The following is a 41087-nucleotide window of genomic DNA, read 5'->3' on the forward strand; positions in this document are numbered from 1 at the left end:
GCAGGTGTCATCGGCCGGGGCGGTGGGGCGGGGAAGGAAGTGAATACAGCTACCCTTGATCGGTGACACTTCGCTTGTACGACACCGCGACAGCAGCAGTGAGGGATTTCGAGCCGGTTCATCCGGGCAAGGTCGGGATCTACCACTGTGGGCTGACGGTGCAGGGTGCCCCGCACGTCGGGCACATCTACAAGGAGGTCGTGTTCGACGTCCTGCGGCGCTGGCTCGAGCGCTCCGGGTACGAGGTCACCGTGATCGCGAACGTGACCGACATCGAGGACAAGATCCTGGCCAAGTCGGCCGAGCGCGGCGTCCCGTGGTGGGCGCACGCGTACGAGTTCGAGCGCGAGCTGCACTGGGCGTACGACGTGCTCGGCTGCCGCCCGCCGACGTACGAGCCGCGGGCCACCGGCCACATCCCCGAGATGCTCGAGATCGTCGACCGGCTGATCGAGCGCGGGCACGCCTACATCGCCCCGGACGGGTCCGGCGACGTCTACTTCGACGTCAAGTCCTGGCCGTCGTACGGCGAGCTGTCGAACCAGAAGATCGAGGACATGGAGGCCGCCGAGGACGCGGACCCCCGGGGCAAGCGGGACCCGCGGGACTTCGCGCTCTGGAAGGGCCACACCGAGGGCACTCCGCGGACGGCCTCGTGGCCGACGCCGTGGGGCCGCGGCCGCCCGGGCTGGCACCTGGAGTGCTCGGCGATGGCCGGCAAGTACCTCGGCGACGAGTTCGACATCCACGGCGGCGGTCTCGACCTGCGGTTCCCGCACCACGAGAACGAGTTGGCCCAGTCGACCGCGATCGGGCAGAGGTTCGCCCGGTTCTGGATGCACAACGCGCTCGTCACCACGGCCGGCGAGAAGATGTCCAAGTCGATGGGAAACAGCGCGGTCGTGCGGAACGTGGTCGAGCGGGTCCGGCCGATCGAGCTGCGGTACTACCTGGTCCAGTCGCACTACCGGTCGGTGGTGGAGTTCTCGTTCGGCGCGCTGGACGAGGCCGCGACCAGTTTCCAGCGGGTCGAGGGGTTCATCACCCGGGCCACCGAGGTGACCGGTGGGGTCGAGCCCGCCGGCGAACTGCCCGCCGACTTCGTTGCGGCGATGGACGACGACCTCGGCACGCCGGGGGCGATCGCCGTCCTGCACAACACCGTGCGGGACGGGAACAAGCTGGTCGCGGACGGGGATTCCCCCGCCCTGCGGGAGAGTCTGGCCGCGGTTCGCGGGATGCTCGGTGTCCTCGGGCTGGACCCGCTGGCCGAGCCGTGGGTCTCCCGGACCGGTGCCACCGAAGAGCTCGGTGAGGTGGTGGACGGGCTGGTCAAGGCGCTGTTGGAGCAGCGGCAGGCCGCCCGTGAGCGCAAGGACTACGCCGCCTCGGACGAGATCCGCGACCGGCTGAAGGCGCTCGGCGTCGTCGTCGAGGACACCCCGCAGGGGCCTCGGTGGTCGCTCGCGTCGACGAACAACAACGAAGGAAGCTGACGTGCCAGGCAGTAGCCAGCGCAAGGGAGCCATCCGGAAGAAGCCGCGGGGCAACCCGACGGCCGGATCCGGCGGCCGGGTCCGCCGCGGCCTGGAGGGCAAGGGCCCGACGCCGAAGGCGGTCGACCGGGTCAAGCACCCGGCGCACAAGCGGGCCAAGGCGAAGGAGCGCGCCAAGGAGCGCGAGCGCACCCGCCGACCGGCCCGGAAGGACGGCGACTCCACGGTCGAGTGGGTGTACGGGCGCAACCCGGTGGTCGAGGCGTTGCGCGCCGGGGTCCCGGTCGCCGCGCTACACGTTGCCGAAGGCACCGAACGGGACGCCCGGCTGCGGGAGGCGATGCTGATCGCGGTCGAGCACGGGATCTCGATCCTGGAGGTGCCGCGGACCGAGCTGGACCGGGTCACCGCCGGCGGCGCCCACCAGGGCGTCGCGGTGCAGATCCCGCCGTACGAGTACGCCCACCCGGACGACCTGCTCGACCGGGCGCACGACCTGCACGAGGTGCCGCTCGTGGTCGCCCTCGACGGCGTCACCGACCCGCGGAACCTGGGCGCCATCACCCGGTCCGCGGCGGCGTTCGGCGCGCACGGCGTCCTCGTGCCGGAGCGTCGTACGGCGTCCATGTCGGCGTCGGCCTGGAAGACGTCGGCCGGTGCGGCGGCCCGGATCCCGGTCGCCCGGGCGACCAACCTGAACCGGGCGCTCAAGTCGTACAAGGACGCCGGGTTGCTGGTCGTCGGCCTGGACATGGGCGGCGAGGTCGAGCTTCCCGAGCTGGCGGTGGCCACCGAGCCGCTGGTCCTCGTCGTCGGCTCCGAGGGCAAGGGCCTGACGCGCCTGGTCCGGGAGAACTGCGACGTCATCGTCTCCATCCCGATGACGAGCGCCACCGAGTCCCTCAACGCCGGCATCGCCACCGGCGTGGCCCTCTACGAGATCTCCCGCCGGCGGGGGTTGATGTAACTACATGTTGTAGGTACATTTGCTGTATGGAGACCATCGGGTTGCGCGAGCTGAACCAGAATCCGTCGAAGGCGGTGGCGAGGGTCCGCGCCGGCGAGACGATCGTAGTGACGGACCGGGGGCGGCCTGTCCTTCGGCTGGTGCCTGAGGACGAACGGCCTGGGACGCTCCGGCACATGGTCGACTTGGGTGAAGTCACCCTCCCGGCCGAACTCGGCATGCCCGACCTGGTGCTGGACCTCGCGCCAGGCGTGGACAGCCTGTCGGAGTTGCTCATCGAGGATCGGGACAAGGAGCGGCGCAGGTGATCTACCTGGATGCCTGTGCGTTGTTGAAGTTCATCAAGCCGGAGGCGGAGTCGGCGGCTTTGCGCAGCTGGCGCGAGACGTTGCCGGCAGATACCGAGTTGGTGACGAGCGACCTGGCGCGGCTCGAGATTACTCGGACGTTGTTGCGAGCCGGGGTTGACCATCAGCGCGTGCCCTACTTCACCGGCCAGGCGGTTCGTGGCATCTACCTCGTCGATCTGTCGACGACGGTGTTCGCGCGGGCGATGGCCTACCGAACGAACAGGTTGGGATCGCTGGATGCGATCCACTTGGCGAGTGCCGAGCCGTTCAGGGCCGACCTGACCGAGTTCGTGACCTACGACAAAGAGCTGACCAGTGCTGCTGAGGAGTTGGGGTTCCCAGTTCTCGCCCCGGCATGAGCGAGACGCGAGCCGGGAGGTCCCGGCCCGCGTCCAGTGCTGATCAATCTGCCGTCCTCCGTCAGTAGACGTTGACGCCGTAGCGGGAGAGGACCTCGGTGACGGGCTGGAAGTAGGTCGTGCCACCGGTGGAGCAGTTGCCGGAACCGCCGGAGGTCAGGCCCAGGGCGACGGAGCCGGAGAAGAGCGCACCGCCGGAGTCACCACCTTCGGCGCAGACGTTGGTGCGGATCAGGCCCCTGACGGTGCCCTCGGCGTAGTTCACCGTGGCGTTCAGACCGGTGACCCGGCCGCTGTGCAGGCCGGTGGTGCTGCCACTGCGCTGGACCGACTGGTTCAGGCTCGCGTTCCCCGCGGACGTGATGTCCCGGGTCGAGCCGTTGTAGAGGTTCACCACTCCGGGGCGGTTGGTGTACGACGTGCTGTACCGGACGATCCCGTAGTCGTTGCCCGGGAAGCTGCTGCCGTAGCGGCTGCCGAGCAGGGTCGTCTTGCTGGAGTTGGCGTACCAGGTGGACGCGATGTTGGTGCAGTGACCGGCAGTCAAGAAGTAGTACGTGCTGCCGCTGCGGACGTTGAAACCGAGCGAGCAGCGGTACTGCCCGCCGTAGATGGCGTCACCGCCGCGGATGTACTTCGACAGCCTGCCAGGCATTTTCTCCAGCGTGATCCGGTCGCCGAACTGCTTCGTGACGCCGGTGAGCGCCGTCAGCTTCCCACCGGTGACCGTGTCGTCGTACGAGACGATGATTCGGCCGTCCGGGGTGGTGTGCCAGGCGGTGCCCGGGATGGATGCGTCCTTGGACAAGGTCGCGGTGATGGCAGTGGCGGACAGTGTCGACGGGTCGACCGGGGCCGCCGAGGCCTGCGTGGAGAGCAGGCCTGCGGCGGTCAGTCCGGCTGCTGCCAGGATCGCTGCGGTACGGCGAATGGGCGGAAATTTCACGGTTTCAGCCTCCTCACGATGAGGACGCGCTCGGGGCGGGTGCGTCCTTGACTTAAACCGTCGGCATTAGTACCCCACTTTGTCCCTGAGTATTCGGCTGAGTTCGCAGAGTGAGGGTAATCCTGCGCTCAGTACACCGTCACGCCGTACGCCCGAAGGGCCTCGACCACCGGCTGGAAGTAGGTGACACCGCCGGAGTCGCAGTCACCGGAGCCGCCCGAGGTCAGGCCGAAGGCCCACTGCCGGTAGAACAGCGGACCGCCGGAGTCACCAGGCTCGGCGCAGACGCTGGTGCGGATCAGGCCGGCTACCCGGCCGTCGCCGTAGTTCACCGTGGCGTTCAGTCCGGTCACCCGGCCGCTGTGCAGGCCGCTGGTGATGCCGGCGCGGTACACGTAGTGCCCGATTCCCGGGTTCATCGCCGTGGTGATGTCCTGCGAGCGGCCGTTGTACAGGTACACGCTGCCGCCCGGGGGCTTGATGTTGGTCGGGTAGATGAGCAGGGCGTAGTCGTTCCACGGATAGCTGGCGTGGTGCATCTTGCCGAGGTAGCGGCTGTGGTCGTCGTCCTGGTACCAGGACGTGGCCTCCTTGCCGCAGTGCCCGGCGGTCAGCAGGTAGTACTTGCCCCTCCGCTGGACGTTGAAGCCGACCGAGCACTTGATGTCGCCGCCCCACATGCCGGTGCCGCCGCTGACGTACTTGGTCAGCTTGCCGGGCAGCTTCTCGAGAACGACGTTCTCGCCGAGTCTGCGGGTGACGCTGGTGAGCGCGGTCAGCTTCCCCCCGGTGACGGTGGAGTCGTAGGACACCACCACCTTGCCGTCCGGCCGCGTCATCCACGCGGTCCCGGGGGTGGTGACCTCCTCCTCGAGGGCGGACGTGATCGCCGCGGCGGAGAGCCGGGGTGGGTCGACCGGGTCGGCCTTGGCCGGCAGGGCTGCCAGCGACAGAGCGGTGACGACGACGGCGGCGGCCGTACGTCGGAGAGTGGAAGATCGCATGGTGTAAGCCTTCCGTGACGAGCCGAGGGCGGACGGGCCGTGGCAGCTTCAGGACATCAAGCGCTTGGACGGGGAGTCAGACACACCCTAGGCGTCCGTAGGTCAACGTCCGGTCGAGCGTCTGGCGGCCGCCGTGGAGCTCGGCGTGGTCGACCTCCACCGCCCAGTCCTCACCGGACAGCGTCACGGTCATCGCACCGTTGCCGAACCACGGTCCGTGCGCGATCCGCCAGTCCGCCGCGACGTCCCGGACGCCGGCGGCCCGGGCGAGCTTGTGCAGCACTGTCGTCATCCACCGCTTGTCGAGCAGGTGGTTCGCCCACTGGATGTGCCGGGGAACGGGGTTCCGGAACGGCGACATGGTCAGCTGCCGGATCGCCGTCCCGGGATGGTCGACGGCGAGCAGCCGGGCCTCGGCCAGGTAGCTGCAGTGCACGTCGCCGGACAGCATCAGGATCGACGCCGGCGGGTCCTCGGCGCCGACCACCGCGGCGAGCAGGTCGGTGACGTCGTCGAACGACCTCCGGAACGACGCCCAGTGCTCGAGGTCCATGCCCTGCCGGATCCGCTCGCCGATCCGTGCCCCGCGCGCTCCCCAGGCACCGGACGAGATCGCCTCGTCCCAGCCCTCGAGGTGGTGCAGCCCGGGCGCGAGCAGGAACGGCAGTGTCGACGCGAGCAGCAGGTGGTGGATCGGCCGGGACGCCTGGACGATGTGGTGCCGGACCCACTCCCACTCGTGCGCGTCCACCATCGCCCGATCGCCGGGATCGAGGTGCCGCGAGCAGCGCGAGTCGATCGCGACCAGCCGGACCCCGCGGGAGGCGTCGCCGAAGTCGCGGTAGAAGCTCCACCGGGTGGACGCCGTGTCCTCGTCCGCGGTCCACGCGAAGCTGTCGAGGTACGCCGTCCGCTCGTCGTCCTCCTCGATCGACTGCATCGCCCGGTACGTCGGGTCCTGGTCGAGTTGTTCGGGCGACAGGTTGCCGAGGTGCTGGTAGACCCAGTACGACGCGTACGCGCCGACGACCCGGTCGTGCCACCACGGTTGCGAAATCACCCAGCGACGCCAGGTCAGCGAGGTGTTCCAGTCGTCGCGCAGGTCGTGGTCGTCGAGCAGCATGCACAGCGGCACGGTCGAGAACAGCCAGCGCACCGCCGGGTTCAGCCAGGCGTCGTCGTACAGCCAGGTGTACTCCTCGAAGTTGCCGATCTCGTCGGCCACCTCGGACCCCTGCCGGCCGCCGTGCGCCTCCCGGAGCTTCTCCAGGACGACGACCGACGGGTCGTCGGCGTACACCTGGTCACCGAGCAGCAGGATCGCGTCCGGCGACTCGTCGGTCCCGGCCGCCATCCGCTCGGCCAGCGCGACCAGGGCGTCCGGTCCGAACTCCTTGAACCCCTGCTCGTCGAGCGGCGCCGACCGCCGGCACGATCCGAAGGTCAGCCGGAAGGTCCCGTCCGCGCGTGGCGTCCGGATCACGCTCGGGCCGAACTCCGTGTCCGGCGGCGGCCAGTGCAGCTCGCCGTCCAGCCGGACCTCGTACGGCGTCGCGCTGTCCGGTGCCAGGCCCTCGACCAGGACGAGGGCGTAGTGGTGTCCGTGCACCGACCAGGTCCGGGCGCGGTGGCCGAGCACCTCGACCTCCGCGGGCGCGCTGGTCTCGACCCAGACGGTCGCCCGGGTGTCGTCGACGTACCGCAGCAGCGGCCCCAACCTGAGTTCCATCCGGAAAAGCTACTAGTTGAGGTCAAGACGACGGGAATGTCAGTCCAGCCGCAGCGAGTGGAGCACGAAGGAGGCGAGCTCGCGGTAGGCCTCGGCGTCGTTCAGGCCGGTGCGCCGGGCGATGTCGCCGCGCTGGATCGCCTGCATGGTGTGCGCGATCATCTCGGCCGCGAACGCGATGTCGACCTGCCGGAACGCCTTGTTGTTGATCCCGTCCTCGATCAGGGTGCGGACCCGGTCGGCGGCGATCCGGGTGTTCCGCTCGTAGACCGAGCGGGCCGGGCCGAACCGGGCGACGTCGTCCAGAAAGGTCCGGCTGGCCGGCCGGAGGGCGTCCGCGACCGCGTTCAGGTACGCCGCGATCCGCCGGTCGTGCCGGGTCTGCCGGGCGACCGCGGACTCGACCTGGGCGGTGGCATTCTTGAAGTAGTGCTTCACCACCTCGACGGCGAGCTGCTCCTTGCTCGGCGCGAGCGCGTACAGGGTCGTCTTGCTGCAGCGCAGCTCGGCAGCCAGGTCGTCCAAGGTGAACCGGCTGAACCCCTGGGTGAGAAACAGGGACAAGAGCCGGTCGAGCAGCTCGGACTGCCTGCGGGTTCGGCGCCCCGGAACGACTGTTGTCATATCGAGACAGCATAGAACGATACGGAACTATGGGCTTCAGTATCGTTGCGAGTATCATTTCGGGAGCCGTTGAGAGGGGTGCCTGATGGCTGTCGATCGTCTCCTGCCGACCGGGGAATCCACTGACCTGCTGGCTCTCGTGCGCGACCTGTGCACGCACGAGCTGGCGCCGTACGCCGCCAAGGCGGAGGAGAGCGAGACGTTCCCGCGGGACGCCTTCCGCACGCTCGGCAAGGCGGGCCTGCTCGGCCTGCCCTATCCGGAGGAGTACGGCGGCGCCGACCAGCCGTACGAGGTGTACCTGCAGATGCTGGAGGAGATCGCGGCCGCCTGGATGTCGGTCGGCGTCGGGGTGTCGGTGCACACCATGACCAGCTACGCGGTCGCCACCTTCGGCACGGAGGAGCAGCGCGCGCGGCTGCTGCCGGACATGGTCGGCGGCGACCTGCTCGGCGCCTACGCGCTCTCGGAGCCGCAGGCCGGTTCCGACATCAGCGCGATGACCGCGAAGGCCGTCCGGGACGGCGACGACTACGTCCTGACCGGGACCAAGGCGTGGATCAGCCACGGCTCGCACGCGGACTTCTACACGACCTTCGCGCGCACCTCCGCTGACCCGAAGCGCGGCATCTCCGCGTTCCACGTGCCCGCGTCGTCCGCGGGGCTCAGCTTCGGCGCGCCCGAGCGCAAGATGGGGCTGACCGGCTCGACCACCACGCTGGTCAACTACGACAACGTCCGGGTCCCGGCCGCGAACCTGATCGGTGCCGAGGGCCAGGGCATGCGGATCGCCCTGTCCGCGCTCGACTCCGGCCGGCTCGGGATCGCCGCGGCCGCGACCGGGCTGGCCCAGGCCGCCCTCGACGTGGCCGCGTCGTACGCGAAGGAGCGCAGGCAGTTCGGGCAGCCGATCGCGGACTTCCAGGGGCTGCAGTTCCTGCTCGCGGACATGGCCGCCGCGGTCGAGTCGGCCCGGTCGACGTACCTCCAGGCCGCCCGGCGGCGCGATCTCGGCCGGCCGTTCACCCAGCAGGCCGCGATCGCCAAGCTGGTCTGCACCGACGTCGCGATGAAGGTCACCACAGACGCCGTCCAGGTGCTCGGTGGGTACGGTTACACCCGCGAGTTCCCGGTCGAGCGGTACATGCGCGAGGCCAAGGTCACGCAGATCTTCGAGGGAACCAACCAGATCCAGCGGCTGGTCATCAGCCGTGACCTGCTGAGGAGTGCTTCATGAGGCCTGGCCCGTCCGACGTAGCCTTGGTCACCGGCGGCGGCTCCGGGCTCGGCGAGGCGACGGTACGGCGGTTGGCCGCGGACGGGCTGGGCGTCGTCGTCGTCGACCTGCCCTCCTCGGCCGGCAAGGCGGTCGCCGACGAGCTGGGTGACCGGGTCGTGTTCGCCCCGGCCGACGTCACCGACGAGACCGCGGTGACCGCCGCCCTGGACGCGGCCGCCGCGCTCGGCGAGCTCCGGGTCGTCGTCACCTGCGCGGGCATCGCGACCCCGGGCCGGGTCGTCGGCCGCAAGGGACCGTTGCCACTGGCAACTTTCAGGCAGGTGGTCGAGGTCAATCTGGTCGGCACCTTCAACGTGCTCCGGCTGGCCGCCGAGCGGATGATCGCGCAACCGGCCGGCGACGACGGCGACCGCGGCGTCGTGGTGATGACCGCGTCGATCGCGGCGTACGACGGCCAGGTAGGGCAGGCGGCGTACGCGGCCAGCAAGGGCGGCGTCGTCGGTCTGACCCTGACCGCGGCGCGCGACCTTGCGGACAAGGGAATCCGGGTCGTCACGATCGCCCCCGGCACGATGGAGACCCCGATGCTCGCGGGCCTCCCGGAGGAGACCCGCGCGGTCCTCGAGCAGCAGGTGCCGCACCCCTCCCGCCTCGGTCGCCCGGCGGAGTACGCCGCCCTGGTCGGTCACATCATCGACAACCAGCTGCTGAACGGCGAGGTCATCCGCCTCGACGGCGCCCTCCGGATGCCGCCGCGCTGAGCACTCACCACTCGGCGAACGAGCCGTCGGTGTGCCGGAAGACCGGTGAGCGCCAGCGGTGCGGGCCGGCCGCGGCGGCGCGGACGGCGTTCTCGTCGACGTCGATGCCGAGGCCGGGACCGGTGGGCCGCTCGATGTGACCGTCGACGAACGCGAACACCTGCGGGTCGACCAGGTAGTCGAGCAGTTGGCCGGCGCCGCCGTACCCGATGCCGAGGCTCTGCTCCTGGATCAGGAAGTTCGGGGTGGCGAAGTCGAGTTGCAGGCTCGCGGCCAGCGTGATCGGGCCCAGCGGGCAGTGCGGCGCGACGGCGACGTCGTACGCCTCGGCCATCGCCGCGATCCGGCGGACCTCGGAGATGCCGCCCGCGTGCGAGATGTCCGGCTGGGCGATCGCGATGCCGGTGGGCAGCACGTCGCGGAAGTCCCAGCGGGAGAACAGCCGCTCACCGGTCGCGATCGGGATGCCGGTCGACTCGACCACCCGGCGCAGGTCGCGGGAGAACTCCGGCAGCACCGGCTCCTCGACGAAGAACGGGAGCAGCGGTTCGAGCAGCGGCAGGAGTTGCCGGGTGGCCGCCGTACTGAGCCGGCCGTGGAAGTCGAGGGCGATGTCGACGCCGTCGCCGAGAGCGGACCGCAGTGCCGCCACCCGGGAGACCATCGCGCGGAGGTCGGCGGCGCCCGGGACGGGTGGCAGCGCCTCGGACACGTTCATCTTGATCGCGGTGAAGCCGTTGGCCACCTTGGCCTGGGCGTCGTCCACCAGGGCGGCGTTGTCGGCACCGTGCGCCCAGGTGTAGATCCGGGCCCGGTCGCGCACCGGCCCGCCGAGCAGCTCGTGCACGGGCACGTCGTGGTAGCGGCCCTTGATGTCCCACAGCGCCTGGTCGATCCCGGCCAGCGCGCTCGACAGCACCGGGCCGCCCCGGTAGAAGCCGCCCTTGGCCAGCGTCTGCCAGTGCTCCTCGATCCGGAGTGGATCGGTGCCGACGAGGTACTCCATCATCGCCGCGACCGCACCCTGCACCGCCTCGGCGCGGCCCTCGACGATCGGCTCACCCCAGCCGCTGACGCCCTCGTCGGTGTCGATACGCAGGAACTGCCAGCGCGGGGCCACCGAAAAGGTCTCGTACCCGACGATCTTCACGCCGTCGAGTATCTCAGCGCGGCGACGGCGTGAGCGGACCGGCGGGGCTACTCCGCCTCGGGGGCCGCCGGGGTGGGGAGCGCCAGCTTCTCGTCGGGCTTCGCGCGGAGGACGTCGTCGACGTAGGAGCGGGCGGCCTCCATGGTGTCGACCTCGTGGCCGGCCTGCTCGGACAGGAACCAGCGGTGCTCGAGCACCTCGTGGAAGACCTCGGCCGGCTCGAGCTTGCGCTTCAGGTCGCGGGGGACCGAGCGGACGACCGGCTCGAACACGTCGGTCAGCCACTGGTGGGCGACGATCTCCTCGTCCTCGTTCTGCTGGTCGGTGGAGGCGGCGAACGAGTCGAGGTCGTTCAGCAGGCGGCGGGCCTGGTTCTCCTCGACGTCCAGGCCGGTCAGCCGGAGCAGCCGGCGGGAGTGGTGGCCGGCGTCCACGACCTTCGGCTGGATCCGGACCTGGCTGCCGTCCCAGTCGGTGATGATGTCGATCTCGGCCACGTCGAAGCCGAGCTCGTTCAGCCTCCGGATCCGCGAGTCCAGCCGGTGCATCTCGTCGGTGGTGAACTCCTCCGGCGCGGTCAGCTCGGCCCACAGCGCCTCGTACCGGTCGTTGATCGACTGGACTGTCTCCTGCGGATCGATGTCCGGGTCGAGCAGGCCGCCCTCCTGCAGGTCGAGCAGCTCGCCGAACAGGTTGATCTCTGCGGTGTACAGGTCGTGCGCGCGTTGCCCGTCGGAGATGTCCTGGTGCAGCTCGCCGGTCTCGGCGTCCACCAGGTATGCCGCGAACGCGCCGGCGTCACGCCGGAACAGCGTGTTCGACAGCGAGCAGTCGCCCCAGAAGAAGCCGAGCAGGTGCAGCCGGACGATCAGGGCGACCAGCGCGTCGATCAGCCGGTTGACCGTGTCCGGGCGGAGCGTGCTGGAGAACAGCGCGCGGTAGGGCAGCGAGAACTGCAGGTGCCGGGTGATCAGGATCGAGTCGATCGGCTCGCCGTTGCGGTCGAGCCGGTCGGTGATCACGCCGACGGGTTCGACCGACGGGGACTCCAGGCGTTCCAGGTCGCGCAGCAGCCGGTACTCGTGCAGGGCGAGGTGCTCGAGCACCTCCTTGATCGCGTACACGCTGCCGTTGACCCGGACGAACCGGACCACGTGCCGGGAGATACCACGCGGCAGCGCGACCAGCTGGTCCTCGGGCCAGTCCTCCAGCGGGATGTCCCAGGGGAGCGACAGCAGGCCGGTGTCCGGGCGGGTGGCGACGAATCGGGGCACGGCCCCAGTCTGTCAGGAATCCTGAGACTTCAGCGACGGACGCAAGTCGTTGCAAGAACTTGCGTGATTTGGCGTAGAGTTTGCGTCATGACACGACGACTTGCAGAGGTGGCCAAGAAGGTCGGCGTCAGCGAAGCCACCGTGAGCCGGGTCCTGAACGGGAAGCCGGGCGTCTCCGAAGCGACCCGGGAGGCGGTGCTCACCGCGCTCGACGTCCTCGGGTACGAGCGTCCCACCCAACTGCGCGGGGATCGCGCGCGGCTGGTCGGGCTGGTCCTGCCGGAGTTGCAGAACCCGATCTTCCCCGCCTTCGCGGAGGTCGTCGGCGGTGCGCTCGCGCAGCAGGGTTTCACCTCCTTGCTCTGCACCCGGACGGTCGGCGGCGTGTCCGAGGCCGACTACGTCGACCTGCTCCTGCAGCAGCAGGTGTCCGGGGTGGTGTTCGCCGGCGGCTTCTACGCGCAGGCCGACGCACCGCACCAGCACTACGAACTGATCCAGGAGCGCAAGCTGCCGACCGTGCTGGTGAACGCGGCCGTCGACCACCTCGGCTTCCCGCAGGTGTCGTCGGACGACGTCGTCGCCGCGGAGATGGCGATCGGGCACCTGCGGGCGCTCGGTCACCGGCGGATCGGCATGGTCCTCGGCCCACGCGACCACATTCCATCGCGGCGCAAGCTGGACGCCTTCATCGCCTCCGACGAGGCGGACCTCGACCTGGTCGAGCACACCATGTTCTCGCTCGAAGGCGGGCACGCGGCCGCGACCCGGCTGGTCAACAAGGGCGTCACCGGCATCGTCTGCGCCAGCGACATCCTTGCCCTGGGCGCCATTCGCGCGGTCCGCCGGGCCGGCCTGAGCGTGCCCGGCGAGGTCTCGGTGATCGGGTACGACGACTCCGCGATGATGAACTGCACCGACCCGCCGCTGACCACCGTCCGGCAGCCGATCGACGCGATGGGCCGGGCCGCCGTCGACATGCTGGTCGCCCTGATCGAGCGCGCCGCCGTCCCGGCCGACGAGCTCCTCTTCGAGCCGGAGCTGGTGGTGCGGGCCTCCACCGCCCGAGCCCGCAGCTGACCCGACACCTCCGCAGCCGCTGACCGTCCCCGGTCGGCGGCTGCTGTCGTCTGCCCGGCGGCGTGACGCGTTCCCACTTGAAGTCACGTTTTTGCAATTTTTGATTTGAGTATTGCGCGACGGTGTCGAGTTGCCTACGGTGTCCGCAGGATCGACGGAGAGGGTGGGATCGATGAGGACAACGCGCCGTGGGCTCAGCCTGCTGCTGGCCGCGGGACTCGGGCTGGTGGCCGCGTCCTGTGGGTCGGACGACAAGCCGGACGCGCAAGGATCAGCGGGAGCGGACGGCCCGGTGACGATCACGGTCGGCTGCCAGCCGCCGAAGAGCAACCCGAAGGAACGGTCGGCCTGGGACGCGGATGTCGCCGAGTTCCAGAAGCTGCACCCGAACATCACCATCCAGAGCAAGGACGCGTTCCCCTGCATCAACCCGGACACGTTCCAGGCGAAGCTGGCCGGCGGCACGCAGGAGGACGTCTTCTACGTCTACTACACCGACGTGCAGAAGATCATCAAGGCCCGCCAGGCCGCCGACATCAGTGAGTACGTCGGCAGCGTGAAGGCGGCCGGCGACATCCGCGACGACGTGATGAGCGTGTTCAAGGACGGCGACACGACGTACGGCCTGCCGCGCAACAACTACAACATGGGCCTGGTCTACAACCGCACGCTGTTCACCCAGGCCGGGCTCGACCCGGACGCCCCGCCGAAGACCTGGTCCGAGGTGCGGGCGGCCGCCCAGAAGATCGCCGGCCTCGGCGCCGGGTACGTCGGCTTCGGCGAGTACTCGGCCGGCAACACCGGCGGCTGGCACTTCGCCGCCAGCCTGTACGCCCGCGGTGGCTCGATGGTCAGCGACGACGGCAGGACCGCGGCATTCAACAGCGCCGAGGGCAAGGCCGTGCTGGAGAACCTCAAGCAGATGCGCTGGGACGACAACTCGATGGGCAGCAAGCAGCTCCTGCAGTGGGAGGACCTGATGCGGATGATGGGTTCCGGCAGGCTCGGGATGATGATCGGCGCGCCGGACGTGGTGCAGTCGGTGAACAACGACTTCCAGGGCAAGTTCGAGGACTACGGCGTCGCCGCCGTACCGGAGTCCGAGGGCAAGGCGTCGCTGAGCGGTGGCGACGGCTACATGTTCAACCCGAAGGCGACGCCGGACAAGATCAGGGCCGGGCTGCTGTGGCTGGAGTTCCACGAGCTCACGCCGGGCAAGGGACAGTTCGACTACGCGCGCGCCAAGGAGCAGGGCCGCCCGGTCGGGCTGCCGATCCCGGACCTGTACGGCGACTCCGCGCCGGGCAAGGAGATCGTTGCCCTCCGCAAGCAGTACGCGACTGTCCCGGTCGACCACTTCGCGCCGTACGTCGCCGCGCAGTCGACCATCACCAACAAGCTCGAGCCGCCGAAGGCCCAGGAGCTGTACGCCGTCCTGGACGTGGCGATGTCCGCCGTCCTCACCCGCAAGGACGCCGACATCGACAAGCTCCTCAGCGACGCCGAGTCCAAGGCCAACAAGATCCTGGCCAAGAACACCTGATGACCGTCACCGAAGAGCGGGTTCGCCGTCCCCAGGCGCCGGGGGCGGCGGGCCCGCGGCCTGACGACGACCGCCGGGGCGCGCTCCGGCGGGCGGTGGGCCGGAACCTGACGGCGTACGGGTTCCTGTGCGGGGCGTTGATCTGCTTCGCGCTGTTCTCCTGGTATCCGATGGTGCGCGAGGTGTTCCTCAGCTTCCAGGAGAACAACTTCGTCGACCCGCCGCGGTGGGTGGGGTTCGACAACTTCCGCACGGTGATCGAGGACCCGGCGTTCCGCTCGGCGTGGGTCAACACGGCCGCGTTCAGCGGGCTGGCGCTCGTCATCGGGTACGCCGTCCCGTTCGTGCTGGCCGTCGTACTCAACGAGCTGCGGCACGCCAAGGCGTACCTGCGGTTCGTCGTCTACCTGCCGGTGATGCTCCCGCCCGCGGTCGCGGTCCTGCTGTTCAAGTGGTTCTACGATCCTGGCGCGGGCCTGTTCAACCAGGTCCTCGACGGGTTCGGCATCCCGCCGCTGAGCTGGCTGGACTCGACCAGTACGGCGCTGGTCAGCCTGGTGCTCGTGTCGACCTGGATGAACCTCGGCACCGGCACGCTGATCTACCTGGCCGCGCTGCAGAGCGTCCCGGGCGACCTGTACGAGTCGGCCGAGCTCGACGGAGCCGGCCTGTTCCGGCGGGTGTGGCACGTGACGATTCCGCAGACCAAGCTGATCCTGCTGGTGATGTTGCTGCTGCAGGTCGTCGCGACCATGCAGGTGTTCATCGAGCCGTACCTGCTCACCGGCGGCGGCCCGGAGAACGCGACCGTCACGGTCGCCTACCTGATGTACCAGTACGCCTTCAACTTCGGTGACTTCGGCGGCGGTGGCGCCCTCGGCCTGATGCTGATGGTCGTGCTGCTGGTGCTCTCCGCGATCTACCTGCGTGTCTCCCGAAAGGCCGAGCGATGAGGACCCTGGTCTCACCCCTGGCCCTGCGGACGCCGCACGGGCGGGTCGTCTACTGGGCGATTCTCACGGTCGTGGTCGTCGGGTTCACCGGCGCGTTCGTGTTCCCGCTGTACTGGATGGTGACCGGCGCGCTGAAGTCGCCGGACGAACTGGCACAGATCCCGCCGAGCTTCTTCCCGGACAGCTTCGACCTCGGCGTCTACGCCGACGCGTGGAACCAGTTGCAGCTCGGGACCTTCCTGAGGAACACGGTGCTGTACGCCGGCGGCGCGTGGCTGTTCACCCTCGCGGTCGACGTGACCGCGGCGTACGCGTTGTCGAAGCTGCGGCCGTTCTTCGGCAGGGTGATCCTCGGCGCGATGCTGGCGACGCTGATGATCCCGCCGATGGTGCTGCTGCTGCCGACGTACCTGACCGCCAAAGATCTGCCGATCCTGCATCTCGACCTGCTGAACACGCCGTGGGCGATCTGGTTGCCGGCGGCGGCGAACGGGTTCTTCGTGTTCCTGCTGAAGCGGTTCTTCGACTCGATCCCGCGGGAACTGCTGGAGGCCGCGGAGATCGACGGCGCGACGCCGCTGCGGATCCTGTGGTCGATCGTGCTGCCGGTGTCGCGGCCGATCCTCGGGGTGGTCTCGATCCTGTCGGTGGTGACGGTGTGGAAGGACTTCGTCTGGCCGCTGCTGGTGCTGCCGGAGACGGACAAGATGTCGATCAGCGTCGGCATCGCGTCGCTGTCCGCGCAGATGCCGCAGAACGTGCTGATCGCGTCCCTGGTGATCGCCAGCCTGCCGACCATCCTGGTGTTCTTCGTGTTCCAGCGCAGCATCATGGCGGGTCTCACCGCCGGAAGCCTCAAAGGATGAGCACAAGCAACCCGCCCCTCGCTCCGCTCGGGGCGGGGACGGAGCGGCGGCGGGTCGCACCGCCGGAAGCCTCGAAGGTGAAGGAGAGTCATGGCTGACGAGTGGTGGCGTGGGGCCGCGATCTACCAGGTGTACCTGCGGAGCTTCGCCGATGGCAACGGCGACGGGGTCGGTGATCTGGCCGGGCTCCGGCAGCGGCTGCCGTACCTGGCCGAGCTGGGCATCGACGCGATCTGGCTGAATCCGTGGTACCCGTCGCCGATGGCCGACGGTGGCTACGACGTGGCCGACTACCGCGCGATCGACCCGGCGTTCGGCACGCTCCAGGAGGCCGAGGCGTACATCGCGGAGGCGCACGCGCTGAACATCCGCACGATCATCGACATCGTCCCGAACCACGGCTCCGACCAGCAGGACTGGTTCGTCCAGGCGCTGGCCGCCGGCCCCGGCTCGCCCGAGCGCGAGCGGTTCATCTTCCGGCCCGGCACGGGCGACGGCCCGCCCAACGACTGGCAGTCCATCTTCAACGGCCCGGCGTGGACGCAGGCCGAGGACGGCGAGTGGTACCTGCACCTGTTCGCCCCCGAGCAGCCGGACTTCAACTGGCGCAATCCCGAGGTGGTCGAGGAGTTCCACGACATTCTCCGGTTCTGGCTGGACCGGGGCGTCGACGGCATCCGGATCGACAGCGCGGCCGTGCTGTTCAAGGATCTGGACAGCGTCGAGGAGTCGTACACCGACCACGACGAGGTGCACGAGGTGTACCGCGGCTGGCGGCGGATCACCGACGCGTACGACGGCCGGTTCCTGGTCGGCGAGATGTGGATGCCGGACCAGGAACGGTTCGCGCGGTACCTGCGGCCGGACGAGATGCAGACCGCGTTCAACTTCGACTTCCTGTCCCGGCCGTGGCAGGCGGACGAGCTGAAGGCGTCGATCGACCTCACCCTGACCACCCACGTCCCGATCGGGGCGCCGCCGACCTGGGTGCTGTCGAACCACGACGTCACTCGCCCGGTGACGAAGTACGGCCGGCCGGACACGTCGTTCTCGCACCAGGACCGCAAGCACGGGATGCCGACCGACCTCGTCCTCGGCGAGCGCCGGGCCCGGGCGGCCGCCCTGCTCGCGATGGCGCTGCCCGGCGGACTGTACGTCTACCAGGGCGAGGAACTCGGCCTGCCGGAGGTCGAGGACCTCCCGGACCAGCTGCTCCAGGACCCGATCTTCACACGCTCGAAAGGCACCGACCGCGGCCGAGACGGTTGCCGGGTGCCCCTTCCCTGGTCGGGCAAGGAGCCGCCGTTCGGGTTCGGCACCGGTACGCCGTGGCTCCCGCAGCCACCCGACTGGAAGAACCTCACGGTCGAGTCCCAGCACGACGACCAGAACTCGATGCTCACGCTGTACCGCAACGGCCTGCGGATCCGCCGCAGCCATCTCGGCGACGGCACCCTGCGCTGGCTCGAGACCCCACCCGGAGTCCTCGCCTTCTACCGGGAGAGCCTGAGCTGCGTCACCAACCTGACCCCGGACCCGATCGAGCTCCCGCCGTACGGCGAACTGCTGCTGGCCAGCAGCCCGTTGGACGACGGACTGCTGGCCGGTGACAGCACGGTCTGGATCAGGTGAGCGGCCGGAATCCGCGCAGGCGCAGGCTGTTGGAGACCACGAAGACCGAGCTGAAGGCCATCGCGGCGCCGGCCAGCATCGGGTTGAGCAGGCCGGCCGCGGCCAGCGGGATCGCCGCCACGTTGTAGGCGAAGGCCCAGAACAGGTTGCCCTTGATGGTGCGCAGCGTCCTGCGGGCGAGGCGGATGGCGTCCGCCGCCGCGCGCAGGTCGCCGCGGACCAGGGTCAGGTCGCTGGCCTCGATCGCCACGTCGGTCCCGGTGCCCATGCTCAGGCCGAGGTCGGCCTGGGCCAGGGCGGCCGCGTCGTTGACGCCGTCGCCGACCATCGCGACCACGCGGCCCTCACCTTGCAGCTGCTTCACCGCGTCGACCTTGCCGGCCGGCAGCACCTCGGCGATCACCTCGTCGATGCCGACCTCGGCGGCCACCTTCGCCGCCACCGCCTCGTTGTCGCCGGTCAGCAGCACCGGCCGCAGGCCGAGCGCCTTCAGCTGGCCGATCGCCTCCGCGGACGTCTCCTTCACGGTGTCCGCGACGACCAGCACCGCCCGCGCCTGACCGTCCCAGCCGACCGCGACCGCCGTACTGCCCTCGGCCTCGGCGTGGTCCTTCGCGTGCGCCAGCTCGTCCGGCAGGTACTGACTCCACTCCTCCAGCAGCCGGGTCCGGCCGACCAGTACGGCGTGACCGTCGACGATCCCCTGGACGCCGAGTCCCTCGACGTTGCCGAAGTCCTCGACCTCGGGCAACCGGCCGAGCTCGGCCTGAGCTCCCCGGGCGATGGCGGCGGCGATCGGGTGCTCGCTGGAGTGCTCCAGCGCTCCGGCCAGCCGTAGCACCTCGGCCCGGTCCTCCGACGGGGCGAGCAGGACGTCGACCAGCTCCATCCGGCCGGTGGTCACGGTGCCGGTCTTGTCCAGCACGACGGTGTCGATCCGCCGGGTGGACTCGAGGACCTCCGGGCCCTTGATCAGGATGCCCAGTTGCGCCCCGCGGCCGGTGCCGACCATCAGCGCGGTCGGCGTGGCCAGCCCGAGCGCACAGGGGCAGGCGATGATGAGGACGGCGACCGCCGCGGTGAAGGCGACCTCCACCGGCGAACCGTTGCCGAGCCAGAACCCGAGCGTCGCCAGCGCCAGCCCGATCACGACCGGCACGAAGATCCCGGACACCCTGTCGGCCAGCCGCTGGACCGCGGCCTTCCCGTTCTGCGCGTCCTCGACCAGCCGCGCCATCTGCGCCAGCTGGGTGTCCGACCCGACCCGGGTGGCCCGGACCACGAGCCGGCCGCCGGCGTTCACGGTCGCGCCGACGACCGCGTCACCCTCGCCGACCTCGACCGGCACGGACTCGCCGGTCAGCATCGACGCGTCGACCGCGCTGCTGCCGCTGACGATCACGCCGTCGGTGGCGACCTTCTCGCCCGGACGGACGACGAACTGGTCGCCGACGGCCAGCTGGTCGGCCGGGATCCGGACCTCGGCCCCGTCCCGCAGGACGGCGACGTCCTTCGCGCCGAGCTCGAGCAGCGCCCGGAGCGCGGCGCCGGACCGGCGCTTGGCGCGGGCCTCGAAGTACCGGCCGGCCAGGATGAAGGTGGTCACGCCGGCCGCGACCTCGAGGTAGATCTCCTCGGCGCCGCCGCCCCGGGACGGGATCAGCGTGAACGGCATCTTCATCCCGGGCTCGCCGGCACCGCCGACGAACAGCGCGTACAAGGACCACAGGAAGGCGCTGACCACACCGAGCGAGATCAACGTGTCCATCGTCGCGGCGCCGTGCCGCAGGTTCGTCCAGGCGGCCCTGTGGAACGGCCAGGCCGCCCACGTGACCACCGGGAAGGCCAGCGTCAGCGAGGCCCACTGCCAGAAGTCGAACTGCAGCGCGGGGATCATCCCGAGCGCGATCACCGGCACGGCCAGCGCGACGGCGGCGAACAACCGGTCCCGCAACGGCTTGAGCTCGTCCGCCTGCTCGGCCTCCGGCGAGTCGGCGGCCGGCGCCGGCAGGGCGGCGGTGTAGCCGGTCTTCTCGACGGTGGCGACCAGGTCGTCGGTGGTGACGCCGTCCGCGAACGTCACCTTCGCCTTCTCGGTGGCGTAGTTGACGGTCGCGGTGACACCGTCCATCCGGTTCAGCTTCTTCTCCACCCGGGCGGCGCACGAGGCGCACGTCATGCCACCGATGATGAGTTCGACGGACTGACCGGGTTCTGCGGTGGTCATTGCTGTGTGCCTCCTTCCTCAGTGGCCGTGCGGGGTCTCTTCGTGCCCGGGCGTGACCGGGGCCTGGGTCGCCGGGAGCTCCTTCGGCGGGACGATCGCGGTCTTCCCATCCGTGCCCACCGTGACGGTGAACTCCGCGGTGCGGACCGCACCCGCGTGCTGGAAGTCCAGGAACAGGCTGTACGTCCCGGCGGTCGGGAAGGTGGTGCCGAAAGTGATTCCCGGCCCGCCCTTCCTGCCCGGCTCCGCGTGCTCTGCGGGGTGGTTGTGCAGGTAGGCGAGGTCGCCGCTGCGCAGGGACACCAGGTGCCCGAAGGCGCCCAGGTACGGCTGCAGGTCGGTGACCGGCTTGCCGCCCCGGTTGACCGTGAAGGTCAGCTCGGACTCCTTGCCCGCGACCGGCGTGCCTGCGAGCGTCACGTCGTACCCGTCGAGGCTGTAGCTGCTCGCCGGCTCGCTCAGTGGGACCGGGATGTAGAGGCCGGACACGTTGACGTCGGTGCCCAGCGTCAGCGTCCGGTCGAGCCCGGCCGGCTGGAAGTCGGCGTACAGCCGCCAGGTGCCGCCGGCGGTGAACGTGAACGGAATGCTCCAGGTCCCGCTCGCGTCCCGGGTCGGGTGCACGTGGTGGAACCCGGACAGGTCACGCCGCACGACGATCAGGTGCAGGTCCTTCTCGTGCGTCTCGGTGTACTCCGTGACCGGCTTGCCGTCCGGTCCCTGGATGGTGAAGCGCAGCTCGGTCTTCGTTCCGGACCGGTAGAACGTCGTCGCGGGGGTCAGGGTGTACCCGGCTTCGGAGACCGCGAGCCCGGGCAGTTGCCCGCCGGACTCGCTGTGGCCCGACCCGTGCCCTGCTGACTGCTCCATACCGCCCATCTCCTCTTCGTGGACCGGGGCGGAGGTGGTGTCGGCCGCCGCGATCGGGTCGACCGCGGTGCCGATCGCGAACGCCGCCCCGAAGGCGAGCGCGAGCGCACCGGCGAACGCGCCGAGCCGGAGCGCGGCGGCCCGGCTCACGACGCCGCCAGTTCGTAGCCCGCCTCGTCGACGGCCTCGCGGACGGCGGCCTCGTCGAGAGCGGACTCACTCGTCACGTGCACCGCGGAGGTGCCACCCGCGACGAGGTCGATGCTGACCTGCTGGACACCGGTCAGCTTGCTGATCTCCTCGGTGACCGCGGCGGTGCAGTGGCCGCAGGTCATGCCGGTGACGGAGTAGGTCGTGGTGGGCATATCGGTGCTCCTCGAAAATTGTGTCGGGTAGTTCAGCTACGGACCAGGCGGGCGATCGCGTCGGAGGCTTCGCGGACCTTCTCCTCGGCCTCCGGACCGCCCTTCTGCGCGGCCTCGACCACGCAGTGGGCCAGGTGCTCGTCGAGCAGTTCCAGGGAGAACGACTGCAGGGCCTTCGTCGCCGCCGAGACCTGGGTGAGGATGTCGATGCAGTACTTGTCCTCCTCGACCATCCGCTGCAGGCCACGGACCTGGCCCTCGATCCGCCGCAGCCGCTTCAGGTGGCTGCTCTTCTCGGCGGTGTATCCGTGCACGTGCTCGGCGTCGGTGGTCATCTCAAGCTCCTTCAGCTCCTGCAGCTACCCCTCAGGGGTATGTCGACAGGGATGAACTTACCCCCTTGGGGTATCGAACGCAAGTCCTGACGCGATACCGGGATGGGGTATCTTCGGAGCGCCCGGGCAACAAACCTGCCAAGCTGTGCGTCTACTGGCTCGACAAGGGGGTCACATGCCGGAGCTGGCCATCTGTACGCGCGGCCTGCGCAAGACGTACCGCACCCGCCGGGGCCGCCGGATCGTGGCCGTCCAGGGACTCGACCTGGACGTGCCGGTCGGTGGCGTGCACGGGTTCCTCGGGCCGAACGGGTCCGGGAAGACCACCTCGATCCGGATGCTGCTCGGGCTGGTCCGGGCGGACGCCGGCTCGATGACGGTGTTCGGCCGGCCGGTGCCGGTCAGATTGCCGGAGGTGGTCGGCCGGATCGGTGCGATCGTCGAGTCACCGAAGTTCTTCCCGGCGTTCAGCGGCCGGAAGAACCTCGAACTGCTCGCCGAAGCCATCGGTGCGCCCCGGAGCCGGGTCGGCGAGGTGCTCGAGCAGACCTCGCTCGGCGACCGCGGCCGGGACCGGTTCAGGACGTACTCGCTCGGCATGAAGCAGCGGCTGGCGATCGCCGCGACCCTGCTGAAGGAACCCGACCTGCTGATCTTCGACGAGCCCACCAACGGGCTCGACCCGGCCGGTATCCGGGAGATCCGGGAGACCATGCGCGGCCTCGGCGACCAGGGCCGGACCGTCCTGGTCAGCAGCCACATCCTGGCCGAGGTCGAGCAGGTCGCCGACACCGTCTCGATCATCGGCCACGGCCGGCTGCTGGCCTCCGGATCGGTGGCCGAGGTGATCGGCGGCGGTACGGCCGCCACCGTCAAGGTTGCCGTCGACAACCATGAGGCGGCGGCCCGGATCCTGACCGCGGCGGGGATGACGGTGCGGCCGGACGGCAGGTACCTCCTCGTCGACGGCGCCGAGCACCCGGCCGACGTGACCCGCCGACTGGCCCACCAGGAGCTCTACGTGTCCGAGCTGATCCCGGTCCGCGCCGGCCTCGAGTCGGTGTTCCTCGAGTTGACCGCCGAAGAGGGGTTGTGATGCTGCGTCTCACCGGAGTCGAGCTCCGCCGGCTGGCCGCCCGCCGCCTGACCGTGGTCGGCGTCCTCGGCGTCCTGGTGATCACCGCGTTGCTGCTGGTGGTCGTCTGGAACGACGCCCGGCCGTTGTCCGCCGAGGAGCAGCGGTCGGCGCAGCTGCAGTACGAGGCCGCGCACGCGTACTGGGTCGAGAACGGTGAGGAGGATCGCCGCCGGTGCGAGGCGGACTGGGACAAGCAGCCCGATCCGAAGCCGGCGAAGGAGGAGCTCTGCAACTTCCGGGAGCCGACCGTCGACGACTTCGGCAAGCCGCGGGTGGTGTTCGCCGAGACGACCCCGGACCGGCTGCTCGGAGCGTCGTACCTGTTGGTGTTCGCGGCCTTCCTGATCGGTGCGAGCTTCGTCGGGGCGGAGTTCAGTACCGGTGCCATCGGCAACTGGCTGACCTTCGAACCGCGGCGGTTGCGGGTCTACGGCAGCAAGTTGCTGGCCGCCGCGCTCGGGTTCGTCCCGGTGGCGGGCGTCGTCCTCTCGATCCTCCTTCTCGGCACGTACCTGATCATCGGCCGGCTCGGCGACACGTCGGGGACGACGGCGGAGGTCTGGGGTGACCTCACCGCGATCGGAGGCCGTGCCGTCCTGCTGGTCGCGATCGGCGCCGCGCTCGGCGGCGTGGTCGGCCTGCTGCTGCGGCACACCGCGGCCGCGATCGGGGTCGCGATGGGGTATCTGGTCCTGATCGAGGGAGTCTTCGCCGGGTTCCTGAACAGTGCCCAGCCGTGGCTGGTGAAGCTGAACTTCGACGCCTTCGTCCGGCACGACACGACGTACTACGTCAACGAGTGCGGGGGTGGTGACGGTGGCAACTACGTCTGCAACAGCATCGAGAAGACGCTCTCGTTCGAGCACGGCGCCTGGTACCTCGGCATCGTCGCGGTCGTCCTGGTCCTGCTCGGTGGAGCCGTCTTCCACCGCCGGGACGTCAACTCCTAGTGGGGCGGGGCCGGTCGCGCGACGCGGCTCCGGCGGAGCCGGCCGAAGAGCACGAGGCCGAGGGTGATCGCGGCGGCGACCGCGGCCAGCGCAAGGCCGCGGCGCAGGCCGGGCGGGCTGTAGGTGCAGTCGAGCCGCTCGGCGCCGTTCGGGAGCTGGACGGCGATCAGACCACCGTAGTCCCGGGGCGTCCGGGCTTCCCCGCCGTCGACCGCGCACTGCCATCCGGGCAACCTCGGCGCCGCGACCACGGCGTACCCCCTGCTCCCCGGACGCAGCGTCGCACTGATGGAGTGGCCGCCGACCTCCACGTCCGTCGCCCCGCCCGCCTGCAACTGCCGCACCGCCTGTGCGAGCTTCTGCTCGTCGAGACAGCCGAGCGCGCCGGTGGGGGTGATCCGTACGGGGCTGTCGGCGAACCTGATCTCGGCCGACACCACACCGGACGCCGGGACGGTGCCGAGGCGGACCATCGCGCTGTTCGTGGTGATGGCCGGCCGGCGGGTCGCGGTCAGTCCTTGCCACTCGGTACCGCCGGTCAGCTGGGCCTCACCGGAGACCCGCGGCTGATGCAGGTACACCGTCGTACCCGGGGTGCAGTGCCCGACCACCTTCACGTCCCCGCCGGTGGTCGACTTGCTGCCGCGGTACTCCGGGATCTCGTACACCTGGGTGCCGAGAAGCCGCTCCTGCGCGACGAACGCGTTCGAGGCGTCCGTCTGACCGAGTCGCCGGCGGAGGGTCACCAGCGGTGGCACCGAGGTCCGGGTGATCTCCTCGACGTTCCCGGGCCGCACGTGCAGGCGGGCGCCGATCGAGAAGATCGCGTCGATCACCGGGTGCTCGAGGTCTTCGGACGCCCGGCCGTAGCCGGTCCAGCCGAAGCCGAGCTCGGTCAGCGTCTTGTTGAGGGTCGACGGCAGCAGGCTGCTGTACAGCCCGGCACCCTGGCCACCGAGCAGGATCGAGTCGTTCGGTGTCACCCATGTACCTGGATCGGCCCGGTACTTCGGCCAGTCGCCGGCACCCGCGATCGCGTCGGACTGGTCGGTCCGGTGCTGGTCCCACGGCTGGACCACCGCGCTGAGGACCTTCGACCGCTGCTCGTCCGTCACCACCGCGGTCCAGGTGGTCTCGACGGCCACGACGGCCATCACCGCGGCGAAGGCGACCGCGACCGGCCACTTGCTCCGGCCGAGTGCGGCCGAGCGCCGGACCGCCCAAATGGTGCCGGACGCAACGAACGTGACCACGCCGGAGACGATCAGGACGGTCGTCGCGTGATCGGTCAGCAGCGGACTGCCAGCGGACAGTACGGCGATGACCGCGAGCAGGCCCACTCCACCCAGCGCGGCCAGCGGACCGGGCAGCCGGGGCGCGACCGCGAGCCACGCCGTCACGACGATCACGCCGCACAGGACGAACGCCTCACGGTACTGACTGCCGTTCGGGGTGTCGAAGCCGTGCCACATCTCCTGCGTCGGCGTCCACCGGAACGACAACGCGAGCGCGACCACGGTGACGATCCAGACCGCCTTGGTACGGACCGCGACGTACCGGTGGAACGGCAGGGTCAGGGCGAGCAGCAGCGCGGCCGTGCCGACGTACAGGCTCGCGGTCCGGCCGACGCCCTCGGACAGCGGGAGCAACCGGGACAGGAACACGTCCACCGGCGACGGGCTGAAGATGCCGGACGGCGACGGGGTCGCGATGTCGTTGGCGGCGAAGACCGGGAGCAGGATCGGTGCCGCCAGCCCCAGCCCGAGCACGAACGCGAGGCCGAACCGCAGCACACCCCACAGCCGCGAGGTCCAGGCCAGGTCGCTGGTCAGCACGCGCGCGATCAGGTAGAGCCCGGCCGCGATGGTTGCCATGTACGCCGTATAGAAGTTGGAGACCCAGAACACGCCGACCACGAGCACGCTGAGCAGCCGGTTGGTCCGGCACAGTGACCACTCGGCCACCAGGAAGAACATCGGCAGCGCGATCAGGCCGTCCAGCCACATCGGCACGTACGCGGCGTCGTCGATCGCCCAGCCGCAGACGCCGTACGACGCCCCGAGAATCGCCGCAACCCAACGGGGTCCTGGTGACATCTTCAGTAGTAGGACCGCCATCGCGGCGGCCGCCAGGCTGAGCTTGAGGACGGTGACGACATAGACGGCCAGGTCGATCTGGTCGCGCGGGAAGAGCCCCACCAGCAGGGACAATGGGCTGCCGAGGACGACGCCGTAGTCGCCGAGGAAGCCGACGCCGAAGGCGCTCTGCCAGTTGAAGAGCAGATCACCCTGGGCGCGGCCGTGCAGGACGTCCCACAGGTGGGCGAAGAAAGGGATGTACTGGGTACCGAGATCGTTGGTACTGCGGGACAGTGAACCGAAGGGAAAGGTGCCGCGGATGATTCCGGAGGCGGTGAACACCGCCGCCGCCAGCACTCCGGCGACCAGGGCGGGCAGGACTGCCGATCGCCGTGGTACAGCACTGTCGTCGGAAACCACTGGCTGCCTCTCTGCTCAATCCGCCTGGCGAAAACTCGCGCAAAGCTCCGATCTGGATACTAGTGGGGCCGACGTGCTCGGGTTGGACGGATGAGGATGACGATGCGGTTGAGCCTGGTGGTGCCGTGCTTCAACGAGGTCGAGGTGATCGAGCGGTTCCATGAGGCCGTCAGCCGCGACCTGGCCGCGATCGGCCGGCCGTACGAGATCGTGTACGTCGACGACGGCAGCGACGACGGGACCCTGGACGCGCTGGTACAGCTCGCGGACACCGATCCGTCGGTGCGCTACCTGTCCTTCAGCCGCAACTTCGGCAAGGAGGCCGCGATGCTGGCCGGCCTCCGGTACGCCGCCGGCGACGCGGTGGTGATCATGGACGCCGACCTGCAGCATCCGCCGGAGCTGATCGCGCGGATGCTGGCGCTGTACGAGCGCGGCTTCGACCAGGTGATCGCGCGGCGCAACCGGATCGGCGACCCGGCCACCCGGACGCTGATCGCCCGGCTGTACTACTGGCTGATCAACAGATGGGCCGACGTCGAGCTGACGGACGGGGTCGGCGACTTCCGGCTGCTGTCCCGCCGGGCCGTCGACGGCCTGTTGGAGCTGGGGGAGTACAACCGGTTCTCCAAGGGCCTGTTCGCCTGGATCGGGTTCGAGTCGATCCTGTTCGAGTACGACAACGTGAAGCAGTGCGGGCGGAAGAGCCGGTGGACGTTCCGGCGGCTGCTCGAGTACGGGCTGGACGGCCTGCTCTCGTTCAACAACCGCCCGCTGCGGCTGGCGATCTACGTCGGCCTGTTGATGACCGCGATCGCTGCCGGGTACGCCGTCTGGGTGATCGCGGTGGCGGTCCTGCACGGGGTCGAAATGCCCGGGTACGTCACGCTGATCGCGGCGATCATCGGGCTCGGCGGTCTGCAGATGGTGATGCTCGGGGTGATCGGCGAGTACATCGGCCGGATCTACTACGAGACCAAGCAGCGCCCGCACTACCTGGTGAAGCAGACCAACCTGAATCCGGCGGACCACCCCGCGACCCGGGACGCCCGGCGTCGCCGGGTCACCTGACGTCGTCACCGTCCGGTGGACAGGCGACGGCCCCGGGTGGACGAACCACCCGGGGCCGTCGCCGTACGACCTAGGAGCTGATCAGGCGGTCAGCCGCTCCTCGGTGGAGGTGGAGAACAGGTGCAGCTTGTCGGGCAGGGCCGCCAGGTGGATGGTCGAACCCTTCTCGACCGGCATCCGGGCGTCGATCCGGGCGACGATCTGCTGGTGCTCGTTGTTGTGCTCCGCGGTGCCGTAGAGGTAGGCGTCGGCGCCAAGCTCCTCGACCACGGCGACGTGAACCGGCAGGCCCTGGTCGGCGACCTTGAAGGCCTCCGGCCGGACGCCCAGGGTCAGCGTCTTGTCGTTGCCGGCCTTGGCCAGGAGGCTGCGCTCGAGCGGGACGATGTAGTCGCCCAGCTTCGCGCCGCCCTCGGTGATGTCCGCGGTCAGCAGGTTCATCGCCGGCGAGCCGATGAAGCCCGCGACGAACTTGTTCTTCGGGTGGTCGTACAGGTTCAGCGGGGTGTCGACCTGCTGCAGCAGGCCGTCCTTCAGCACCGCGACCCGGTCGCCCATCGTCATGGCCTCGACCTGGTCGTGGGTGACGTAGACGGTGGTGACGCCGAGACGCTGCTGCAGCTCGGCGATCTGGGTGCGGGTCTGGACGCGCAGTTTGGCGTCGAGGTTCGACAGCGGCTCGTCCATCAGGAAGACCTGCGGGTTACGGACGATCGCGCGGCCCATGGCGACCCGCTGACGCTGACCACCGGACAGTGCCTTCGGCTTGCGGTCCAGGTACTCCTCCAGGCCGAGCAGCTTGGCGGCTTCCTGCACGCGCTTGGCCCGGTCCTCCTTGGAGACACCCTGCATCTTCAGCGCGAAGCCCATGTTGTCGGCGACCGACATGTGCGGGTAGAGCGCGTAGTTCTGGAACACCATCGCGATGTCGCGCTCCTTCGGCGGACGGTGCGTGACGTCCCGGTCGCCGATGTAGATGGAGCCCTCGTTGACCTCTTCGAGGCCGGCGAGCATCCGGAGCGAGGTGGACTTGCCGCAACCCGACGGGCCGACGAGAACCATGAACTCGCCGTCCTCGATCTCGAGGTTGAGCTTGTCGACGGCGGGCTTGTCGGAACCGGGGTACACCCGGGTTGCCGCCTTGAAAGACACAGTGGCCATGACGATTACATCCCTTCACCGGCAGGAACGTGCCGGACGATCCGAGTAAAGGCCCCCGGGCGGGGGTGCGCTTATCCTCACCCGGCAGGCTCGTCCTGACAAGGTGTACGGCGTGTGACGTGTGTGTTCTGTTCACGTAGTGGACAACTGTGCGCAGTCCGGGGCAACCCCACGCCGGGCTTGCAGGATCTTGCAGGATCTTGCAGGATCTTGCTGCAAGAACAACGTCCACTGGGTACAGTGCCGGGCGTGAGCAGCAGAGCACGGCTGGCGGACATCGCGGCCAAGGCGGGGGTGAGCGAGGCCACGGTCTCGCGAGTGCTGAACGGCAAGCCGGGGGTGGCCGAGGAGACCAAGCAGTCGGTGCTGACCGCGCTCGACATCCTCGGGTTCGAACGGCCGACCAGGTTGCGCCGCCGGTCGGCGGGACTGATCGGGCTGGTGATGCCGGAGCTGATCAACCCGATCTTTCCCGCGTTCGCCCAGGTGATCGAGTCGGCGCTGTCGCAGCGCGGGTTCACGCCGGTGCTGTGCACGCAGTCGCCGTCCGGGGCGACCGAGGAGGAGTACGTCGAGATGCTGCTCGAGCGCGGCGTCTCCGGGATCATCTTCGTCTCCGGCCTGCACGCCGACACCGGTGCCGACCACGAGCGCTACCGGGCGCTGGTGGACCGGCGGCTGCCGGTGGTGTTCGTGAACGGCTGGCTGCCGGAGGTGGAGGCGCCGTTCGTCTCCTCGGACGAGTTCGCCGCGATGGAGCTGGCCGTGTCCCATGTCGTCGCCCTCGGCCACCGCCGGATCGGCTTCGCCTCCGGGCCGGAACGGTTCATCGTGGTGCAGCGCAAGCTGGCCGGCTACCGGACGTCGATGAAGGCCCAGCTGGGCCTCGCGGACCACGAGTTCGACAAGCTGGTCGCGTTGAGCATGTTCGGGGTCGAAGGCGGCGCCGCGGCGGCGCAGCAGCTGCTGGACGCCGAGGTCAGCGCGGTCATCTGCGGCTCCGACATGATGGCGCTCGGGGTCATCCGGGCGGCCCGCCAGCGCGGTCTGTCCGTCCCCGGCGACGTCTCGGTGGTCGGCTACGACGACGCCCCGATGATGGAGTTCACCGATCCGCCGCTGACCACCATCCGTCAGCCGGTCCAGGCGATGGGCCTGGCCGCGGTCCAGTCCCTGCTGGAAGAGGTCCGCGGCCACACCACCCCGCACACCGAGTTCCTGTTCCGCCCCGAGCTCGTCGTCCGTGGCTCGACCGGCCCCGCGACAGGTCAGAACTGGTAACGAAGCCGAAGGTCCGGCGGCGACAGGATACGTCTCATATCGTGTTCTGGCGCCGGACGGGACTTCGGCCCGGACCGTCCCCTGCCGGGCGGTTCCGGGCCGAAGGGCCTGGGGTCGCCTACTTGCTGTAGGCGGCCTTCGCGGCGGACGCGATGCCGTTGGCCCAGAGCTGGTCCACCCGGGCGCGCTCGTTGGCGTCCGGGTAGGCGTTGGTGCAGGACGGGCCGGGGCCGCCGCCGGACATCAGCTCGGAGCAGGGGCCGGAGTAGTGGTCCGGCAGGCCGAGCACGTGGCCGGTCTCGTGAGCGGTGATGCGGAGCGGGTCGTACTGCTGCGACTGGGCGTAGTCCAGGAAGATGTAGCCGCGGCCGTGACCGTCGGTGGAGGCGTACGAACCGCGCGGGTCGTTGCCCTCGGTGTAGTAGAAGTCGTAGCTGCTGCCTTCGACCAGGGTCACGTTGTCGACCGACGAGTTCCAGATCGACGTGCTGGAGTTGATCTGGTTGCGGAAGGTCGGCGCGTCGACGGCGTAGGTGACGGTGACCGCGGCGGCCGCGTTGCCGGCCTTGGCGCGCTTGGCCTGCGCCGACTTCATCACGGCGTCGTAGAAGGCCTTGGTGGCGGCCTGGTCCTGCGCCGAACCGGTGTACGCGGCACGGGTGGCCGAGGTGGACACGGACGGGGCCGCCGGTGCCGGGGCGGGGGACGCGGCGGCGAAGGTGGGGACGGCCAGTGCGGCGGCGGCGAGCCCCGCGAGCGAAGTCAGGATACGGCGATGCGACATGGAGGCCTCACTCCGGATCTGTGGCGGAAAGCGACCAGCGGATTACTGTTCGCTACAGACCGGATGCTGCCAACACTCCGGACATTCCGCACCAGATCGGGAAGAACTCGGGGGTTAACCCTCGACTGGCCGCCGCGGTTCTATGGGTGTCATAACCCGCTGCCTATGTCGATCCGGACAGTCGTTCGACCGAATGCCGGTCACTCGCCGGGGATGCCGACGTTCAGGATGCGGGCGCCGGGGCCGCGCTCGGCCAGCCGGTCGGCCTTGTTGTAGAGGTTGCAGCGCTGCAGGCTGAGGCAGCCGCAGCCGATGCAGCCGTCCAGGTCGTCGCGCAGCCGCTCGAGCTCGGCGATCCGCTCGTCGAGCCGGCTCCGCCACGACCTCGACAACCGGCTCCAGTCGGCGCGGGTCGGCGTCCGGTCGTCCGGCAGCGAGTCCAGCGCGCCCTTGATCTCGGCCAGCGCCAGCCCGACCCGCTGGGCCGCCTGCACGAACGCGATCCGGCGCAACGTGCTCCGCTGGTACTGACGCTGGTTTCCGGCCGTCCGCCGGGACCGGATCAGGCCCTGGTCCTCGTAGAACCGCAACGCCGACGCGGCGACTCCGGACCGGTGGGCGATCTCCCCGATGGACAGCCAGTGATCCTTACTCGGAACGTTCTCCTCCGCCATACCGCCACCCTAGGACGAGCGCGCAAGAACTCAAGCTCACTTGAACTACAGGGCAGGCCAGTGGGGTGGCTGGTCTGGTCGGGTTCCCGGGTGGTCAGGGGACCGGCCGGGGTCGGGTATACTTTCTTGTGTCGGTGCGCGCGTCGCGTCACCAGAGATTTTCCCAGGCGCTCCGACCCGTCGGTTTCAGCATCCGGCTGAAGGTCCCCGGCGACATGGGTGCAACGCGATAGCACCCGCAGGTCGATGCCCGTCTCCTGCTCAGCACGTCCAGACCGGTCACAGCTGTGACCGGCCTTTCTGTGCGGTTGCGATCCGGCCATTCGTCCGTGACGTTGAGAGAGAGTTCTTGCGTGACCCAGCACCACCAGGAAAGCTTCCCCGCCGACGGCAACCAGGCCGACAGCCGGATCAAGAAGCCGCGGCACAAGAAGTTCCAGACCCAGTCGTACGGCGAGCGGATGGCCGCGCAGGCCGGCACCGACGACACCCGTGACAACCGTCGTGGCGACAACCGCCCGGTGAAGGGCTACCGCGCCGACCGCACCACCGAGCCCCGACGGTCCGACGACGACCGCCGGTCCGACCGTCCGCAGTTCAGCCGCGACGACCGTCCGCAGGTCAACCGCGACGACCGGCGGAGCTTCGGCCGTGACGAGCGGCCGGGCTACAGCAACCGGGACGACCGCGGCCGGTCCGACCGCCCGCAGTACAGCCGCGACGACCGTCCGCAGGTCAACCGCGAGGACCGTCCGCGGTTCGACCGGTCCGACCGCCCGCAGTACAACCGGGACGACCGTCCGCAGGTCAGCCGGGACGACCGGTCGGGCTATCGGCGGGCCGACCGGTCGAACTCCGCCCGGGACGAGCGGCCGTCGTACCGGCGGGACGATCGCGGCGAGCGGCCGTCGTACCAGGAGACCAAGCGGCGGGAGGAGCCGGTGGATCTGGGGACTGTTGCCGCGGACAACCAGTTCGCCGCCCTCGGCCTGGCGCCCCGGCTCGTGCAGCGGCTGGCCCGGGACGGCATCACCGCGCCGTTCCCGATCCAGGCCGCGACCATCCCGGACGCGCTGGCCGGCAAGGACGTGCTCGGCCGCGGCCAGACCGGCTCCGGCAAGACGCTCGGCTTCGGCCTGCCGACGCTGACGCGGCTGGCCGGCGGGCACACCGAGTCCCGCCGCCCGCGCGGCGTGGTGCTGGTGCCGACCCGTGAGCTGGCGATGCAGGTGCACGACGCCCTCGAGCCGCTGGCGCACGTGATGAACGTGTCGCTGAAGCTGATCGCCGGCGGCCTGCCGTACCCGAAGCAGATCGAGGCGCTCCGTCGCGGTGTCGACCTCCTGATCGCGACCCCCGGCCGGCTGATCGACCTGTGTGAGCAGGGTGCGGCCGACCTGGGTGCGGTGGAGGTCGCCGTCCTCGACGAGGCCGACCACATGTGCGACATGGGCTTCATGCCGGCGGTCACCACGCTGCTCGACATGACGCCGCCGGAGGGGCAGCGGCTGCTGTTCTCGGCGACGCTGGACAACGACGTCGACACCATCGTGAAGACGTACCTGAAGGACCCGGTCACGCACTCGACCGAGTCCGGCCAGGCCACCGTGACCACGATGGAGCACCACCTGCTGGTGATCGAGCCGGCGCACAAGCAGTCGCTGACGGCCGAGCTGGCCAGCCGCGACGGCCGCACGCTCGTGTTCGTCCGCACCAAGCTGGGCGCTGACCGCGTCGCCACCCAGCTGCGCGACCGCGGTGTGATGGCCGCAGCGCTGCACGGCGGCCTGACCCAGGGCGCGCGGAACCGGACGCTCGACCAGTTCAAGGACGGTTCGGTACCGGTGCTGGTGGCAACGGACGTCGCGGCTCGCGGCATCCACGTCGACGACGTCGGCCTGGTCGTCCAGGCGGACCCGGCGGCCGACCACAAGGACTACCTGCACCGGGCCGGGCGGACGGCGCGGGCCGGTGGCAAGGGCGCGGTCGTCACCCTGGTCCTGCCGCACCAGCGGCGCGGAATGGTCCGGCTGGCGGAGTCGGCCGGTGTCGAGGCCGCTCCGGTGAAGGTCCGTCCGGGCGACGAGCTGGTCACCGGACTGACCGGCGGCAGCAAGCCGTCGGGGTATCCGGTGAAGCTGCCGGCGCCGAAGCCGCAGCGGTACGGCAAGGGCGGCGGCAAGCGGTTCGGCAGCAGCCGCCCGGGCCGCGGTCACGACGGCCGCGGTGGCAGTGGTCCGCGCCGGGGCAACGGCCCCCGCCGGACCGAGAACCGGTCGTACCAGCGCTGATCGACCGAGGGCCCTGGTTCTCGTTGAAGGAAAACCGGGGCCCTCGTCAGGTCAGAACGGCCCACAGCCTCGCCAGTACGGCGGCGATCTCGTCGCCGGTCAGCGGGATGAGCTCGAACATCAGCTCGTTGGCGTCGACCCGGTCCGTCATCACGTAGATCGACGGCACTCCGGCCTCGAGTTCCGTGGCCACGCGCTTCGCGTCCGGCACCCGCACGACGGCGCGTGACACCTGCAGACCGGTGGGATCGGGGACGACGTCCGCCGACACCCCGGGAATCCTGCCGACGGCGTCGACGAAGGCGACGACCTTCGCGAGCTCGTCCGCCTCCCACTTGACCCGGTCGACCGCCTGCCACTCCTCGAGTGCCGCCAGGACACCGATCACGGCCTCCTTGGTCGGCTTCATCACCCGGCCGATGCCCTTGTCCTGTGCCCGGATCGACTGCACCAGCGGCCAGCTGCCCGCGATCAGTCCGGCGGTGGGGGAGCCGAGGTACTTCTGCCCGCTGACCAGGACGAGGTCCGCGCCCGTTGCCAGCAGGTCCGCGATCCGCGGGAACTGCGCCGCGCCGTCGATGATCGCCGGTACGCCGCGACGATGAGCTGCCCGCACGGCGGCGACCAGGTCGATCGGTTCGCCGGAGGTGAGCCGTGACGACACCAGCAACAGGCACGCGATGTCCGGCCCGTCGAGCTCCTCCTCCAGATCGTCGATGCCACAACGGGTTTCGTCACCGGCGAGGTCGACGTGGGCGCCGGCCATCCGGATGCCCTGCAGGTTGGAGTGGCCGTAGTTGACGACGTGGTTCGCCGGCATCACGACGCGGTTGTGCAGGTCCGTGGTGTCCGGCAACGCCGCCACCCGGCGCGGATCGCCGCCGGTCATCGTGGCCGCGACCGAGAGGGTGATGCCCGCGGCGGTGCAGTGCACGACCGTGCCGGCCTGGGCGCCGGTCACCTGGGCGATCGCCTCACTGGCCCGGTCTGCGAGCTCGTCCATGACGAAGAACTCCGGCAACGCCTGCGCGACGGCCTCCGCCACCCCGTGGGAACTCCGCGACACCCCGAGCGGGGTGTACGTCCCCTTGGCATTGATCACCACACTCAACCGGTAACGATCATGGATGCTCATGGTGCTGCACACAGTAGTGGTCACGGACTGTGGTTGGCGAGAGCCGGACCGCGAGATCTTGACCGCTACCTACTGGTGAGTCATTCTCAGTTTCCGTAACTCCCCTGCCGCTGGTCCTGCGTCCCGAGGGAGAGATCCGTGTCGCCTCGCACCGCCCCGCGAACACCTCGCGCCACCCTTCGCCGTCCGTACCGGACCGCGTTCGCCGCGGTCGCATCGGCCGCCCTGCTCGCTGCCCTTCCCGCGCCGGCCCAGGCCGCGCCGGCGGCGCCGCAAGCCGCCGTCGCAGTGCCGGTCGGCTACTGCGTCGGGCAGTGCGACGACATCGTGACGCCCGGGCAGAACGGGCACGCGACCTTCACGGATCTCCTGCTGTTCAAGGGTTTCGGCACCCGTCCGCCGCATTTCAGCGACTCGCTGAAGCCGTACGAGAACCTCGTCTGGAACTCCCAGGGCATCACCGACGACGACCTCGGTGCGTACTTCGACGACGCGTCGTTCGGGGTGAAGGCCGGCGACGTCGCGAGCACGATCAAGCCGCGTGCGGACGTCACGATCGTGCGGGACAGGTCGCGCGGCATCCCGCACGTCACCGGCACCACCCGGCAGGGCGTGATGTTCGGCGCCGGGTTCGCGGGGGCGCAGGACCGGTTGTTCGTGATGGACGTGTTCCGGCATCTCGGCCGCGGCCGGTTGACCCCGTTCGCGGGCGGTGCGCCGGCCAACCGTGCGTTCGAGCAGGAGTTCTGGCGGACCGCGCCGTACACCGAGGCCGACCTGCAGAAGCAGTACGACGACGCCGACGAACGGTACGGCGCCGACGGCGTGAAGATGCAGCAGGACATCCAGGCCTGGGTCGACGGGGTCAACCACTACATCGACACGGTCGGCATCGCGTACCCCGGTGAGTACGTCGCTCTCGGCCTGGACTGGCCCACTCCGCGATGGAAGGTGACCGACGTGGTCGCCACCGCGGCCGTGGTGGCCGGGATCTTCGGCACCGGCGGCGGACACGAGGTCACGTCCGCACTGGCGTTACTGGCGGCGCAGGCGAAGTACGGCGTTGCCCAGGGCACCAAAGTGTGGGAGTCGTTCCGGTCGCAGAACGACCCGGAGGCGAACACCACCGTGCACAACGGTGCAACCTTCCCGTACGGCGTCACCGGTCCGCACCCGGCCGGACGGGCGATGCCCGATCGCGGCTCGGTCGTTCCGGAACCACACGTCAGCGATCAATCCGTCGTACCTGCGGCGAAGCCGGTGGTGCCGAAGGGCTCGGAGTCGCTGCGGGGCATCGTCGACCAGGGCCTGTTCCCCGACGGCTTCGCCGACAAGGGCATGTCGAACGCGCTGCTCGTGTCGGGGCGGCACACGGTCAGCGGCAACCCGGTCGCCGTCTACGGTCCGCAGACCGGCTACTTCGCGCCGCAGCTGCTGCTCCGCCAGGAGCTCCAGGGCCCAGGTGTCAGCTCGCGCGGTGTCGCCTTCGCCGGTCTGAACTTCTACACCCTGATCGGCCGCGGTCCGGACTATTCCTGGAGCGCCACCTCGGCCGGGCAGGACATCACCGACACCTTCGCCGTACCGCTGTGTGAGCCGGGCGGCGGGACGCCGACCAAGAACTCGCAGCACTACGAGTTCCGCGGCGGCTGCCTGCCCATCGAACGGCTCGAGCGGCACAACGAGTGGTACGCGAGTCTCGGCTCGTCGGAGCCGGCCGGGTCGTACACGTTGGTCGCCCTCCGGACGAAGTACGGGATCGTCACGCATCGCGCCACGGTCGGCGGACGGCCGGTGCTGTTCACCAAGAACCGCTCGACCTACGGCAACGAGGCCGGCTCCGCGCTGGGGTTCATGCAGTTCAACGACCCGGACCGGATCCGGTCCGCGGCCGACTTCGAGGCCGCGGCGCACACCATCGGCTACACCTTCAACTGGTTCTACACCGACAAGACGTCGATCGCGTACTACAACTCCGGTGACAACCCGGTCCGCGCGGCCGGCGGCGATCCCAACCTGCCGACCTGGAGCTCGTACGAGTGGCAGGGCTGGGACCCGGTCACCAACCGCGCGACCTACACCCCGGCCGCCGAGCATCCGCAGGTCGTCGACCAGGACTACCTGACCAGCTGGAACAACAAGCAGGCGCCCGGGTTCTCGGCGTCCGACGGACAGTTCGGCTACAACGCGGTCTACCGCAGCCAGCCGCTCGACGACCGGATCATGGCGGTCATCGACAGCGGACAGAAGTTCACCCGGGGAAAGCTGGTCGAGGCGATGGAGGACGCTGCCACCGTCGACCTCCGCGGTGACCAGGTCCTGCCCTACCTGCTCCGGGTGCTCACGTCGGCCCCGATCACCGACCCGGCCGTCGCCGACGCGGTCGCCAAGCTGACCGCGTGGCGAGACGCCGGCAGTCACCGCCGGACGCCGGACGGGTCGTCGACGGTGTACGACCACAGCGAGGCCATCCGGATCCTCGACGCCTGGTGGCCGCTGCTCGTCCCCGCCCAGTTCAAGGATCTCGGTCCCGAGCTGTACGCCGCCCTGGTCGCGAACCTGAAGATCGACGAGCGGCCGGGTGCGCAGGGATCAGCGTTCCAGAGCGGGTGGTGGGGTTTCGTGCAGCGCGACCTGCGCAAGGTGCTCGGCGATCCGGTGCAGACCCCGCAACCGGTGACGTACTGCGGGGCCGGTTCGCTGGCCGCCTGCCGGACGGTGCTCGCCGATTCGTTGCTCGCGGCCACCAAGGTGCCGGCGACGACGACGTACCCGGCGAGCGGCGACTGCGCGGCGGGTGACCAGTACTGCACGGACCAGATCGTGCACAACCCGATGGGCGGCATCACCCAGGACCGGATTGCCTGGGTCAACCGGCCGACGTACCAGCAGGTGATCGAGTTCCCGGCCCGGCGGGGTGACGACGTGAGCAACCTGGCCACGGGGAGGACCGCGACGGCGAGCAGTTGCGAGCGAGGCTGGTTCGACTCCCCGCCGCCGAACTCCGTGGACGGGAAGCTGTCCACCCGATGGGCGAGCGACTGGTCCGACCCGCAGTGGCTGAAGGTTGACCTCGGCAACGAGCAGGCGATCCGGCGGGTGGTGCTGCACTGGGAGGCCGCGTACGGAAAGGCGTACACGGTGGAGGTGTCGCGGGACGGGACGTCCTGGCGGCGGGTGTTCGCGACCACGACCGGGGACGGCGGCGAGGACGTCGTCCGGTTCGAGGCGGCGCCGGCGCGGTACGTGCGGGTCACCGGGACGCAGCGGGCGACGGCGTACGGGTACTCGCTGTACGAGCTTCAGGTCTACCGGCAATGACGCTCCATGGCCTGTCAGGATGAGGGCATGAACCAGAACTTCCCCCCGAACCCGAACCAGCCGTACCCGCCGCAGCAGGGTTACCAGCAGAGCCCGCCGCCCGGTTACGCGCCACCGCAGCAGGGCTACCAGCAGGGCCCGCCGCCGCAGGGGTACGGGCAGCCCGGGTACGGACAAGCCCCCGGCAACTACCGGCCGGCGCGGCAGAACGCGCCACACATCGCGCCGCCGGGATCGCCGTACCCGGTGTTGGTCTCGACCATGAACGACCTGCCCGGGTACACCGCGGAGACGGTGTTCGGCGAGGTCTTCGGGCTGACCGTGCGCAGCCGCGACTTCGGGTCGAACTTCACCGCCGGCTTCCGGTCGCTGGCCGGCGGCGAGGTGCCGGAGTACACCCAGATGCTGGCCGAGTCACGGCACGTCGCGGTGATGCGGATGTGCCAGATGGCCCAGCAGATGGGCGCGAACGCGATCCTGGCGATGCGGTTCGACTGCACCGAGATCGCCAACACGATGAGCGAGGTCGCCGCCTACGGTACGGCGGTGATCGTCCGCCCGGACCAGCCTGCTCCGAAGCCCGGTGAGGATGATGTGGATGACAGCTGACCTGACCTTCGGCCCTGACTTCCGGTGGGGCGTGTCGACGTCGGCGTACCAGATCGAAGGGGCCGTGGCCGAGGATGGCCGCGGCCCGTCGACCTGGGACACGTTCTGCGCCGGGCCGGGGCGGATCCTCGGCGGCGACACCGGTGAAGTGGCCTGCGACCACTACCACCGGTACGCCGAGGACGTCGCGCTGATGCGGGACCTCGGGGTCGGCACCTACCGGTTCTCGTTCTCCTGGCCGCGGATCCAGCCGTCGGGCGGCGGGCCGGCAAACGCGGCCGGGCTGGACTTCTACGACCGGCTGATCGACACGCTCCTGGGCGCCGGGATCCAGCCGGCGCCGACGCTGTACCACTGGGACACCCCGCAGCCGTTGGAGGACGCCGGCGGGTGGCTGGAGCGGTCGATCACCGACCGCTTCGCCGACTACGCGGAGATCCTGGCCGCGCGGTTCGGCGACCGGGTGCCGATGTGGATCACCGTCAACGAGCCGATGGTGCTCACCCTGATGGGCTACTCGCTCGGCGCGCACGCTCCCGGTCGCGAGTTGATGTTCGACGCGCTGCCGGTCGCGCACCACCAGTTGCTGGCTCACGGCCGCGCCGTGCAGGCACTACGGGCGGCCGGCGCGACGAACGTCGGGATCGCCGGCAACCACGCACCGACCTGGCCGGCGAGCGACAGCGAGGAGGACAAGGAAGCGGCCGCGCTGTACGACAACCTGATCAACTGGCTGTTCGCCGACCCGGTGCTGCTCGGTGCCTATCCGCCGGGCTACGAGGCCGCGATGCCCGGGCCGGTGTCCGACGATCTGAAGGTCATCAGCGAGCCGTTGGACTTCTTCGGGATCAATCACTACGCGCCGGTGTCGGTGGGTGCCGCCACCGGTCGGGCCGACACCGCGGCCACCGACGGGATCCTGCTGCCGCCCGGCGTGCCGTTCGAGCCGCGCTCGCTCGAGGGCTACCCGCGGACCGACTTCGGCTGGCCGGTCGTACCGTCGGCGTTCGGTGAGATCCTGCGCATCTTCAAGGACCGGTACGGCGACCGGCTGCCACCGGTGTACATCACCGAGAACGGATGCGCGTACGGCGACACCGTCGATGACCAGCGGCGGATCGACTACCTCGACGGGTACCTGCGGTCGCTTCGACAGGCGATGGACGACGGCGTCGACGTCCGCGGGTACTTCCAATGGTCGCTGCTGGACAACTTCGAGTGGGCGGCCGGGTACTCGCAGCGGTTCGGGCTCGTGCACGTCGACTTCGCTACCCAGGTGCGGACGCCGAAAGCGTCGTACCACTGGTTCCGTGACGTGATCGCGCAGAGCCGGGGATGATTCCCGAGCCGGGGGTCGTGCCGACGGCGTTCGCCGAGCCGGTCGTCCGGGTCCGGTCGCGCTGGACGGCGGCCGTCGTACTGGCGAACGTCGGGGTCTTCGCCGCCTGGCTCGGACCGATCCAGGTGATCCTCGCGCAACAGTCCGAGGCGGTTGCTCCGGACGACAAGGAGTTCGTGTTCGGTCTGGTGACGGGCGTCGGTGCGGCGGTGTCGGTGGTCGCGAACCCGGTCGCGGGCGCGATCTCGGACCGGACGACGTCGCGTTTCGGCCGCCGGGTGCCGTGGGTGCTGGCCGGCGCGGTCGGCGGAGCTGCCGGCCTGCTCGTGCTGTCCGGGGTCGCGTCGGTCGCGTGGATGCTGGTCGGCTGGTGCCTGGTGCAGCTGTTCGGAAACATGGTGCTCGCAGCAATCACCGCGGCGGTGCCGGACCGGGTGCCGACGCTGCAGCGGGGGACTGTCGGGGGATGGGTCGCGCTGTCGCAGGTCCTCGGCGCGCTGGTCGGCACCGGGCTGGCGACGTACTTCGGTGGGATCGGGGCCGGGTACGTCGCTTGTGCCGTCTTCCTGCTGCTGTCGGTGCTGCCGTATCTGCTGCGGAGCGGTGACGAACGGTTGACGTCGCGGCCGCCGTTGGTGGTGCGCGACTTCGTCCGTGGCTTCTGGATCAGTCCACGGCGCTACCCGGACTTCGGCTGGGGCTGGTTGACGCGGTTCCTGTTCAACGTGGGGAACGCGCTGGGGACGCTGTACCTGTTCTTCTACCTGCAGGACGAGGTCCGCGTCGACGAGCCGGACACCGCCGTACTGATCCTGACCGCGATCTACAGCGTCTGCGTCCTGGTCACGTCGATCACCTTTGGCACGTGGTCGGACCGGATCGCCCGCCGCAAGGTCTTCGTCAGCGCCTCCGGCGTGGTGATGGCGATCGCCGGCGTCGTCCTCGCCTTCTGGCCCACCTGGCCCGGCGCCGTCCTCGGCGCGATCGTCCTCGGCGCCGGCTTCGGCGTCTACCTGGCCGTCGACTTCGCCCTCCTGACCCAGATCCTCCCCAGCGCCCGCGAC

The 41087-nt window shown here is 69.8% G+C and carries 35 protein-coding genes; 20 read left to right on the forward strand and 15 right to left on the reverse strand.

The window, feature by feature from the left end; genetic code table 11:
* The first annotated feature begins 62 nt into the window (after positions 1-62).
* Genes cysS through E1218_RS14600 form a run of 4 tightly spaced genes read left to right on the forward strand, consistent with a single transcriptional unit; the run spans position 63 to position 3172 of the window.
* Positions 63-1496, forward strand: a complete 1434-nt coding sequence (cysS, locus tag E1218_RS14585; RefSeq protein WP_132320297.1) for a cysteine--tRNA ligase — start codon at positions 63-65, stop codon at positions 1494-1496.
* A gap of 1 nt (position 1497) precedes the next feature.
* Positions 1498-2463 (forward strand): 23S rRNA (guanosine(2251)-2'-O)-methyltransferase RlmB, encoded by a 966-nt coding sequence (rlmB, locus tag E1218_RS14590; protein ID WP_132320299.1) that lies wholly within the window; start codon positions 1498-1500, stop codon positions 2461-2463.
* Between the two features lie 26 nt (positions 2464-2489).
* A complete protein-coding gene (locus E1218_RS14595) occupies positions 2490-2771 on the forward strand; it encodes a type II toxin-antitoxin system Phd/YefM family antitoxin (protein WP_132320301.1) in 282 nt (93 codons plus the stop codon).
* Complete coding sequence (locus tag E1218_RS14600; protein ID WP_132320303.1) at positions 2768-3172, forward strand: type II toxin-antitoxin system VapC family toxin; 405 nt, start codon at positions 2768-2770, stop codon at positions 3170-3172. The genes E1218_RS14595 and E1218_RS14600 overlap by 4 nt, the downstream gene beginning before the upstream one ends.
* A gap of 61 nt (positions 3173-3233) precedes the next feature.
* Here the strand turns inward: E1218_RS14600 and E1218_RS14605 are convergent, their stop codons facing one another.
* The 4 genes from E1218_RS14605 to E1218_RS14620 form a co-directional block, all read right to left on the reverse strand.
* Positions 3234-4118 carry a S1 family peptidase gene (locus E1218_RS14605; protein WP_132320305.1) on the reverse strand — a complete coding sequence of 295 codons (885 nt, stop codon included), beginning with the start codon at positions 4116-4118 and terminating at the stop codon, positions 3234-3236.
* A gap of 128 nt (positions 4119-4246) precedes the next feature.
* A complete protein-coding gene (locus tag E1218_RS14610) occupies positions 4247-5122 on the reverse strand; it encodes a S1 family peptidase (RefSeq protein ID WP_132320307.1) in 876 nt (291 codons plus the stop codon).
* A 76-nt stretch (positions 5123-5198) separates the two neighbouring features.
* Complete coding sequence (locus tag E1218_RS14615) at positions 5199-6851, reverse strand: DUF7800 domain-containing protein (RefSeq protein ID WP_132320309.1); 1653 nt, start codon at positions 6849-6851, stop codon at positions 5199-5201.
* A gap of 39 nt (positions 6852-6890) precedes the next feature.
* Positions 6891-7475: a TetR/AcrR family transcriptional regulator gene (locus E1218_RS14620; protein ID WP_132320311.1), complete on the reverse strand. Its 585-nt coding sequence runs from the start codon at positions 7473-7475 to the stop codon at positions 6891-6893.
* A gap of 85 nt (positions 7476-7560) precedes the next feature.
* On the opposite strand from E1218_RS14620, the gene E1218_RS14625 reads away from it, so the two are divergent.
* On the forward strand, positions 7561-8712 hold the full coding sequence (locus E1218_RS14625; protein ID WP_132320313.1) for an acyl-CoA dehydrogenase family protein: 1152 nt from the start codon (positions 7561-7563) through the stop codon (positions 8710-8712).
* Positions 8709-9476 carry an SDR family NAD(P)-dependent oxidoreductase gene (locus tag E1218_RS14630; protein ID WP_132320315.1) on the forward strand — a complete coding sequence of 256 codons (768 nt, stop codon included), beginning with the start codon at positions 8709-8711 and terminating at the stop codon, positions 9474-9476. Before E1218_RS14625 ends, E1218_RS14630 begins: the two co-directional genes overlap by 4 nt.
* A gap of 4 nt (positions 9477-9480) precedes the next feature.
* Here E1218_RS14630 and dgoD read toward each other — a convergent pair whose 3' ends face one another.
* Both dgoD and E1218_RS14640 read right to left on the reverse strand, forming a co-directional pair.
* Positions 9481-10626, reverse strand: a complete 1146-nt coding sequence (dgoD, locus tag E1218_RS14635) for a galactonate dehydratase (RefSeq protein WP_132320317.1) — start codon at positions 10624-10626, stop codon at positions 9481-9483.
* Between the two features lie 47 nt (positions 10627-10673).
* The gene (locus E1218_RS14640) at positions 10674-11900 is read right to left on the reverse strand and encodes a DUF4032 domain-containing protein (RefSeq protein ID WP_132320319.1); all 1227 of its coding nucleotides are present in this window, start codon (positions 11898-11900) and stop codon (positions 10674-10676) included.
* Positions 11901-11987: 87 nt separating this feature from the next.
* On the opposite strand from E1218_RS14640, the gene E1218_RS14645 reads away from it, so the two are divergent.
* The 5 genes from E1218_RS14645 to E1218_RS14665 all read left to right on the forward strand — a co-directional run bounded on the left by E1218_RS14645 (position 11988) and on the right by E1218_RS14665 (position 17974).
* Entirely contained in the window at positions 11988-12980 is a 993-nt protein-coding gene (locus E1218_RS14645) for a LacI family DNA-binding transcriptional regulator (RefSeq protein WP_132320321.1), read from the forward strand.
* A gap of 172 nt (positions 12981-13152) precedes the next feature.
* On the forward strand, positions 13153-14523 hold the full coding sequence (locus tag E1218_RS14650; protein ID WP_132320323.1) for an ABC transporter substrate-binding protein: 1371 nt from the start codon (positions 13153-13155) through the stop codon (positions 14521-14523).
* Complete coding sequence (locus E1218_RS14655; RefSeq protein ID WP_165949271.1) at positions 14523-15476, forward strand: carbohydrate ABC transporter permease; 954 nt, start codon at positions 14523-14525, stop codon at positions 15474-15476. The genes E1218_RS14650 and E1218_RS14655 overlap by 1 nt, the downstream gene beginning before the upstream one ends.
* Positions 15473-16342: a carbohydrate ABC transporter permease gene (locus tag E1218_RS14660; RefSeq protein ID WP_132320325.1), complete on the forward strand. Its 870-nt coding sequence runs from the start codon at positions 15473-15475 to the stop codon at positions 16340-16342. The genes E1218_RS14655 and E1218_RS14660 overlap by 4 nt, the downstream gene beginning before the upstream one ends.
* Positions 16343-16432: 90 nt before the next feature.
* The gene (locus tag E1218_RS14665; protein WP_132320327.1) at positions 16433-17974 is read left to right on the forward strand and encodes a glycoside hydrolase family 13 protein; all 1542 of its coding nucleotides are present in this window, start codon (positions 16433-16435) and stop codon (positions 17972-17974) included.
* Here the strand turns inward: E1218_RS14665 and E1218_RS14670 are convergent.
* The 4 genes from E1218_RS14670 to E1218_RS14685 are packed head-to-tail and all read right to left on the reverse strand — an operon-like array spanning position 17967 to position 21771.
* The gene (locus E1218_RS14670) at positions 17967-20201 is read right to left on the reverse strand and encodes a heavy metal translocating P-type ATPase (protein ID WP_132320329.1); all 2235 of its coding nucleotides are present in this window, start codon (positions 20199-20201) and stop codon (positions 17967-17969) included. The genes E1218_RS14665 and E1218_RS14670 overlap by 8 nt on opposite strands.
* Before the next feature lie 18 nt (positions 20202-20219).
* The gene (locus E1218_RS14675; protein WP_132320331.1) at positions 20220-21221 is read right to left on the reverse strand and encodes a hypothetical protein; all 1002 of its coding nucleotides are present in this window, start codon (positions 21219-21221) and stop codon (positions 20220-20222) included.
* Positions 21218-21436 carry a heavy-metal-associated domain-containing protein gene (locus E1218_RS14680; protein ID WP_132320333.1) on the reverse strand — a complete coding sequence of 73 codons (219 nt, stop codon included), beginning with the start codon at positions 21434-21436 and terminating at the stop codon, positions 21218-21220. The genes E1218_RS14675 and E1218_RS14680 overlap by 4 nt, the downstream gene beginning before the upstream one ends.
* A 32-nt stretch (positions 21437-21468) precedes the next feature.
* A complete protein-coding gene (locus E1218_RS14685; RefSeq protein ID WP_202866016.1) occupies positions 21469-21771 on the reverse strand; it encodes a metal-sensitive transcriptional regulator in 303 nt (100 codons plus the stop codon).
* Between the two features lie 175 nt (positions 21772-21946).
* On the opposite strand from E1218_RS14685, the gene E1218_RS14690 reads away from it, so the two are divergent.
* Both E1218_RS14690 and E1218_RS14695 read left to right on the forward strand, forming a co-directional pair.
* Complete coding sequence (locus E1218_RS14690; protein WP_132320335.1) at positions 21947-22867, forward strand: ABC transporter ATP-binding protein; 921 nt, start codon at positions 21947-21949, stop codon at positions 22865-22867.
* Positions 22867-23859, forward strand: coding sequence for an ABC transporter permease subunit (locus E1218_RS14695; protein WP_132320337.1), 993 nt, complete (start codon positions 22867-22869; stop codon positions 23857-23859). The genes E1218_RS14690 and E1218_RS14695 overlap by 1 nt, the downstream gene beginning before the upstream one ends.
* Here the strand turns inward: E1218_RS14695 and E1218_RS14700 are convergent.
* The gene (locus tag E1218_RS14700; protein WP_132320339.1) at positions 23856-26357 is read right to left on the reverse strand and encodes a YfhO family protein; all 2502 of its coding nucleotides are present in this window, start codon (positions 26355-26357) and stop codon (positions 23856-23858) included. The genes E1218_RS14695 and E1218_RS14700 overlap by 4 nt on opposite strands.
* 96 nt (positions 26358-26453) lie before the next feature.
* Between E1218_RS14700 and E1218_RS14705 the strand changes: the two genes are divergently transcribed.
* A complete protein-coding gene (locus tag E1218_RS14705) occupies positions 26454-27428 on the forward strand; it encodes a glycosyltransferase family 2 protein (RefSeq protein ID WP_233712231.1) in 975 nt (324 codons plus the stop codon).
* A gap of 81 nt (positions 27429-27509) precedes the next feature.
* Here the strand turns inward: E1218_RS14705 and E1218_RS14710 are convergent, their stop codons facing one another.
* Complete coding sequence (locus E1218_RS14710; protein WP_132320341.1) at positions 27510-28589, reverse strand: ABC transporter ATP-binding protein; 1080 nt, start codon at positions 28587-28589, stop codon at positions 27510-27512.
* Positions 28590-28838: 249 nt separating this feature from the next.
* Here E1218_RS14710 and E1218_RS14715 point away from each other — a divergent pair, with 249 nt between their 5' ends.
* On the forward strand, positions 28839-29870 hold the full coding sequence (locus E1218_RS14715) for a LacI family DNA-binding transcriptional regulator (RefSeq protein WP_132320343.1): 1032 nt from the start codon (positions 28839-28841) through the stop codon (positions 29868-29870).
* A 118-nt stretch (positions 29871-29988) separates the two neighbouring features.
* Here the strand turns inward: E1218_RS14715 and snpA are convergent, their stop codons facing one another.
* Complete coding sequence (snpA, locus tag E1218_RS14720) at positions 29989-30654, reverse strand: snapalysin (protein ID WP_132320345.1); 666 nt, start codon at positions 30652-30654, stop codon at positions 29989-29991.
* 200 nt (positions 30655-30854) lie between these two features.
* Positions 30855-31328: a redox-sensitive transcriptional activator SoxR gene (soxR, locus tag E1218_RS14725; RefSeq protein ID WP_132320347.1), complete on the reverse strand. Its 474-nt coding sequence runs from the start codon at positions 31326-31328 to the stop codon at positions 30855-30857.
* A gap of 353 nt (positions 31329-31681) precedes the next feature.
* On the opposite strand from soxR, the gene E1218_RS14730 reads away from it, so the two are divergent.
* Entirely contained in the window at positions 31682-33619 is a 1938-nt protein-coding gene (locus E1218_RS14730; RefSeq protein ID WP_132320349.1) for a DEAD/DEAH box helicase, read from the forward strand.
* Between the two features lie 46 nt (positions 33620-33665).
* On the opposite strand, the gene E1218_RS14735 is transcribed toward E1218_RS14730, so the two are convergent.
* Positions 33666-34754, reverse strand: a complete 1089-nt coding sequence (locus E1218_RS14735) for an aminotransferase class V-fold PLP-dependent enzyme (protein WP_132320351.1) — start codon at positions 34752-34754, stop codon at positions 33666-33668.
* A gap of 138 nt (positions 34755-34892) precedes the next feature.
* Between E1218_RS14735 and E1218_RS14740 the strand changes: the two genes are divergently transcribed.
* From E1218_RS14740 to E1218_RS14755, 4 genes are all read left to right on the forward strand, one after another.
* Positions 34893-38075: a penicillin acylase family protein gene (locus E1218_RS14740; RefSeq protein WP_132320353.1), complete on the forward strand. Its 3183-nt coding sequence runs from the start codon at positions 34893-34895 to the stop codon at positions 38073-38075.
* Positions 38076-38102: 27 nt separating this feature from the next.
* The gene (locus E1218_RS14745) at positions 38103-38684 is read left to right on the forward strand and encodes a YbjQ family protein (protein ID WP_132320355.1); all 582 of its coding nucleotides are present in this window, start codon (positions 38103-38105) and stop codon (positions 38682-38684) included.
* Positions 38674-40023, forward strand: coding sequence for a GH1 family beta-glucosidase (locus E1218_RS14750; protein ID WP_132320357.1), 1350 nt, complete (start codon positions 38674-38676; stop codon positions 40021-40023). Before E1218_RS14745 ends, E1218_RS14750 begins: the two co-directional genes overlap by 11 nt.
* Positions 40020-41087, forward strand: a 1068-nt coding sequence (locus tag E1218_RS14755; RefSeq protein ID WP_233712232.1) for an MFS transporter, incomplete at its 3' end; no start/stop codon positions are given. The genes E1218_RS14750 and E1218_RS14755, both read left to right, overlap by 4 nt.

Source organism: Kribbella turkmenica (genome assembly GCF_004348725.1).
Taxonomy (GTDB): domain Bacteria; phylum Actinomycetota; class Actinomycetes; order Propionibacteriales; family Kribbellaceae; genus Kribbella; species Kribbella turkmenica.

What these genes read in the sequence shown, in the direction of transcription:
- E1218_RS14595 (WP_132320301.1), top strand. Translation starts at nt 2,490, where the DNA reads ATGGAGACCATCGGGTTGCGCGAGCTGAACCAGAATCCGTCGAAGGCG.
- E1218_RS14610 (WP_132320307.1), bottom strand. Translation starts at nt 5,122, where the DNA reads ATGCGATCTTCCACTCTCCGACGTACGGCCGCCGCCGTCGTCGTCACC.
- E1218_RS14615 (WP_132320309.1), bottom strand. Translation starts at nt 6,851, where the DNA reads ATGGAACTCAGGTTGGGGCCGCTGCTGCGGTACGTCGACGACACCCGG.
- E1218_RS14620 (WP_132320311.1), bottom strand. Translation starts at nt 7,475, where the DNA reads ATGACAACAGTCGTTCCGGGGCGCCGAACCCGCAGGCAGTCCGAGCTG.
- E1218_RS14625 (WP_132320313.1), top strand. Translation starts at nt 7,561, where the DNA reads ATGGCTGTCGATCGTCTCCTGCCGACCGGGGAATCCACTGACCTGCTG.
- E1218_RS14630 (WP_132320315.1), top strand. Translation starts at nt 8,709, where the DNA reads ATGAGGCCTGGCCCGTCCGACGTAGCCTTGGTCACCGGCGGCGGCTCC.
- E1218_RS14645 (WP_132320321.1), top strand. Translation starts at nt 11,988, where the DNA reads ATGACACGACGACTTGCAGAGGTGGCCAAGAAGGTCGGCGTCAGCGAA.
- E1218_RS14650 (WP_132320323.1), top strand. Translation starts at nt 13,153, where the DNA reads ATGAGGACAACGCGCCGTGGGCTCAGCCTGCTGCTGGCCGCGGGACTC.
- E1218_RS14655 (WP_165949271.1), top strand. Translation starts at nt 14,523, where the DNA reads ATGACCGTCACCGAAGAGCGGGTTCGCCGTCCCCAGGCGCCGGGGGCG.
- E1218_RS14660 (WP_132320325.1), top strand. Translation starts at nt 15,473, where the DNA reads ATGAGGACCCTGGTCTCACCCCTGGCCCTGCGGACGCCGCACGGGCGG.
- E1218_RS14665 (WP_132320327.1), top strand. Translation starts at nt 16,433, where the DNA reads ATGGCTGACGAGTGGTGGCGTGGGGCCGCGATCTACCAGGTGTACCTG.
- E1218_RS14670 (WP_132320329.1), bottom strand. Translation starts at nt 20,201, where the DNA reads ATGACCACCGCAGAACCCGGTCAGTCCGTCGAACTCATCATCGGTGGC.
- E1218_RS14680 (WP_132320333.1), bottom strand. Translation starts at nt 21,436, where the DNA reads ATGCCCACCACGACCTACTCCGTCACCGGCATGACCTGCGGCCACTGC.
- E1218_RS14685 (WP_202866016.1), bottom strand. Translation starts at nt 21,771, where the DNA reads ATGACCACCGACGCCGAGCACGTGCACGGATACACCGCCGAGAAGAGC.
- E1218_RS14690 (WP_132320335.1), top strand. Translation starts at nt 21,947, where the DNA reads ATGCCGGAGCTGGCCATCTGTACGCGCGGCCTGCGCAAGACGTACCGC.
- E1218_RS14695 (WP_132320337.1), top strand. Translation starts at nt 22,867, where the DNA reads ATGCTGCGTCTCACCGGAGTCGAGCTCCGCCGGCTGGCCGCCCGCCGC.
- E1218_RS14705 (WP_233712231.1), top strand. Translation starts at nt 26,454, where the DNA reads ATGACGATGCGGTTGAGCCTGGTGGTGCCGTGCTTCAACGAGGTCGAG.
- E1218_RS14710 (WP_132320341.1), bottom strand. Translation starts at nt 28,589, where the DNA reads ATGGCCACTGTGTCTTTCAAGGCGGCAACCCGGGTGTACCCCGGTTCC.
- snpA (WP_132320345.1), bottom strand. Translation starts at nt 30,654, where the DNA reads ATGTCGCATCGCCGTATCCTGACTTCGCTCGCGGGGCTCGCCGCCGCC.
- soxR (WP_132320347.1), bottom strand. Translation starts at nt 31,328, where the DNA reads ATGGCGGAGGAGAACGTTCCGAGTAAGGATCACTGGCTGTCCATCGGG.
- E1218_RS14735 (WP_132320351.1), bottom strand. Translation starts at nt 34,754, where the DNA reads ATGAGCATCCATGATCGTTACCGGTTGAGTGTGGTGATCAATGCCAAG.
- E1218_RS14745 (WP_132320355.1), top strand. Translation starts at nt 38,103, where the DNA reads ATGAACCAGAACTTCCCCCCGAACCCGAACCAGCCGTACCCGCCGCAG.
- E1218_RS14750 (WP_132320357.1), top strand. Translation starts at nt 38,674, where the DNA reads ATGACAGCTGACCTGACCTTCGGCCCTGACTTCCGGTGGGGCGTGTCG.